Source organism: Sphingorhabdus sp. EL138 (assembly GCF_945882965.1).
Lineage (GTDB): Bacteria > Pseudomonadota > Alphaproteobacteria > Sphingomonadales > Sphingomonadaceae > Sphingorhabdus_B.
The window spans coordinates 1-57,671 of record NZ_CAMCWY010000004.1 but is presented as its reverse complement, the minus strand read 5'-3'; the positions used below and the strand labels follow the sequence as shown (position 1 = coordinate 57,671).

Sequence of the window (57,671 nt, the reverse complement as noted above, 5' to 3'; positions counted from 1 at the left end):
AAAAAGGGCGGTCTCCAAACCGGAGGCCGCCCTTTTTTTGTGCCTTTTGCTCTAAGTTTAAGCGGCTGCTTTATACAAGGTCTCGCCCTTGTCAGCCATCTCGCGGAAGCTTTTGGGTGGCGCGAACCGGCTGCCAAAACGCTGCGCCAGATTGTCGGCGGTGCGGACGAAATTCTCCAGCCCGACCGTGTCGATATAGCTCATGGGGCCGCCGGTATATGGCGCGAAGCCCCAACCAAAAATCGCTCCTAAATCCGCGCTCTGAGGGTCTTTGACTACATCTTCTTCAAAGCATTGCGCCGTGGCAATCAACTGGATGTACAACAAACGCTGCTTCACCTCTTCAACCGAAGGCTGATCAGCGGCGAGCGGATAATGCTCCGCCATGCCCTGCCACAGACCAAGGCGTTCGCCCTTGGCATCATAATCGTAAAAGCCAGAACCAAAACGACGTCCCTTGCGGCCCAGCTTGACTACCATCAACTCCATAAAGTCTTCGGTGCCGCTTGGCTGATACGCGTCGCCCAACTCCTTCTTGGTCGACTGCATCACGTCATACCCGAGTTGCAGCGTCGTTTCATCAAGCAACGCCAACGGACCGATCGGCATACCAAGCGACTTGGCCGCGTTTTCAATCAAAGCTGGCTTAACGCCCTCAGTGACCAGCTTCATCGCCTCACCCATATAGGGCGGGAAAACGCGATTGGTGAAGAAGCCGCGGACGTCCTTGACCACAATCGGTGTTTTCTTGATCTTGGCATTATAATCAAACGCTGCCGCCAAGGCACGTGGGCCCGTCAATTCGCCTGGAATGATTTCGAGCAGCGGCATTTTTTCAACGGGTGAGAAGAAATGCAGCCCAACGAACAACTCCGGACGCGATGAATTTTTGGCAAGGCCTGTGATCGGCAATGTCGACGTGTTCGATGCGAACACGACATCAGGGCCAATTACGGCTTCGGCCATCTTGATGACATCCGCCTTCACATCGGGACGCTCAAAAACAGCCTCAATGATAAGGTCGACATCCTTAAGGTCGTCATAATTGTCCGTCGGCGTAATGCGCGCCATGAAAGCATCGCCAGCTTCCTTGGTCATCTTGCCACGGCTGACGGCCTTGTCGATGATCTTACGGCTGTAATCGACCGCCTTGTTGGCGTCTTCCAAGCTGCGGTCGAGAACAACAACGTCCATGCCGCCCTTAACAGTGACATGCGTAATGCCCGACCCCATGAGCCCGCCACCCAACACGCCAACCTTCTTGATCTGAACCGGCGGCACGCCTGCGGGACGGCCAGCGCCCTTTTCAGCAGCCTGCTTGTTAATGAACAAAGTGCGGATCATATTCTTGGCTTGGCTGCCCGAAAGCAGCTTTGTGAAATATTTCGATTCTACTCGAAGCGCGGTGTCAAATGGCAGGATAGAGCCTTCATACAGGCAAGACAAAATCGCCTTTATGGCATCGAAATTGCCTTTGCTTTCCTTGTGCGCCATGGCGTTGAGGCCAACAAATAACTGGACAGCGCGCGGGTCCATTGCCCCTGCCCCGCCCGGGAATTTGAAATCCTTCTTATCCCAAGGTGCCGTGACCTTTGGATTGGCTTTCGCCCATGCCTTTGCATGCGCAATCAGGTCAGCCGCTGGCACGACGTCATGGACCAAGCCTTGCGCCTTCGCCATTGCGGGATCCAGCGCCTTGCCCTGAATGATCATCATCGCCGCGTTTTGCAGGCCGATGAGGCGAGGCGTCCGCTGCGTTCCGCCGCCACCGGGCAGCAGTCCGACCATGACTTCAGGCATGCCAAGCTGGATCTTAGGATGATCTGCGACAACGCGATAATGGCATGCCAAGGCAAGCTCAAGACCACCGCCCAAGGCAAGGCCGTTGAGCGCGCAAGCAACCGGCTTTGCAGAAACCTTACCCGCGCTAAGCTCCTTGGCGGACTGACCGCCAGTTTCCATTTTGCGCAACAATGCGTTCAAGGCAAAAGCCTGATCAAAGGCTTCTTTCGTGCTGCCGGCTTTAGCACCGCCCAACATGGTGAGGTCCGCGCCCGCCAAGAAACCAGATTTCTTGCCCGAGGTGATGACCGCGCCTTTGATGGCTTCATTGGTCGTGAAATCGTCAACCCATGCGCCGAATTCTTCAATCAACGCGCCGTTCCACACATTCATGGAGGCGTCGGGTAGATCGATGGTCAAAAGTGCGATGCCATCGGCGTCAACATCGACGGAGAAAGTTTTGTAAGTCATATCTGAAGTCCCGATCAATTCACGCGTTCGATGATGGTTGCGGTGCCCATGCCTGCGCCGATGCACAAGGTGGTGAGCGCAGTCGACTTGCCCGACCGCTCCAGTTCATCCAATACGGTCCCTAGGATCATCGCACCTGTTGCACCCAAAGGATGGCCCATGGCGATTGCGCCGCCGTTCACGTTGATGTCCGAATGATCGATGTGCATCGCTTCCATGAAACGCAGGACAACCGCAGCAAAGGCTTCGTTCAATTCCCACACGTCAATGTCGCCTTTGTTCATGCCTGCGCGCGCCAACGCCTTTTGCGCGGCAAATTCGGGGCCAGTAAGCATGATGGCAGGTTCCGAACCGATGGATGCCATCGATACGATCCGCGCACGCGCCTTAAGGCCGTATTTTTCGCCAGCTGCCTTGGTTCCGATAAGCACCGCCGCCGAGCCATCGACAATGCCTGAGCTGTTGCCAGCATGGTGAACATGATTGATCTTTTCGACGTCGGGATAACGCATGATGGCAATGTCATCAAAGCCGGGCATCATCGTGCCCATCATCTGAAATGCAGGCGCCAACGCACCCAAGGACTGCATATCGGTTTGCGGGCGCATCAATTCGTCATGGTCAAGAACGACCTCACCAATGACGTCCTTGATCGGCAGGATGGAGCGCGCAAAGCGCTTCTCGGCCCATGCGCGGCCAGCGCGCTTCTGGCTTTCAACGGCATATGCATCAACATCGTCGCGGCTGTAACCATATTTGGTGGCGATGAGATCAGCAGAAATGCCTTGCGGGATGAAGTAATTGGCAATCGCCGAACGGGGGTCGATCGGCCATGCGCCGCCGTCTGAACCCATGGGCACGCGGCTCATCGATTCAATGCCGCCGCCAACCGCCAGATCGCATTCGCCCGATTTCACCTTGGCCGCAGCAATATTCGACGCCTCAAGACCTGAGCCACAAAAGCGGTTCACTTGAATGCCCGAAGTTGTGTGCGGATAGCCCGCGGCCAGGATCGCGGTGCGCGTGATGACTGCGCCTTGTTCCCCCACGGGGGAAACGCAGCCAAAGGCCACATCCTCAATTTCTTCGCCCGACAGGCCATTGCGGTCGCGGATCGCGGCCAAGACCTGCGATGCCAGATCGATGGGCGTTATTTCATGCAGCGCGCCATCAGGGCGCCCCTTGCCACGCGGGCTGCGCACCGCATCATAAATATAGGCTTCGGTCATATTCAGTCCTTGGTTACGACCACGGCTCCCGCCGCGATCAGTTGGGAAATTTCTTGATCACCGAGTCCAGCCTCGGTCAGGATGTCGGCATAATCGCCGCCTTTTGTTGCAATATCGAAATGGGTAGCCAGTGGCTGCGTTGCAAGTCGCGGCGCAAGCTGCGGATGCAACCAGCGACCATCCTGCACAAAGGCCTGCCGCGCGGCGTTTGCGGGATGGGATGCCGCTTCGACATAATCCAACACAGGCGTAACACACGCGTCGGTTCCGGCAAAAATCGCTTCCCATTCGTCACGCGTTTTGGTCGCGAACACGTCTTCAAGCATTTCATGCTGATCAGCCCAAGCAGCCCGGTCATGCTGTCCGCCATAGGCATCTTTATCGATAGGTAAGCGATCCATCATCGCCGCGAAAAACTGTGGTTCAATACAACCAGCGGCCATAAACTTGCCGTCCGATGTCATATAACAACGGTAGAATGGCGATGCCCCGTCGAGTAAATTTGCCGCACGCTGCGTACGCCACTGGCCAAGCCCAGCCATGCCATGGACAAAGCTCATCAGGCTGTTGGTGCCATCAACAATCGCCGCATCCACTATATTGCCTTTACCTGTCCGTGCGCGTTCAACCAAAGCGGCAAGGATACCGTTGACGAGGAACATCGACCCGCCGCCAAAATCGCCGACCATATTGAGCGGCGGAACTGGTGGCTGCCCATGCTTGCCAATCGCGTTCAAAACACCCGTCATGCCGATATAATTAATGTCATGTCCGGCCATTTGGTTCCACGGACCCGTTTGGCCCCAGCCAGTCATCCGGCCATAAATAAGAGCAGGGTTAACCGTGTGACAGACATCAGGGCCAACCCCCATCCGTTCCGTCACGCCAGGCCGCAGTCCTTCAATCAAGACATCCGCAGACTCAACCAGCTTCAACAATGCGGCAACTGCTTCGGGTTTCTTCAAATCAAGGATCATGGATTTTTTACCACGCGCATCAATGGCCTTGGGCACGATTGCGCCACCCGGCCTGTCGATCACAATCACATCTGCACCCATGTCCGCCAGCAACTGGCCCGCATAAGGCCCCGGCCCAATACCAGATAGTTCGACAATCTTTATGCCACTTAACGGGCCGGATTTGGCGGGAGTATCGGTCATGAAATGGGCTCCGTTGCGATAGGCGTTTAACCGCCCAATTAAGCAGCGTCTTCTAAGGTGCCCACGCACTTGACGCAAGCGTCAACTAAGCTTTTTAGCGTGGAGCAATTGTTGAGCGGAGCTTATTAAAACGAGTTCAGCCTGACGGGCCAACAGACGGGAAGTTAATCCACATCCTCAACGGCGACAGCTTCCCCTGTAACCCGCTGTGCCAATGCGGCGGCGATGAAATTGTCTAGGTCGCCGTCGAGTACGTCGCCCGGTGTTGGCGACGTGACTCCCGTGCGCAGGTCTTTGACCATTTGATAGGGTTGCAACACATAAGAGCGGATCTGATGGCCCCAACCGATTTCGGTCTTGGCCGCATATTCGCCGCTCGCGACCTCTTCGCGTTTGCGCAGTTCGGCTTCGTATAGTCGTGCCTTCAACATGCCCATCGCGGTGGCGCGGTTTTTGTGTTGGCTGCGGTCGTTCTGGCTGGCAACGACGATGCCCGATGGTTTGTGCGTGATGCGGACGGCTGAGTCCGTCGTGTTAACATGCTGCCCGCCTGCGCCAGACGCGCGGTAAGTATCGATCTTCAAATCGCCTTCGTTGATTTCAATGTCGATATTATCGTCGATGACGGGATATACCCAGACGCTGGAAAAGCTCGTATGACGCTTTGCCGCGCTGTCATAAGGCGAAATGCGGACCAAACGGTGGACGCCGCTTTCGGTCTTGGCATAGCCATAAGCATTCTCGCCCTTCACCAGCAATGTGGCGGATTTTATACCTGCCTGATCACCTGCCTGATAATCGACCATCTCCACCTTATACCCGCGTTGTTCGGCCCAGCGATAATACATCCGCTGCAGCATTTCGGCCCAGTCCTGGCTCTCGGTGCCACCAGCGCCAGCGTGAATTTCAATGAAGGTGTCGTTGCTGTCTGCTTCGCCCGACAACAATGCAGAAACCTTGTCGCGATCCGCCCGGTTCGCCAAAGCTTTCAATGCAGCGGCGCCTTCATCGCCCAATTCGGCGTCGCCTTCCATCTCGGCAAGTTCGATTAACTCAACCGTGCCTGCCTTGTCGGCATCGATTTCGCGCACAGTGCCAATGGCCGCATCCAAACGGCGGCGTTCGCGCATAACTTCTTCAGCGGCTTTTGGATTATCCCACAAGGTCGGGTCCTCAACCTTGGCGTTCAGTTCATCCAAGCGGCGCAAAGCGCGATCCCAGTCAAGCGACATCTTGACGAGGTTAAGGGCGGCATCAATGCGGGCAACATAGCCTTCTGCGTCGGCGCGCATAAGAAACTCCAAGGGAATGAAAAGGTCTGGCGCGGCCTTTAGCGGATTGGACGCTCAAGTCAAAGGTAGCGATATCCAGAGTTATCCGCCGCATCACAAAATCTACTAGGTCCTGACCCTAAGCACTGAACCTAATAAATTCCGCCCTCTTGCTGGATAAACTCCTGGTCGCGCTTTGTCCCGACGCTTGCGCTTGGGGCATTGGCCGCGCCAGCAGCGCCATCAGACTGCGTTTCAGTCGCTTTCTTTGGCTTGTCGCCCCGCGCAGCCAGTTCCTCCTGACGGATAGAGCGCTTTGGCTCCGTCTCGGCCTTGAACGCCTCCCAGATCACGAGGCTTAGCGGGTCATCACTCGGCCAAGCACCATAGACTCGCTTGCCACTCCTGCGATCCACGCGGACAAGCCGTGTTCCGACAGGCGCGATGAACGGTGTCTTCGGCATATCGGCCATCGCCGTGCGTGCAAACTGTTTGAAAATGGGCGCAGCAAGTGAGCTTCCCTGGGCATATCCGCCCATATTGCGCGGTTGGTCAAAGCCCAGATAAACGCCAGCTACCAAATGCGGTGATCCGCCAACGAACCAGACATTTGTCGGGCCCGTGGTTGTTCCGGTTTTACCGAACAATGGTCGGTCAAGTTCGCGCAAGGTGACGGCAGTGCCGCGCGCAACCACGCCTTCCAACATATGCACGACTTGATACGCGGTGATCGGGTCCATGACTTGCTTGCCCGTAGCTGTGAAGCGCGGCATTGGCCGGCCATTCCAATCGGGCGCACGGCAACCCATGCAAGGCTTCCACTTGGCCGGCCAAATAACCTTGCCTTTGCGATTTTGCGCGAAATCAATGAACGTCGGCTTTAATTCACGGCCCTGATTGACTAGCATCGAATAGGCGTTGACCATCTTCAACACTGTCGTATCGCCTGCACCCAGCGCGTAAGAAAGATAATCGGGATAATCGCCAATCGACAAGGCCCGTAAGGTGTCGGTCACATTGCCCATACCCGATTCAGCTGCCGCTCGGACCGTCATCAGGTTGCGTGATTGTTCAAGGCCCCAACGCATCGTCTGCGGCCCTGCCCCGCTACCTGTGAAATTGCGAAAGCATTTTTGGCCTAAGTTCGCACCTTGCCAGACGCAATAGGGACTATCGACGATAATCGATGTGGGCGTCATTCCATTGTCGAGCGCAGTTGCGTAGACAAAGGGTTTAATGGTCGATCCGGGCTGCCGCTGTGCCTGTGTAGCCCGGTTGAAGCTGGATATACGATTGTCGAAACCACCCTGCACCGCCAGCACACGTCCGTTGAAAGGGTCTTGGACGACCATGCCGCCGCCGACCTCTGGCACGCTGCGGATCACATAGCTGTTGATGCCATTGGGGGCAACGGCGATCACGTCGCCTGCCTTCATCGCGGCTGGGCCGCCGTCAATGCGCGCGGTTGAACCATCTGCAAATCCAACGCGGCCCTTGCCCAGCGCAACGCCAGCACGCCAATTGGCGTAATCGATGCCAATATTGGTCGATGCAAAGCGGGATGGCCATTTGTCGTCGGTTACATCAATTGTGCCCAAATTGGCTTTCCAAGCCTTGCCAGCGTTGTAGCGCAGCAAGCCGTCACGCAACGCCTTGGTCGCCGCAAGTTGATGTTGGGGATGCATGGACGACCGGACCCAAAGCCCACCCGAATATACGCTGTAGGGACCCGCTTCGTCGGTTTCACCAAATTTTTCTATAAGCTGGCGACGCACTTCTTCTGCAAAATAACCACCAACATTTTTATAACCAGTGCCGCGTTGCGTCACAAGGCCAAGCGGTTGGGCACGCGCGGTCGCAAGCTGCACATCGGTGATCCATCCGTTTGCGCGCATTTCGCCAAGCACCCAATTTCGCCGGGACATGGCGAGGTCAGCATTTTTGGCGCGCCCATAGCGTTCCGGCGCCTTTGGTAGAATGGCCAGAAACGCCATTTCATGCAGTAAAAGCTGATCAACGCTTTTTCCGAAATAAGCCTGTGCTGCAGCCTCAACGCCAAATGCCTGCCGCCCAAGCGCGATTTCATTGAGGTAGAGCGACAAAATCTGAGGCTTGGTCAGCGCGTTTTCAATGCGCCTGGCCAAGATCGCCTCTTTGACCTTGCGGGTGTAACTATACTCGTTGGTCAACAGCAGGTTTTTCGCCACCTGTTGTGTGATCGTCGATGCGCCACGCGCCCGCTTGTCGCTAAAAATATTGTCGAAAATGGCTGACGCGATACCGGGATAGTCAATGCCGCCATGGCTGAAAAACGTTTTGTCTTCCGCCGCGAGATAGGCATGTACCAAGGTTTTCGGGAAATCAGCATATTCCAATTGAACGCGACGTTCCCGGGCGTAACTGTGAAAAGGCTCTCCGTTAAAATCGCGCACCACCGTTGGCAGCGTCGATTTATATTCGATCAGCGCCTCTGCATCAGGCAGGTTACGGGCAAACAACGCCCAGAATAACAGGAACAGAACGAACAGCGCACCTGCGGCGTAAGTGGCCAAACGAAAACGCTTGCTTTGCCAATATCCCTGCCAGCGGGTCAGAAAACTTTCGGCGTAGCGTTTCAGCCAGTAACTGATCGTCGTCGGGGCTTCGGCAGGTGGGGGCTTGGTATCCATTGCAGGCCCTGTCTAGCCGATTTGCCGGACAGGTCCAGAATCTAAATCAGCAAATGGACGCAAATTTGGCCACACACCCTTTTAACGTGACACAATCCGCCGTGCGAAATGGACTTGAATGGCATTGGACAATGTCCGTGCGACCTTGCGCTGTCCTGCGACCAACGACAGGACACGTAGAACCGCTGCATTGCTTTGGGTCAAGGCCCCTGCCAATCAATATTTTGATAAAAACGCTCCATGAGCCGTTGTTCCAAGCTAAATCGCGGGTTGCTCTTGCCGAAAACATGCAGGAGTGCTAGCGATTAACTACAGGGAATTATAATGAATGCCCCTATAGTCCGCCGTTCGGTGTTTACGCTCGGCAATTTAACAGGTTGACGCTACATGAGGCATGATATTTCCACCAACGCCGCCCAGTTAGGGCATGGCGCATGGGTTGGAAATCAAGCGCGCGCGATACACGCCCGCCATGCACAAGCAGCAGACGCATTTTTAACATTTCCACCAAATCGCTATGCCGACAGGAACGCTTTGCGTCCGGTCCGGCAACGTACCAACAATGAAGCGAGCGGCCCTCGGCTAACAATCGGCTGCCGTGCTCGCTGGAGTAAATTACATGACAACGCGTATGCTTATCGACGCGCGTCACCGGGAAGAGACCCGGGTCGCAGTCGTAACAGGAAACCAGATTGAGGAATTCGATTTTGAGTCTGCCGAGCACAAGCAGATCAAAGGCAATATCTACCTCGCAAAAGTAACTAGGGTCGAACCATCGCTTCAGGCGGCATTCGTCGATTATGGCGGCAACCGCCACGGATTTTTGGCGTTTGCCGAAATTCACCCCGATTATTACCAGATCCCGCGCGAAGACCGCGACAGGTTATTGGCCGAAGAAGCCGAAGCTGCTGCTGAAGAAGCTGCACTGCGTGAGCAGGAAGAAGAGGAGAGCGACGAGCCTTCGGATATCATGCAAGGTTCGTCGGAACGTGACGACGACGCCAACGACCTCATCGAAGTCGATAGCGATGATAGCATCGACACCATCGACATGACGGAGGGTGAAGAACCCGATCTTGGCGGCAATGGCGACGATTCGGACGAGAACGAACGTGGCGAAAATGGCCGCAACAACCGTCGTCGTCGTGGTCGCCGAAGTGGCGAAGGCCGCGCGCCAAAGGCAAGCGACGAAGTCCGCGCAAAGCGGATGAACTTGCGCCGCCGGTACAAAATCCAGGACGTCATTCATCGTCGTCAGGTTTTGCTCGTTCAAGTCGTTAAGGAAGAACGCGGAAATAAGGGCGCTGCGCTTACGACATATCTGAGCCTTGCAGGCCGTTATTGCGTCTTGATGCCAAACACGTCGCATGGCGGTGGCATCAGCCGTAAAATCCACAGCGCAGCCGACCGTAAGCGTTTGAAGACGATTATTTCTGATCTGACGTTGCCATCAACCATGGGTTGCATCATCCGGACCGCTGGGCTTGCCCGGACGAAGCCTGAAATCAAGCGTGATTTTGATTATCTGGCACGCCTGTGGGACGAAATCCGTGAGCGCACGCTGCGCGGTGCTGCGCCCATGCTGATCCACACCGACAGCGACCTTATTAAACGCGCCATCCGTGATATCTATAATAAGGATATTGATGAGGTGTTCGTTGAAGGACCCGACGGGTATAAGGCTGCCAAGGACTTTATGAAGTTGCTTATGCCAAGCCACGCAAAGCGTGTGCAGCATTATGCCGACCCAGTTCCCTTGTTCCAGCGTTACCATGTCGAAGATCAGTTGAATGCGATGTATCAACCGGTCGTCCAGTTAAAATCCGGCGGCTATATTGTTATCAACCCGACCGAAGCATTGGTCTCGATCGACATCAACTCAGGCCGTTCGACCAAAGAACATGGCATTGAACAAACCGCGCTTTCAACCAATTTGGAAGCTGCGCGCGAGATTGCCCGTCAGTTGCGCTTGCGCGATATGGCCGGCCTTGTGGTCATCGACTTCATCGATATGGAGCATCATTCGAACGCCCGCAAAGTCGAGCGTGCAATGAAAGAAGCGTTGAAGCATGATCGCGCCCGCATTCAAGTCGGTCGTATTTCCAGCTTTGGACTGATGGAAATGAGCCGTCAGCGTCTGCGCACGGGCGTGCTGGAGGCATCAACCCGCGAATGTCCGCATTGTGAAGGCACTGGCCTTGTCCGCACCGCGTCGTCGGCCGCATTGTCCGCACTGCGCCTTATCGAAGACGAAGCGGCAAAGGGTCAAGGCAACCAGATCGTGTTGCAAGCAAGCCAAGAGGCGACCATCTATTGCCTCAACAACAAGCGTGCCGAATTGGCGGCGATCGAAGATCGCTATCATGTTCGCGTGCTGATCGTGCCCAATGGCGAGACCGAGGGCGCAAAGCTTGCTGTTTCCAGTTCCGGCCCGCGTCCAGATCGTCCGGTGGAACTCTCGCCGATTATCGATCTCGACGATGATGACATTGAAGACGACATCGAAGATTTCGACGATGAGGTTGAAGAAGTCGAGGAAACCGCTCGTGAGCCACGTCGTGCCCGAGAAGAGAGCCCACGCGAAGAAGGCGAAGGCGGCGAAGGTCGTAAACGCAAGCGTCGTCGTGGTCGCCGAGGTGGCAAGGGTCGCGACCGTGATGGCCGCCCTGAAGTTGAGGGTGCCGTTGGAGGCGAAAATGCAGGTGCTGCGGAAAGTTCTGAAGGCAGTGATGTCGCTCAAGCCCCCGAAGCTGATGCGGAAGCCAAGCCAAAAGCACGTCGCGGACGTCGTGGTGGCAGGGACCGTGACCGTCAGGAAACCGGCGTTGATGCGATTGTTGACACGTCAGCACCTGCCGAAGCCGAATCGTCTGCAGTCCCAGAAGCTGTGCAAGAAGCAGATGCCAAGCCAAAGCGCCGCAGCCGTGCCAAACCAAAGGTCGATGCCGTTAAGGTTGAAGCGACAGCCGATGCGCCAGCCACCAAGGCTCCAGAAGCGTCAGACGAAGTTGCTGCTGCAAAGGTAAAGGCCCCGGCCAAGCCACGCGCCAAGGTAAAGGCAACACCGCCTGCTGCGGAAACCGCAACCGAAGAAGCTGGTGAGGCCCCCAAAGCCAAGGCCCCACGCAAGAAAGCCGCCGCAAAGGATGTAGCAAAAGATGAAGCATCCACGCAAACGGACGATGCGCCTGATGACGGCACGCCCCGCACGGGTTGGTGGCAACGCACCTTCGGTTAAGACGCCGCTCTTATAAAGATAACATAACCCCGCCGGTCACAAACCGGCGGGGCTTTTCTTTTGTCTATTTTCTTCATTGCGCGTTCATGCAGTTCGGGCCATTCACTGGATATGGATAACTTCATGTTTCGTGCCGTCCGGACAGCATTCATCCTGTTCCTTGCAGCTCTGGTGTCCGTGCGCCCCGCCATGGCGCAGTCTATTTTGCGCGATGCAGAGACCGAGGCTTTTCTCGATGAGATTTCCGCGCCTTTGATTGAGGCAGCTGGGCTTGATCCCAAAAACGTTGACATCATCCTGATCAACGACAAGTCGGTCAACGCCTTTGTCGCCGGTGGCCAAGCGGTGTACATCCACAGCGGCTTGATCGATGCCTCAACGTCCGCAAATGAAGTCCAAGGCGTGATCGCGCATGAGCTTGGCCATGTCGTTGGCGGGCATGTCGTGCGGTTTAACGAAGGCATCGCCGTGGCGAGCGGTATCAGCATCGCTAGCCTCATTCTCGCAGCAGCGGCCATCGCTGCTGGTGCAGGCGAAGCGGGCATGGGCATATTGTCGGCGGGGCAACAGGCCGCTATGGGAAAATTCTTGGCGTTTAGCCGCGGGCAAGAGGGCACAGCCGATGCATCGGGCGCACAATATCTTTCCAAGGCAGGGATATCAGGCCGCGGTTCGATCAGCTTTTTCAAAAAGCTGCAGAATTTTGAATTCCGCCTCGGTATCCCGCAAGAGGACAGCTACGGCCGCACGCACCCATTATCCGGTGAGCGTATTTCGGTGCTGGAGGACACCTATTCCGCCGACCCTGCGTGGAACGCGCCGATAAACCCCAAATGGGAAAGCGATTTCAAACGCGTTAAGGCAAAACTGACGGGCTATCTTGCTGACCCCACAGCCACGATGCGTGATTATCCAGAGCCCGACACATCGGTGCCTGCCCGCTATGCGCGCGCTTATGCTTGGCACAAGTCCGCTTATCCGCAAAAGGCGCTGGATGAATCATCCGCCCTTGTCGCCTCAGCACCCGACGATCCCTATTTCCTCGAACTATATGGGCAGATATTGCTGGAATCTGGGCGTCCTGCCGATGCGATTGTGCCGTTGCGCAAAGCGGTAAACCTGACCGGAAACCAACCATTAATCGCCGCGATATTCGGACATGCCTTGATCGCTACGGAAGATAAAAAGCAGCTTGATGAAGCTGCGCAAGTGTTGAAAGCGGCAGTGGCCAAAGACAACCAAAATCCATTTGCATGGTATCAGCTTGGCGTCGTCTATGCACAAAAAGGGGATACGGCGCGCGCCGCACTCGCCAGCGCAGAACGCTATATGATGGAGGGCGCGCCACAGTTTGCTTTGCCCAACGCGCAAACCGCAATGGCGGGGTTGCCGGAATACTCGCCCGATTGGATCCGTGCACAAGATATCAATATGGTGGCCGAAGCCAAGCTTGCGCAGTTAAAGAAACGCCGCCGCTAAATTGCTGGCACAATGCACGCGGCGCGGCTAATCAGCGTCCATGAACGAACAAGCATCAACGCGCCGGATTATCATCGCAACCGTGGTTACGGGGTTAGCCATCTTGCTTGCTTTGACGGCCTATATTTTCTGGCCAAGTGCCGTCGCGGTTAGCCCTTCTGATGCTGCACCAGTTGCCGGAGACGCAACGAAATCTGCCGATGATGCTGTTGCTGCTGCGGGCATGTCGCCTGCTGACCGTAAGGCGACAGAGGCATTGGTGAGAGCCTATATCCTTGAAAATCCAGAAATCATAACTGACGCCGTCGCCATTTTGCAGCAGCGTGAAGTCACACAACGTTTATCCGCAGTGGGAAATGACATCGCCAAGCCCTTCCCCGGTGCCGAGGCCGGAAACCCGAATGGCGATGTGACGATTGTCGAGTTTACCGACTATAATTGCGGTTTCTGCCGGGCAAGCGTGCCCGATGTCCAGCGCCTGTTAAAAAGCGATGGCAATATCCGCTTGGTCTATCGCGAATTGCCGATCCTCAGCCAATCCAGCCGGGACGCTGCCTTATGGGCGCTTGCGGCCGCGCGCCAAGGCAAGCACAAGGCATTTCATGATGCCTTGTTCGCAGGTGGCCCCGCTGATGCAGCAAATATTGCTGCCGCCGCGCGCATAGCAGGGCTGGATGTAGCCGCTGCCCGCGCCTTTGTTACTTCGCCGCAAGCAAACCAAGAGATCGAACGCAACTTGGCGTTTATGCAGCAAATCGGTTTCAACGGCACGCCCACATTCATCATCGGTGACCAGATATTGGAAGGTGCCTTGGGCTATGACGCCCTGAAGCGCGCGGTTGAAAAGGCCCGGCGAAACGGCTGATCAGCTCTTTTTACCTTGCGCAATCACATACCATTCTACTGAGCCCTTGCGGCTTGCTGGCGGCTTTGCATGCTTCACCGTCGTGAAGTTCGTTTTAAGAATGCTCAGCATCGCTGGATCGGTGCCGCCTGCAAAGACCTTCGCGACAAAATCACCACCAGGCAGCAGCACCTTGATCGCAAAATCCACCGCTGCCTCAACCAGGCCCATGGTGCGCAAATGGTCGGTCTGTTTATGCCCGACCGTGTTGGCCGCCATGTCTGACAAAATCAGGTCCGGCGCACTCCCAAGTTCGGCGATCAACCGGTCTGGCGCGCGATCCTGCATGAAGTCCATCTCAAGCAGGATAACCCCCTCAATCGGGTCAACTGGCAATAGATCAATGCCGACAATGGCGGCCTTGGGCTGTTGCCTGCGCACCACTTGTGCCCAACCGCCCGGCGCGACGCCCAGATCAACGACAGCTTTCTTGCCGCGCAAAATATGGAATTTTTCGTCAAGCTCAACCAGCTTATAGGCCGCACGGCTGCGATAGCCTTCACCATGCGCGCGCTTCACATAAGGGTCATTCAACTGCCGCTCAAGCCAACGAGTCGATCCCGCCGTCCGCCGCTTTGCGGTCTTGACTTTCTGCTTGCCAGCCAGCGTCCGACCTGAGTCCTTACCACCGAAAAGATTATCTGCCATATCTCAATTCTGCCGATTGCGGCGCTTGGCGTCGCTGGCCATCAGCGCGCGCAATATACCTTCGCGAATGCCGCGATCTGCCACGCCTAGCCTTTCGCCAGGCCATATGTCGAAAATAGACTCCAATATCGCACATCCGGCGACCACCAAATCGGCCCGCTCATGGCCAATGGTCGGAAACTCAGCGCGTCCGGCAATGTTGCGATGTGCCAGTTCGCGGCTGATATCGCGCATAGCAGAAGTCTGGAGATGCAAACCGTCTACGGCTCGCCGGTCATAACTGTTAAGCTTCAAATAGACGCTGGCGAGCGTTGTGACCGTTCCTGATGTCCCCAACAGGCGGCGGTCGCCGCCATCTTCGGGCAAGCGGGCTGCAAAGTCGGCAAAGCTGGCCATGACTTGGTCCCGCATGGATTGGTAGCTTGCCCTTAATTGTTCCGGACTGTCGCCTTCTGCGCGTTCGCTTTCCGTAAGCGAGACGACGCCCCAAGGCACGCTCACCCAATCGAGGATTTCAGGTATCACATTTTTTGTCGACACAAGCACCAACTCGGTTGACCCACCGCCAATATCGAAAATCAGCGCAGGTCCGGCGCCATCTTCCAAAAGAGCGTAACAGCCCATAACCGCCAGCCGCGCTTCTTCCTTTGGACTAATGATGTCGAGGTGAATGCCAGTCTCTCGCTTCACCCGTTCGATAAACTGTGCCCCGTTCTCCGCTTGGCGGCAGGCCTCGGTCGCAACAGAACGGGCCAGCACCACATTGCGTTTTTTCAGCTTTTCCGCACATACGGTTAATGCTTCAACCGCACGGTCCATGGCCTCCTCGCTCATTCGGCCAGTGGAGGTCATGCCCTCGCCCAGCCTGACAACACGCGAAAACGCGTCCACGACCGTAAAATCGTCGCCACCTGCCCGCGCGATCAGCAACCGGCAATTATTGGTGCCAAGGTCAAGCGCGGCATAGGCTGTCCGTTCAAGCCAATTTCGGCGCGAAGCAACCTTGTCACCCTGCGGCCTGCCGTTGCTGGCCGAAGGCGCAGTCTTTGGGGTGTCGGGACGCGCTGCGCCATGGGCCGAAGCCTGCTGCAGCGTTGCAGCCTTGGGTGCCGCATTTTTGTGACGGGACGGTTTTTTACGTTTTCGTCCGCGTCCTTTTTGCGGCGATGGCGCGACATTTTCGCCCATGGCCGATAACTCACTTTTTATTTTCTATCCGGGCGGATGTGCCGCCGGTACCTGAACGTGACGCTACGCGCACAGAGACAAAGATTCAAGATTTTTGAACACCCCCCGCAACCGCCCGATTCAGCGGGTTGACCGGACATGGCCACGGGCATATACGCCCACCCCTCGCTCCCCGGTCGTCTAACGGTAAGACTACGGACTCTGACTCCGTCTATTGAGGTTCGAATCCTTACCGGGGAACCATCTTAAAAATTCTGATTTCATTGCGTGTTATTAGGTAACGGCATTGAGGAACGCTCGCGTCAGCGTTTGTTGCGTTCCCTAGTCAATTCTGTGCGTTTCCGGGCAATTACGATCAGTCTCGGCTGCTCCGTGCAACATCAATGCAACATGGCTTGCGCCGATAACAGCCGGGGGTCAGTCTTTTGGTGGCTTTGTTAAGCCAATGCCGTGTTCTGGTTAACCGTAGCGTCCTCTTCTGAATGACGCAGGCGTTGAACCATGGCAGTGATCGGCAACATTTGCGGCGTGCAAGCAGGCTGGGTAATGTCGATATAGACTTAGGGTCAGGACCACTTAAATCCACCTTCGCGGCGTCAAAATGGCAAAGATATCGCAGGAAAATGTCCGCCGCAGGCAGTCATTCTGCCTGCGAGGGCATTTTGTTTTGAGATCGAAGCCATTTTGGCGTCCTTCGGATTTGACACATTTTGTCCATTGCCGCGTTGGCAAAGCTAGACTTAGAACCACTAAGCCTGCGCCTTGCCGCCTTGCACTGAACAAAATGGCCTCAAACCGCGAAGGTGGATTTAAGTGGTCCTGACCCTGTTTCTAAAGTTCTTCCTCGATAACTGGCGCCTGATTTACATAAAGTGGCGTTTCGGGGGGACGCAGTTGATACAGCGTTGTCGCGCCGGCCAGCGCAAGGCCGAGTTCCCAACTGAAAAACACTAAAATAGCGGCAACAACCATGGCGGCGGCTTCGCGCAAATAATGTTGGTCAAGCCGGATGACGTAGGCGGCGTCAAGCCGTTCATCCAGATCACCCGTTACGCGCGCGGTTCGCCATCTGAACCACCATATGACCGAAGTTGCGGCAAGTGCAACGGCATAGAATTTTGCGCCAACGACCCGATCAATTGGATCCTGAATATGCTCTGCAAAGGCGCGTGTTGGGATAGCTATAGAGGCGATAGCAGCTACAAAAATGAGTGTTGCTAACAAAAAGCGATGCCCCGTTGTGCGGAAAAGAGCGCCGGCAAAGTGATGCTGGACCCAATATGTTCCGATTACCAATGTCGATAATGCATAGCCCAAATAAGACGGCCAAAGTGCAAGCAATTGCCGTCCAAGGTCAGAACCGACTTCGGGCAGGGTTATTTCAACAATTGGAGGCGTGAAAGCGATAGCGAACACGGCGTCGGCAAAGATTTCCATTCTTGTTGAACCACGCGTGACACCGTCACCGGGATGTTCATCAAGACGCGGACGGTCGTCCAGTTGAGTTTTTAAGGTCAAGTCTGTCCCATTGCATGCGCGGCTATCTTCCGGAATTGAAGATAATTGTGACCGAAACCGCCAAGACGGCAGAAAGGTCTGCCCCGTCGGGCGTAGATCGCAACTACGGCTGGCATGCGGACGTTCTGCTACCATTCGTTTAAGCAAAGAAAGACGGCATTTGCCGAACATTTTCTAAATCGGGCACGCTTAAGGTAGCAGGATCATTGTCCCAACAAAATTAAACAGAGCAGAACGCTGCTAAAGTGTTTGTGACACCAAATAATTCTAATCGTCATAAATTTGACGCCGTTCTGACACCGTAATTTTGTAAATGAGCTTGATAGCCGGGGGGATTAGTCAGGGGTAGCTTGTGCGCTGGTCGATTGTCATACCTGTATATAATGAGGCCGACTTTCTCCCGCAGATGTTAGAGTCGGTAACGGCGCAAACGACAGCTTTTGATTTGATCATTGTCGACAACGGTTCGACCGACGGCTGCATTGATAAAGCGCGCGTCCAACTCGCGGATTATCAAGGCAACGTAACATATTTGCAGGAACCCCGGCCGGGCCAGGTCTATGCCTTGCAAACCGGAATAGCCGCAGTTGAGACTGAATTCACGGCGGTTTGTGATGCAGATACTTACTATCCGCCGCATTATCTTTTTACAGCGACGCGCCTGTTTGACTCAAAGGGCATGAATTATGTTGCGGCATGCGCGTATCTGCGCCGCGAGCCATTTTTCGCGGGCCTAGGGAGCATGGTACACCGCTTGCTCGTGGCACGCATGTTACCACATCAAAACCATACCAGCGGTGCTGCGCAGATGTTCCGCACAGAAGCATTAAAGGCCGCGGGCGGCTATGATCCCTTGTTGTGGCCGTATGTTTTAAAAGACCATGAGCTTATGCATCGTGTGCTAAAACTGGGACGTCAAATTTATCATTCCCGATTATGGTGCACGACATCTGATCGGCGCGTTGATCGCCGCAATGTGCGTTGGACGCTGGTGGAGCGTCTGACGTACCATTTGACACCGCGTTCACGGCAGCATGATTTCTTCTACCAGTTTTTGGCCAATAGGTTCGATGCGCGTGGGCAGCGCGACACCGTTCTGCGTGAACGCAACTGGGTCGCCGCGTGACATTGACCACTGCGCCGTTGGCACATCTGGATTTGCCGACGTTACAGCCGGAGCGAAAGCTGTGGTCAACCTGGCTGTCGCGTATCCTGTCCGCTGCTTTGCTGATCGCCATCGTGTTTCAACTCGGACAGATCGACGCTAAGCAGTTGCAAAATGCCTTACCGCAAAATCTATGGTTTTTGCCCGTGTTACTGGCATTATATTTCGCATTGCCCATTGCCGACTGGATCATATTTCGGCGCCTGTGGGCATTGCCTGCTTCGGGATTTCTCATCCTTCTTGCCAAACGCATCGGCAATGAAGTGCTCATATCCTATTCGGGTGAAGTCTATTTTTATCTATGGGCGCGTAAACGAACGGAGCTAAGCGCAGCGCCCTTTGGAGCGATTAAGGACGTCAACATCCTGTCAGCGTTAGCGGCAAACCTCGTCGCGTTGCTCCTGTTGCTTCTCACTTACCCCCTGATATCGCAGCTAAATCTTGGTCAATATAGCGATGAATCGGTCACCTTTGCTGCCATCATGTTGATGTCATCGTTCCTAATATTGCTGTTTTCGCGTCGCGTTTTCACGCTTGAGCGCCCGCAGCTTTGGTGGATCTTTGGGGTTCATATCGTTCGATTATCGGCAGGCGTACTTTTATGTGCCTTGTTGTGGTTCATAATTTTACCGGGACCGCATTTTGGCTTTTGGTTGGTCCTGTCAATGATCCGGTTACTTGTCGGACGCTTACCGTTTTTCCCCAATAAGGAAGCCCTGTTCGCAGTCATCGCGATATTCTTAGTCGGCCAGGACAGCGCGGTTTCAACGCTGATCACTCTAACTGCGTCCACGATGTTGGCAATGCATGTCTTGGTCGCCGCAACATTAGGCGCCCTTGCGCTGGTTTCGCCAGATACAAGCGTGTTCCCCAAAAAGGCCAAATCGTCATGAAGTATATTTTAGCAATCGGAGCCCTTGGGTGGTCCATGACTGCCTACGCTGTCATACCACCCAAGGCGGAACGCGGGCGCAATGGCGCGGATTGCCGGGCGTCAGAGTCCGGCCCTGCGGTAAACGTGAGCGTTATTGGCTTAAAGGACCGCAAAGGTAAGCTCATCCTTGAGCTTTACCCCGAAAATGATACTGATTTCCTTCAAAGCGACAAGGTTTTAATCGCGGCTGGCAAACCGTTTCGCCGCGTGCCGATGACTATACCGAGCGCTGGCCCCGTTTCGATATGCATTCGCGCGCCGGGGCCCGGACGATATGCTTTGGCGCTGCTGCATGATCGTGACGATAATGGAAAGTTTGGTCTTTCGGGTGATGGCGTTGGTTTCGCCAACAATCCCAAGCTGGGCTTTAGTAAGCCAAAGGTAAAGGCAGTTGCACTTGCGGTTGGACCGGGTGTGCGGTCCATCTCAATCGTCATGAAATATCGCCAAGGCATTGGTATTGGCCCCATCAAAAACCAAACGGCGGAGAGCCAGCCGTGAAGATAGTCGATGTCTGCGAATTTTACGCACCGGAAGGTGGCGGCGTTCGGACCTATATCCACGCAAAGCTCGAAATTGGTGCGCGGCTTGGACATGCCATAACCGTGATTGCGCCCGGCCATAACGACGAAGTCGTCGAATATGGAAACGGGTGCCGGATTATTTACGTAAAAGCGCCCCCGCTTCCCTTTGACAAAAAATACGGCATGTTCTGGAACGCCGCCCCGGTTCACGCCATTTTGGACGCAGAACAACCCGATGTGCTTGAGGCATCCTCCCCATGGCGCGGGGCATGGATTGCCCGCAGTTGGCAGGGCAAGGCGCTGCGATCAATATTCATGCATCATGACGCGCTGTCGGCATGGGCATATCGCTGGTTTGACACCGTTGCCTCACGCGATGCCATTGATCGGCAGTTTGAATGGTTCTGGCGTTATCTCCGACGCATGTGCAACAGCTTTGACTATACCATATGCGCGTCGCCAAGCCTTGAACACAGGATGACCAGTGGTGGCATCTCCGGCGCGGTAAATATCTCCATGGGCGTAGATGCAGGGGTTTTCTCCCCGGATAGAAGGCATCTTTCCGTCCGCCGGGACTTGTTGGCGCGCTGTAACTTGCCCGATACGGGCACATTGTTACTCGGTATTGGACGCCATACCCCTGAAAAACGCTGGCCTTGCGTCATTGATGCTGTGGCGCGCGTCGCCGCAAAACGTCCGGTAGGCTTGGTATTGATCGGCAACGGCCATCAGCAGGCATCGGTCATTGAACATGTAAATGGCAACCCGCATATCCAGTTGCTCGAACCTGTCCGCAATCGCACGGCGCTGGCGACCATAATGGCAAGTTGCGATGCGCTGGTGCATGGTTCGTCCGCAGAAACTTTTGGACTCGTCGCCTCGGAGGCTCTGGCTTCAGGGCTACCTCTGGTCCTCCCGAATGCGGGCGCAGTCGCCGATATAGCCCATCCTAGTTTTAGCGAAATATATACGCCGGGCAACGCGCACGACGCCGCTTTAGCGATTGAGCGCCTATTGGATCGCGATCAACATCAACTCCGATCTGCCGCCCACTGCGCAGCGGCCTCGGCACGGACACTCGACGATCATTTTGTCGAACTGTTCCGGACATACGCAGACGCCATTTCCGAAAAACGAGAGGCAGCATGATGACGGCAATTCTTCGCATTTACTACCAAGTAGCGGTAGTCCCAACCCGGAGCACGAGGCGACGGGTTAACCGGATTGTGCGTTACCCAAAACCTTTATGGTATTACCTCTTGCGCTTTGCGTTCCGCAACAGTCAAAAATAAGCAAGAATTGATATGAGGATGATAGCGAAGGTCTAACCCGCAACCGGTCAGACTGGCGCACCGAATCAGGACGCCTCCATCCGCTATTCGCTTCTCAACGCCTCAATCGGCGATAGCCGCGATGCCCTGATGGCAGGATAGCCGCCAAAAACCAGACCGATAATGGCGGAAAAAGCGACAGCCAGTATCGCCGTATCAAGGCCAATTGGCGCGGGGAATTCGGCGATGCGCTCAAAAATTGAGGCGGCCAATATGGCCAGCGAAAGCCCAATTGCGCCGCCGATCACGCACAAAACAGCCGCCTCCACCAAAAACTGGTTTCGAATGTCGCTTCGCTTTGCGCCCAATGCCATGCGCAGCCCGATTTCACGGGTGCGTTCTGTGACACTGACTAGCATGATGTTCATGATACCAATCCCCCCGACCAGCAGCGAAATCGATGCAATGGCGACAAGCACAGCCTGAAATATTTGCGTTACTTCGCCGGTGGTTTCGGCAATTTCGGTTGTCGTGCGGACGGTGAACGGGTTGATCTTGCCTTTCGCGACGCGGTACCGGTCGCGCAACAAACGCTCTATTTCCTTTTGCCCCGAAAGCAGCGAATCTTCATCCTCAAACCCGACAAAGATCAACGTCACATCATCGGGCCCTTGCGCAGCGGTGGTCAATAAACGCTGGCGCAACGTCGTTATCGGCACGACGATTTGGTCGTCATTGTCATTACCCAAATTGCTGCCCTTGCTTTCCAGAAGACCGATGACCGTAAAGGGCACTCGATTAATCCGAATGGTCTCGCCGACCGGAATTGTTTCGGGGAACAATTTGTTGGCCACGGTTTCACCGATAACGGCGACGCGCGCCGCCGAACCAACGTCGCTTTGCGTCAAAAACCGGCCTTCGGAGGCCGTGATGTTCGAGACAACACCATATTCTGGGGTAGCGCCCGTTGCCTGCGTCGTTGCGCTTCGTCCCGGCGTAACAATCTGAACACTGTTGCGGATTTGCGGGGCGACGGTGCTGACGCCGGATACTTCGCGCAGGATTGCCTGACCATCCCGCTCGGTTAATCTGCCGCGATCACTTGGTCGTGGGGGGCCACTGCCGCTGTCGGGCTGCGGCACCACGATCGCCATGTTCGACCCCAAGGTCGCAATTTGCTGCGACACCGAAACCTGCGCGCCGTTCCCGACTGCGACTGCCAATATGACCGAGAATACCCCAATCATCACGCCCAAAGTGGTCAGGATTGACCGCATCAAATTGGTGCGCAGCGCCGTCAGCGCAATCGCGACATTCACGCCCCAACCGGCAAGCGACCCAAGCACGTCTTTCATGCTGCGCTGGCCCGGCGTCGCGACTTAACCGCCGCGTCGTCAATCACCTGTCCGTCGCGAAAGACAATCCGCCGCGCGGCATATTCGGCAATATCGGGTTCGTGGGTGACAAGCACAACCGTAATGCCGTCATCGTTCAACTTCTGGAAAATGCCCATAATGTCCAATGATATCTGGGTGTCCAATGCGCCCGTTGGCTCGTCGGCCAGCAGCATCAGCGGGTCTGTGACCAATGCCCGCGCGATGGCCACACGCTGTTGCTGCCCACCCGAAAGCTTCGCGGGCGTGTTTTGCAGGCGGTTGGCAAGGCCCATGGCCTCCAGCCTGTCCTGCGCGCGCCGCCGCCGCTCGGTATAGCCAATCCCGGTATAGATCAGCGGCACCGCGACATTGTCGAGCGCGCTGGTCCGCGCAAGCAGATTGAACTGCTGAAACACGAAGCCAATCTTGCGGTTGCGTATTTCGGCCAGCGCATCGCTATCCAGCGTTTTGGTGTCGATCCCGTCCAGCAACAACGTGCCTGATGTCGGAATATCCAGGCACCCGATCATGTTCATGAACGTCGATTTGCCCGACCCACTTGCGCCCATGATTGCGACAAATTCGCCACGCGCAATCGACAGCGAGACATTGTTGACCGCGTGGACAATTTCGCCGCCAATCGCATAATCCTTCACCAAATCATGCGTTTCAAGTAGCAGCGTTGTCATCTTCATCCGCGCTTTCGTCGCTCTCTTTCTTTGGTTTCAGCGATTTTGTCCGCACCAACACCTTGTCCCCGGCCTTTATGCCTGAGATGATCTCAGTATATTCCTCGCCCTGCAACCCTGTCCGAATTACCCTCCGCACAGGCCGATACGCATCGTCGCCAACCAGATATACTTTGGGGCGGACGACTGCCTTTTTGCCATTTGTCGATGCCGCTTTTTCTGCCGCAGGTTTTGGCCGGTCGGCCACGCGCGGACGAAACCGCATCGCGTTGGTTGGAACCCGCGTGACATTTGTCCTGACATCAGTGATGATTTCGACATTGGCGGTCATGCCGGGAAGCAGCTTTCCATTCACATTATCGACGTCAATAATCACGAGATAACTGACGACATTTTGCGCCTCTACGGGCGCTTGCCGCACTTGCCGGACCTTTGCCTTGAATATATCATCAGGATAGCTGTCGACGGTGAAGCTGACCATCTGCCCCGCACGTACTTGCCCGATATCGGCTTCATCGACCGACGCCTCAACCTGCATCTTCGTTGTATCTGCGGCGATTTCGAACAAATTCGGCGTCTGAAAACTTGCCGCAACCGTTGTACCCGGTTCGACCAATTTGTTGATGATCACCCCGCTTGCTGGCGCGACGATGACAGTGCGGTTAAGGTCAAGAGTCGCCGACGACAGCTCGGCATTGCCCTGCCGGATCTGCGCACTTCCGCTTTGCGTTTGCGCCAATGCGACCTGCACGGCATTGCGCGCGCTATTCAGCTTGCTTTGCGCGATATCAAGACCTGCCTTTGAAACAAAGCCGCGTTCCGCCAGCGCCTTTTGCCTATCAAAATCGCGCGCTTGAATTTCCAGCTCCGCCCGCGCCCGCGCCACATTGGCCGCCGTCTGTTGCAGATTGGCCCGCGCCACGGCAACTTGCGCCTCGGACTGCTCGACCCGTGCGCGCACCCGCGTTGGGTCAATCTCTGCCAACACTTGGCCCTTGCGCACGCGTGAATTGAAATCGACATATACCTTAGTGATCTGCCCCGAAACTTCAGCGCCTACCTTAATCGTGTTCAAGGCGCGCACTTTACCGCTGGCGGAAACCTTGCGAATGACATCGCCGCGCGTAACAGCCTCGCTGATATATATATAATCAGGCGGCGTCGGACGAGCGACCCGGTACACGACAAATAACAGCACCAGCGCGATGAGAACCGAACATGTCGGATGGCGTTTTGTCCATGAAATGAAGGTAGTTAGCATATTACCCCGCCCGGTCACTTTGGTTCGCACTTGCTGTATCTTGCGTTATGGAAACTGGCTAGCGGTTATGTGGGGTGCTTGTGGGGTGCTTGTGGGGTAAGGCGGGGAAGTGATGGGCGCGTCATCCCCTAAATAGGTTTCGCTTGCAATGTAGGATTTGGTTTGAGATTCTGTGTGTCACGCCCGCATTTGTTGCGCGAACGGCTCTTTGAACGTGTTGAACTCCAGCCCGGCTTTCGTACCCGGTAAGCCAACCTCGCAAAGTTGAGGTAAGTTTACAGAAATACCGCGTTTTGGGTATATGTTTGTAAACTTAGGCACGAGAATTGCGGAATTACCGCGGCAGGTGCGTCAACCCCTAAACCAACCCGTTCTGCAAAAAGCCGTCGTCGCCCAAGCGCAGGCTGGTACGACGAGTTGTGGTTGCAAATCCTCCCCAGAATAGGGAGGGGGCGCGCGCCCTGGCATTCCTGATCTTCTGGCATGATGATATCCTGAACGTGCCCCTCCACCGTCTGCGACGGTCCCCCTCCCCGCACCGGGGAGAAATTAACAAATGCGGGTGCGACGATGGGCAATTACGGTGGCAGCAATTCCACCAAAAAGAAGGCGGGCTTTTGTCGATAAAAGAAATGACCCTATTGTAAATTGCTCCATTGCCGTCAAAGAGCGTCCTCAATCATGGAGTGAATAATGGCATTTTCGACTGTTACGGTTTTGACGACGCATCATTGGAACGAGGGACTGTTTTCCTTTTCGGTGTCACGGCCGGCCTCATTTCGCTTTGTCAGCGGCCAATTCGTCATGCTTGGCCTGATGGTCAATGATAAGCCGTTGATGCGTGCCTATTCCATGGCCTCACCATTTTGGGATGAATCGCTTGAATTTTTAAGCATCATTGTTCCAGATGGTCCGCTCACCAGCCAATTGTGCAAAATCCAACCCGGCGATGAAATCCTGTTGGGTGCCAAACCAACGGGCACGCTGACGCTCGACGCGCTGCTTCCGGGCAAGCGTTTGCATTTGATTGGAACCGGAACGGGCCTTGCCCCATGGATGTCGATCATTCGCGACCCTGAAGTATATGAGCGCTATGAAAAAATAACCGTGCAGCACACCGTGCGGCAGGTTGAGGATCTGGCCTATCGGGAGATATTGGAATCGCAACTGGCCAATGACCCTCTGGTTGCTGCCGAGGCAAAGTCGCAGCTCATTTATGACGCGTCAGTCACCAAATGTCCGACGTGGACGGGCGAAAAACGTCGCATCACGAACAGAATTGAAATCGGGGATTATCCGCTCGACCCGGAATTTGACCGCGTCATGCTATGCGGCAGCATGGCCATGATTAAGGAGACAGGGGCGTTGCTGGAAAGCCTTGGTTTCATCGAAGGCGCACAATCGCACCCTGGCACCTATGTTCTCGAACGCGCCTTTGTAGGCTGACTTTTGGCACAAATGCTTATGCGGTGACCGCTTCCGCCAAGGGCAGTTCAATTGTGAAACGCGCGCCGTTGCGGCTCGATCTAGCGCGGATGACGCCGCCCAAATCGGACACGATGCCATAGCTGATCGATAGACCAAGACCCGTTCCGTCTTTCGGCGCCTTTGTGGTGTAGAACGGATCAAATATTTTGCGAAGGGCACTGGCAGGAATTCCTGCGCCATTACCCTATACGTTGATGACTGCAAGCTTGTTGCGGCGCGTGACGGTTATTTTAACTCTGCCTTCGGCAGCATTGCTGGTGCCGTAGCGTGCCCTGATCGAGTCATTCGCGTTGAGAAGCAGGTTCAACAACACTTGCTCCAACAACACCGGCAGTGCTTGCACATGGACTTGCCCGCCCTTTTCGTCCAAGCGCTTTTCCGCGTCAAGCTAGCCCCTGATTTGCAAGGCAAGCCGCGTCGATGGCTCTTTGAACCCAGTGAGACGGCCTAGCCTGGTGCTTCGCTGTTATCGTAGCGCATCTCAAGGTAACGTCCACGCACGGCTAGCTTATCCAGCTCCCCGCTTGAGATTTGCCCAGTCATGGTTTCAATTTCGCGATCAATGGTTTTCAGCCCGTCAACAAGCTGCTGCGCTGGCGTTTTGCCTGCATGTTCTTTGTGTTTCAGGCTGTCGGGAATTTTCCTATAGCTGTTAATAAGTTCGGGCAGATGTTCGCCCACCAGCTTGCGCATTTCGCGCGCCGCCGGGTCGTTTTCATCCAATGTCTGCAATACCGGCGCAAGCTGGTCCAACCGCAAGCCGATATCCCGCATCAACGTTACCGCTGGCGCTGGCAGAGCCGGACGCTGCGCCTCCAACCAGATTTCAGTTTTGCCAGCCAAAGTCGCAAGATCCGTGACACGCAGGCTTTCGGTCGTAGGCATGGGCATTTCGGGATAGCGCATCAACACATACGCCGCCGCCGCGCCAAGTATGCCGGTGATCATCACACCCCAAAAACCGATGCCATCGATAATCGCGCCGACAATACCCGCGCCGATCAACACCACCCCTACCGCGACCACAGCCTTACTCAGCTTGCCCCAAAAATGCGCACGGCGCAGCGCCTGCGACTTGGAGCCAATCGGCTTCATCCGCACATTGCGCAAAGACCGCGCAGCCGCGTTGAGGGTCTCATTTGAACTGGATGCTGGGTTATTCACTGACTTTCCCTAAACATTGTCATTCCCGCGAATCCGGGAATGACACAATCTGCAAACCGGGCATCACCCCTCCAAAGCCGCGAGCAAACCGCTGTCCTGAGTAGCCTTCACCGCCTGCGCCTGACCTTCGGCGCGCGCGATATAGCCCTTGGACTTTTCGACCTCTTTCTCAAGCGCATCCGACGTCTGCTTCATACTGTCGAGCGCCTTCAGCTTAAAAGTGTCGATCGCATCCATCGTATCGTAAATATTCTGAAACGCGCGGCTTAATGTTTCCAGCGGAATAGTTGCGCCCGCCGCTTGTTCATGAATACGTGCGGTATTGTCGCGGAGCAATTTGCCAGTGCTGTCGATTATATTCGCCGTTGTCGTGTTCAACGACGTGATTTGGTCCAACACCAGTTTCTGGTTCGTCATGGCCTGCGCCACTGTGATCGCCGTACGCAGCGCGCCAACGGTGGTTGTCGATGCGCGGTCAACGCCCTTTACCAACTCGACATTGTTCTTTTTCACCAAATCAAGCGCAAGATAGCCCTGCACCGTCACAGCCATTTGCGTCAGCAAGTCCTGCGTCCGCTGGCGCACATAAAATAATGCACTCTCCTTGATGGCGCGTGACTTGGCTGGGTCAGACAATTCCAACTCAGCAGATTTTTCCTCAAGCTTGGAATCAAGCTGCTTTGACATGACGATCATCTGCTCAAGCTTGCCCATGGCGACCCACAGATTTTGACGTTCGACATCAATGGCAGCATTGTCCATCAACAGCTCGTCCTTGCCATTGCCAAGCCGCCCAAGGATCGAACTGATATGCGTTTGCGAGCTTTGATAGCTGTCGAAATAATTGCGTAATTTATTGCCAAAGGGGATGATGCCAAACAGCTTCTGCTTGGTCATCAAATTACCCTTTTTGGAAGGGTCCAAATCTTCAACAACGCGGCGCAATTCGGCCAAATCCGCCCCAACGCCAGACTCGGCATCCATGCGGCGGATTGGTTTATCAAGAAAACGGTTCGACTGCGCCGATGCCTCCATGATTTCCTTGCGGCCCATATTCGTGAGCTGGTCAACCCGCTTCCCGAATTCAGGGCTGTTAACGTCCTGCGCAACTAGGTCAGTGACATAGGCCTCAACCCGCTGTGCCAACATGCTTTGCTGCGCATCTGTTACGGGGACCAGTCCCATCGCCTGTTGCGGGGTCACGGTCGGCACAGGGTCCGGCGGTGTAAGCTTCAGCTCTCGCACGGTCTGGGTTGCGGTTTCAGTCGACATGGCCAAAAATCCCTCTGTCATTGGATAAGACATCAAATGGAACGAGTGCTCGACCATTTCAAGCACTTCCGTCCCCAGCTGTATTATTTTTCTAATACAGCTTCATCTTGCCGCTTCAAAGCGGCTTCGACCAGCGGGGATAATCCTTCGACAACCCGCGACACGCCCTTTGCATTAGGATGGATGTTATCCGGCAGCATTAAGGCCGCATCCGTCACCACGCCATCGAGGAAAAAAGGATAAAGCGAAGCCCCATAATTGTTGGCCAAATCCGGGAAAATCCCGTTGAAAGAATTTACATAATCTGCACCTAGATTTGGCGCAGCCAACATGCCCGTCAGCACCACCGGAATGTCACGGCGTTTCAACTCGTCCATCATCGCGGCCATGTTCGCTTTGGTTTCTAAAGGTTTGATGCCGCGCAACATGTCATTGCCGCCAAGGCCAAGCACGACCAGGTCAGGCTTTCGGTCCAAATTATCGAGCACGAAGGCCAGCCGCGTTTTACCGGCTGCTGTGGTGTCCCCTGAAACCCCGGCATTATGAACCCGTGCGTTGATGCCATCTGCCTGCAATGCCGCCTGCAATTGCGGGGCAAGCCCTTCCTTTGGTGCAAGGCGATAGCCGGCATAAAGGCTGTCGCCGAACGCAACGACCAATTGGTCATATTGCGCGACCTTTGCCGTTTCCTGAACATCAGTCTTATCTTCGGCTACAGGATTTGACCCGCATCCCGACAACCCTTGGATTGCGACGCATAACGCCCCATATAGCCAGAAATTTCTCATAAGGATTTTTCCTTGCACGCTCCTATCACTCACAAAGCCGATATGGCGATCCGCGCGGCAAATGTCACCCTCACGCTTGGCAGCAACGACGCATCGGTGTCGATTTTACGCGGCGTAGACCTTGAGGTGCCCTATGACAGCAGCGTCGCGTTGCTTGGGCCGTCGGGGTCAGGCAAATCTTCTTTGATGGCGGTGCTGGCCGGGTTGGAGCAAGCCAGCGGTGGCACTGTCCTCGTCGATGGTCTGGATTTCACTAAGCTGGATGAAGACGAACTCGCCCGCGCACGGCGTGGTCGCATTGGTATTGTGTTGCAGGCGTTTCACCTGTTGCCCACCATGACCGCACTTGAGAATGTTGCTATCCCCTTGGAGCTGGCTGGTCTGGGGGACCCGTTTGGCCGCGCACAAAGCGAGCTCGAAGCCGTCGGCCTTGGCCATCGGCTCACCCATTATCCATCCCAATTGTCCGGCGGCGAACAGCAACGTGTTGCCATAGCCCGCGCCATGGCTGCAGGGCCAAAGATCATCTTTGCCGATGAACCAACAGGCAATTTGGATGGGTCCACAGGCACGGCAATTATCGACCTCTTGTTCGACCGCCGCGCCGCATTGGGCGCGACTTTGTTGATCATCACCCACGACCCCGAACTTGCGCGCAAATGTGACCGGGTGATTTCCATGCAGGACGGCCATGTGGTGGAGAGCGTGGCTTGACCCTTCCCCTCGCGGCCATTTGGCGCATTTCGCGCCGTGACCTTTCCGCGCGTATCCATGGGCTCCGGTTGCTAGCGATTTGCCTATTCCTGGGCGTTGCGACGCTCGCGGCTATTGGCAGCTTGACCGCTGGCATAGCCGATGAACTGTCACGGCGTGGTCAGACCATCCTTGGCGGCGATATCGAAATCGGGATCGCGCAACGTGAAGCTACGCAGGCGGAAATGGCCGCCATGCGCAAGGCAGGCACAGTGTCCGAAACCATCCGTTTGCGGGCAATGGCGATAGGCGCGCAAACTGGCAGCGACAGCTTGCTCGCCGAGTTGAAGGCTATCGACAATATCTACCCGCATTATGGCACGCTGACATTGCGCGATGGCGACACTGTAATGGCGCCTGCAAAAGGCGAAATATACATCGGGCCAACCTTGGCCGAACGGCTCGACATTCAACCCGGCGGCATTGTCCGCTTTGGCGAGGCGCGATTTAAGATTGCGGGCATCATCGCCGAAGAACCCGACCGCTTGGGCGAGGGCTTCACGCTTGGCCCTGTTGCCATCATCAATATGGCGGCCTTGCCAGACACCGGCCTCATCCAGCCGGGTAGCATGTATGAGGCAAAGTACCGCGTCAAGCTGGCAGCGAACGAAGACGCCGCTGCAGTCGCAAAAACGCTTGAGGCGCAGTTCCCGTCCGCGGGTTGGGACGTCACGGATCGCTCCAACGGTGCCCCCGGCACAAGGCGCTTTATTGAGCGTATGGGCCAGTTCCTGACGCTTGTCGGCCTTGCTGCCTTGGTCATCGCGGGCATTGGCGTCGGCAATGGCGTGAGCAGCTACCTCGTCAGCAAGCGCGCCAGCATTGCGACCTTAAAGGTTACTGGCGCAGACAGTGGAACAATATTCCGTATCTATATGCTTCAAATCCTGACCGTTGCCGCAGGCGCGATTATCGCTGGCCTTGCGATGGGCAGCGTCATGCCTATGGTTATTGGCTGGGTGGCTGGCGACATATTGCCGGTCGCGCCGGGCTTTAACCTACATCCTTTGCCGTTGCTTGTCAGCGCGATCTATGGCCTGTTGATCGCCATTGCCTTTGCATTGCCGCCCTTGGCCCGTGCGCGAACGGTACCGGCCGCTGGCCTGTTCCGCGCGATTGTGGAAGGCAACGCCCGCATCGACCGGCGCAGCGCGATTTGGTCGATATCAGCCATTCTTGCGATCATCGCGCTCGCAGTGCTGTCGGCGCGAGAGCCTTTATTCTCGCTCGCCTTTATCGGCGCGGCCTTTGGCCTGCTGTTGCTGCTCAAGGGCATTGCTTGGTTACTGCGCTTTATCGCCTTACGCGTCCCTCGGCCTAACGCGCCCTTGCCGCGGCTCGCGCTTGCAAACCTGCACCGCCCCGGCGCGCAGACGCAGGCATTGGTCGTGGCACTTGGCCTTGGCCTTACTTTGTTCGTAACGCTCGCCGCAATTCAGACAAGCATCAATAATGAGATCAAAAACAGCGTCCCGGATCGCGCGCCAAGCTTCTTTGCATTGGACATCCCACGCGATGGCGCTGCCCAGTTCACGCAAATGGTCAAGAAAGCCGATCCCAAAGCTACCATCAACATGATACCCGCCTTACGCGGCACTATTGTTGAATTTGGTGGCCAGCGTGTGGATCAGTTGGAAGAGCTGCCCGAAGGCGCATGGATCCTTAACGGAGATCGTGGACTGACCTACAGCAGCGCCCTGCCCAAAGGCAGTGAGATTGTCGCGGGCACATTTTGGCCAGCGGATTATGATGGTCCTGCCTTGGTCAGCCTTGAGGCAGAAGCCGCCGAAAGCTTGGGCGTCGGCGTGGGCGATACCCTGACAATCAGCTTGCTTGGCGTTGAGGTTCCCGCCAAGATCGCATCCTTGCGCACCGTCAAATGGGATAACTTCGGCTTAAATTATGTCATGGTGTTTTCGCCGGGAAGCTTGGACGCCGCGCCCCATAATATGGTTGCGACTTTGACCGTGTCGAAGCCAGCCGAACGTATATTGGCAAAATCGATCCCACCCACATTCCCGTCCTCGTCGTTGATTGAAGTGGGCGAAGTCACAGCGCAGATCACCATATTGCTAACACAAATGGCGCAAGCCATTGCTGCTGCGGCATCCATCGCCATCTTGGCCGGAATCGCAGTGCTCGTTGGTGCTATCGCCGCTGCGCGCCAGTCGCGTATCTATGACAGCGTCATCATGAAAATGCTGGGAAGCACAAGGCGGCAGATTTTGGGCGCGCAGGCTTTGGAATATGGCATATTGGCGGTTGTGCTCGGTTTGGTGTCGCTGCTGCTTGGCATGTCGGCGGCATATTATGTCGTCGTCGAAATATTCGACTTCAGCTTTGCGCCAGATTATTCGATCCTAGCGTTGACGCTTGTTGGCGGCGCTGGTGCGACCTTTGTGCTGGGCATCGTCGGATCACTCCCGATCTTAGCGGCGCGGCCATCGGAAGCGCTCAGGAGCCTCTAATCTCCCCATCGACTTGCGATGGGGGGGGTGGCAGCCGAGGCGACAGCTTCGGATGACGGAGGGGCCGCCGCGTTGAGTGCCCCTCCGTCTTGCCCGTGCTAGCGCTCGGTCAATCCACCTCCCCATCGCAAGTCGATGGGGAGGCACGTTACTGATCCTTGGCCAAATGCGTGGCCAACGGCGCAGACAAGATCAACTGCGCCATATGATAAATCAGCGTCGGCAGCAGCACCATTCCGGCAATTGCCGGCGGGAATAATGTTGCGGCGAGCGGCGCGCCGATGGCGATGCTTTTCTGTCCACCCGAAAACAGCATGGTAATCCGGTCGCCGCGCGGTAGCTTCATGAGGCCGCTTAAGGCCCAAGCCCCGCCAAAGCCAATCAGCAACATGACCGACAAAGCCAAGGCCAACCACGCAAGCTCATCACCGCGCACGATGCTCCATATCCCCGCCACAACCGCACCTGAGAACGCCACATAAACCGCAATGGCAATCGAGATACGGTCCATCCACGTCGCCAGCGCCTTGTTGCGGTCTACCCATGGTTTGCACCAACGCTGCGCCATTTGGCCGAGCGCAAATGGCAGAAGCAGGATGAGTGCAATGCGCCCAACGGCTGCACCTGAAATATTCGCCTCCCCCACATGCGCCAGCACCGCCATGAGCAAAGGTGACAACAGTACACCGATCAGATTGACCAAAGCTGCCGCAACCACCGATGCAGCCACATTACCTTTGGCCAAGGCGCAATAGGCCGCAGCCGACTGCAGAGTGGAAGGCAGGATACCTGTAAACAGCAACCCCAAGGCAAGTGTCGGCGGCAAGATATTGTCGAAAATATATGACAAAGCCAATCCAGTGGCCGACATCACGCCAAATACGAAAAAGAAAATCGCCCCCTGCAACCGCCAATTGCGCACGCCATTGACCACTTCGTGGCGCGGCAAGCGCAGGCCATTGAGGAAAAACAGCAGAAAGATCGCCGCCATTGAAACCAATGACGCGACCTCTGCCGCCGCACCCCGAACGGGTAAGAAACTCGCCAACAATATCGTGGCGAGCAGCAGCATGACAAAGCGATCAGCGAAGATACGAGCGAACATCAGAGCGCTTTGACCGTTGCAATCGCGTATTGCAACACCAGCGATGTTGCACCGCAGCGCATATTGCGTTAATGGCGCGCGAGAATCTGGTGGCATGTGGCTGCTATGAAGACCTTCCAAAAGGCCCATTTCCAAATGTCATTGCGTAACATCGCTATCATCGCGCACGTCGATCACGGCAAAACCACTCTTGTTGACCAACTGTTTCGGCAGTCGGGCACCTTCCGCGACAATCAGCGCATCGAAGAGCGCGCCATGGATTCGAACGATCTCGAAAAAGAACGTGGCATCACCATTCTTGCCAAGTGCACCTCGGTTGAGTGGGACGACCATAAGGGTGAAAAGACCCGCATCAACATCGTCGACACCCCAGGCCACGCCGATTTCGGCGGCGAAGTTGAACGTATCCTTTCGATGGTTGACGGCGTTATTCTGCTCGTTGACTCTTCCGAAGGCGCGATGCCGCAAACGAAGTTCGTAACCGGCAAGGCCTTGGCCCTTGGCCTGAAGCCTATCGTCGTCGTCAACAAGGTTGACCGTCCTGACGAGCGTATTCAGGAAGTGTTGGACGAGGTGTTCGATCTTTTCGTCTCGCTCGATGCAACCGACGAGCAACTCGATTTCCCTGTGCTCTATGCCTCGGGTCGTAATGGCTATGCCTCGATTGACCCAAGCGCACGTGAAGGCACGCTCACGCCGATGTTTGAAACCATCGTCAGCCATGTTCCAGAGCCAAAGGCAGACGTTGACGGCGAATTCAAAATGCTTGTCACCTTGCTTGACCGCGACAATTTCCTTGGCCGTATACTGACCGGCCTTGTATTGTCAGGCACCGTGAAGGTGAACCAGCAGATCCACGCATTGAACCCTGACGGCAAGATTGTCGAAACGGGCCGTGCATCGAAGATCATGTCCTTCCGTGGCCTTGAGCGCGTTCCCGTAGAAGAAGCCAAGGCGGGCGACATTATCTCCATTGCGGGTATGACAACGGCAACCGTTGCCGATACGATTGCAGAACCGTCAGTGACTGAGCCGCTTCAGGCGCAGCCAATCGATCCGCCAACATTGTCGATGCGCTTTTCAGTGAACGACAGCCCAATGGCTGGCCGTGAAGGTACCAAGGTCACAAGCCGCATGATCCGCGACCGTCTGTTGCGCGAAGCCGAAAGCAACGTCGCCGTCCGTATCACTGAGGCCGAAGACAAGGACAGCTTTGAAGTCGCTGGTCGCGGCGAGCTTCAATTGGGTGTTCTCATCGAAACCATGCGCCGTGAAGGCTTTGAACTTGGCATCAGCCGCCCACGCGTGCTGTTCCGCGAAGATGAAAAAGGCCAGAAGACCGAGCCTTATGAAACCGTCGTCATTGACGTGGATGATGAATATTCGGGCACTGTCGTCGAAAAAATGGCCGTGCGTAAGGGCGATCTTACCGACATGCGTCCATCGGGCGGCGGCAAGACCCGTATAACCTTCAGCGCGCCATCACGCGGGTTGATTGGCTATCATGGCGAATTTCTGTCCGACACGCGCGGCACAGGCATCATGAACCGTCTGTTTGAAAAATATGGCCCACATCGCGGCCATATTGAAGGCCGCAAGAATGGCGTGCTGATTTCCAACGGCGCTGGCGAAGCGGTTGCTTATGCCCTTGGCCCATTGGAAGAGCGTGGCATCCTGATGGTCTCACCAGGTGAAGCTTTGTATGAAGGCATGATCATCGGCGAAAATGCCAAGCCAGATGACCTTGAAGTCAATCCGATGAAGTCCAAGCAACTGACGAACTTCCGTTCGACCGGCAAGGACGATGCCATCCGCCTCACCCCGCCCAAACGCCTGACGCTTGAGCAAGCCATTGCCTATATAGATAACGATGAAATGGTTGAGGTCACGCCGAAGAATATCCGCCTGCGCAAGCGCCTGCTTGACCCGAATGAGCGGAAAAAAGCATCGCGCGCCAAACAAGCTGCATAAAGAAAAGGGCGTCGGTTTCGGCGCCCTTTTCTTTGGTCAACGGCCTTAGATGGCTTCCCCTGCCGCGACACCGCTGGCCCAAGCCCATTGGAAATTATATCCGCCAAGCCAACCGGTGACGTCCACCGCCTCGCCTATGCAGTATAGCCCTGGCATTTTCTTTGCCTCCATCGTCTTTTGCGACAGGCCATCGGTGCTTATCCCGCCCAATGTCACCTCTGCCTTGGCATAGCCCTCACTGCCATTGGGCACGAATGGCCAGTTGCCGAGTAGCGCGCCGGCACCCTCCAATTTCCGGTCGTTTTGGTCGGCAAGGTTGCCGAGTAGACCAATTTTGGCGGCGAGCGCTTCGGCCAAGCGCGCAGGCAACACTCGGTCCAACGTTGACCGCAAAGTCGCACGTGGCCGTGCGCGTTTTTCCGATAACAATAATTCTGTCGCATCCAATGATGGCAGGAAATCAATTTCGACTTGATCCCCCGGCCGCCAATAGCTGCTGACTTGAAGCACTGCCGGGCCGCTTAGCCCGCGATGGGTGAACAACGCAGCCTCGCGGAATGCAGCCTTTCCATGCTTGGCAACCACTTCAGACGATACGCCCGATAGTTCGCGGAACAGCACATCATCCCCGCCAAGCGTTAGCGGGACCAAAGCGGGTCGTGGCTCAACAATCTTCAAACCGAACTGTCGCGCAAGATCATAGGCAAAGGCGGTAGCCCCCATTTTCGGAATGCTTGGGCCGCCGGTCGCAATCACCAGCGCCGCGCCTTGCGCGTGCACTCCATTATAGGTGACATGATAATCGCTGCCGTCATGGGTCACTTCACCGACGGGTGCATCAAACACGAAATCGACCTGACCACCAAAGCTCACCGATTTGTCACATTCCGCCATCAGCATGGCGACAATCTGCCGCGCGGAACCGTCGCAGAATAATTGCCCAAGCGTCTTTTCGTGGAAAGCGATATTGTGCGCGCTCACCAGATCAATGAAATCCTGCGGGGTATATCGGCCTAAAGCTGACTTTGCGAAATGCGGGTTGGCCGACAGATAGCGTTCTTGCGCGTGCGTGGTGGTCGCATTCACATTGGTGAAATTACACCGTCCGCCGCCGGAAATGAGGATTTTCTTGCCGGGGCCCGTGGCGTGATCAATCACCAGCACGCGCTTTGCGCGTTGCCCGGCGGTCAAAGCGCACATCAGGCCTGCGCCACCGGCCCCAAGGATAATCGCGTCATAATTGTTTGAACTTGCCATTTCGACCCCCTGCACTGCCCGCGCCATATTGCCAAGTGCTATGCTTTGCGGCACAGCGCGCAACATGACTGAAGAAACAATATCCGCGGGCCCCAACACCCCGCCCGATCACCTGTCGATTAACCCGATGAGCGCGCATTTCGATGGCGACCTGCTGTCGCGTGGCATTGGCATTCGCTTTAAGGGTGAAGTCCGCACCACAGTTGAGGAATATTGCATTTCCGAAGGCTGGATCAAGGTTCAGGCTGGCAAAGCGCGTGATCGCAAAGGCAACCCATTGCTGATAAAGCTCAGCGGTCCGGTCGAAGCATGGTTTGAAGACCTTGGCGACGACGCGCCCGTGGCGAAGCTTTAGGGTCAGGACCGATTAAATCCACCTTCGCGGTTTGAAGCCATTTTGTTCAGTGCAAGGCGGTAAGCGCAGGACTTAGTGGTTCTAAGTCTAGCTTTGCCAACGCGGCAATGGACAAAATGGGTCAAATCCGAAGGACGCCAAAATGGCTTCGATCTCAAAGCAAAATGCCCTTGCAGGCAGAATGACTGCCTGCGGCGGCCATTTTACTTCTATATCTTTGCCATTTTGACGCCGCGAAGGTGGATTTAAGTGGTCCTGACCCTAAGGCTTCGGAAAAGCCGAAATCAGCTTGGCCAGTTGGTCGTTGACAGGATCAAGCTGATTATCTGGCGTATTACCTAACCGCACAATCGTTAGGCGATGCTGCGGTGACACCACTACAAACTGCCCCAAATGTCCCAATGCGGCGAAGACATCCGATGGTGCCTTGCCGGGAAACAGCACTGGATCGCGGCCTTCCTTACGTTTCCGGTTCAACCATATATGCGCGCCATAGCTTGCATCGGTTTTGCTTGGCGTCTTCATAAAACGCATCCAGCTTGTCGGCATCATTTGCGCAGAGCGCACCGAGCCATTGTTCCGCAAAAATTCGCCAAATTTTGCCCAATCACGCGCGGTGGCGTGGATAAAGCTTCCGCCGAGCATTGTGCCATTGCGGTCAAATTCAGGTAAGGCGCTTGTCATGCCCAGCGGCTCAAACAAACGGCCGCGCGCATATTCCAACATCGCATCCCGGCGCACAACGGGGTCTTTGCTATCCGTCAACGACCGCGTCATGATGTCGACGAGTATGTGGCTGGTGGCCGTGCTATATTCGTGCTTCTCGCCCGGAACGGCCTCCAAGGGCCGCGTTTCTGCATAGCGTGCAACATCTTCGCGGCCATCAAGAAACAGCATGCGCGGCGTGTCTGCGTCAAAAATCGCCACACTGCCTTCCGCCATTTCGGTGTGGTCCAGACCCGACGACATATGCAGCAAATGGCGCAATGTTATCGCCGCACGACCATCGCGGGGCGTTTGCCATTCGGGCACGATTGCAGGTTCATCCAAGGCCAGCCGACCGTCCGCCACCATCATGCCAACCAAGACGGCAGTCACGCTTTTGGCCATGGACCAGCTGATGAGCCTGGAGTCCGGTCCATATCCCGGCGCGTAGCGTTCGGCGATAACACGCCCCCCATGCATGACGACCAACGCGCGGGTTTCACCAACCACGGGATCTTCAAAAAAGGGCGCTATAGCAGCGGCAAGCTTTGCTTTGCTGATCACCGCATCATCGGCAACCATGCTAACACCCGGACCAGCAGGCTTGGCAGGTGGCTCCGCAGCGCATCCAGATAGGTTGAGTGCAGAGATGGCGCAAAAAGCGGTTGCGGCGAGGAGGATTTTGTTTCTAGGCATAGAACGCATGGATTTACCAAATGGAGAGCTTATGGCAACCGCAACTTCGACCCAAAGACCAAAAGCATCGCAACCTCGGTTCAAGAGGTTGAAGATTGTCGTTGCGGTCATCGTCCTAATTGCGGCCCTGTGGTTGATGTGGAACTGGAACAGCATCAAGGGACAGGCGCGGGTTGGCGCCGCTTATGGCGCGCATGTCACCTGCTCATGCCGCTATATGGAAGGTCGCGATATGGCGTCGTGTGAAACCGACAAGGAAAAAGGCATGGAGATGGTGCGTTTGAGCGACGATCCGGAAAATAAACGCGTTTATGCGTCGGTGCCGTTTCTGGCCGAAGCTGTGGCGGAACGGCGCGGTGCTTTTGGATGTGTTCAATTGAACGCGGCGGAAATCGAGGCGCTTTAAGCTAGGTCCTGACCCTAACGTTTTGCCGGCACAAGAATGAACGCCGAAATTAACAACTCGGTCGCGCCCCCGGCAAAGGCGACAAATGCCGGCGTGATGCCGGCCCAGAAAGCGACGGCGGCGATGGCAATTAGGGCTAGGCCGAGCATAACATAAAGGCGCATGCCGTAGACCGTCTGAAACACCAGATAACGCGCCCCCACCACCGCCAAGGCAATGGCAAAGAACCAATCACCATATGTCCCGCTAACCAGATATGCGATGACAAGGCCAATGATGAGGAACGCCGTCGATTGCAGCGCGAGCATCTCCATTGGGTTCGGCGCGCGCGCCCTCCCCCGACGATATACCCCCCGCGCAAGAAACAACGACAATGGATGGATCAGCATACCGCCAAAAAACAAAGTGGCCATGCCAGAAAACAGGTCGACATAGAAAGTGACCGTCCCTGCGATTACCCACAATAGTCCGGATACGAAAATACCAACCCCACCGTTGACATAGGCCCGGCGCATATCGCGTTGTGCTTCCCTCAAATGCATCCCGAACCCCCCATTCAGTAAAGCGCACATTTTTAAGCGGCAGAGGCCATCTCCACCGCTAATGTCTCTTCGATCCAGCCGCCGCCAAGCACGCGGTCACCGTCATATAATACAGCCGCTTGTCCGGGCGCAACGCCATATTCGGGCGCGTCAAAACGAAGCCATTCGCCATCCAAACGCGCAGGCACAGGGCGCGACATAGACCGCACCTTTGCCATTACGGAACGGTTGCCGATATCGGAGAGCCAGTTGGCATCGATGATACGCGCAGCTTGGACAGCAAGCGCCGCACGCGGCCCAACAATCACACGCTGCGTCGTGGCATCAAGGCGGATGACGTATAAAGGCACTGGCTGCCCGCCAACCTCAAGCCCTTTGCGCTGGCCAACGGTGTAATGGATCAGGCCTTTGTGCTGACCAAGGATGCGGCCATCCAGATGGACAATGTCCCCGCCGACTTCGGCATCAGGCCGAATTTCACGGACAACGCTGGCATAATCACCATCGGGTACAAAACAGATGTCCTGACTATCGGGCTTCATCGCCACGATTAACCCCATTTCCCGCGCAATGGCCCGAACGTGCGGTTTAGGCATGTCGCCCAAGGGAAAGCGGAGATAATCCAATTGGTCTTGCGTGGTCGCAAACAGAAAATAGCTTTGGTCGCGTGCCGGGTCAGCGGCGCGGTGCAGTTCAGCTCCATTTGGCCCTTCAACACGGCGGACATAATGGCCGGTACTAAGGCAATCTGCACCCAATTCCCGCGCGAGGCGGAAAAGATCTGTGAATTTCACGCCCATATTGCATCGCACGCACGGAATGGGCGTCCGGCCCGCCATATACTCATCGGCGAAATGGTCGATAACCGATTCGCGAAAGCGGCTTTCATGATCAAAAACATAATGCGCGATGCCAAGCTTATCGGCGACGGCGCGTGCGTCGCGTATGTCCTGTCCGGCGCAGCATGCCCCTGCCCGCTTTACGGCGCTTCCATGATCATAAAGTTGTAACGTGACGCCAATGGTTTCCGCGCCCGTGCGCGCCGCCAGCGCCGCAACAACGGAGGAATCAACGCCGCCCGACATAGCAACGACGATCCGCTTCCCTTTCAGGTCAGGGCCAAGTTGAAAATCAGAATGATAAATGTCATCGGTCATGCGTTTGCATCCCTATAAGCTTCGTCCATGAATTGCCAGTTTTCTGGATAGTCCCACGTCCAGTCATATTGTCGCGCCGGATTGAACAGCGTTGGAGTAACATTTACCGGCGCGCTTATACGTTGTTTGTCGAAACATATGCGGCGTCAGTCTGGTTTGTTGCGCATAGGCATCTGCGATATTCTATAAACCTTTGATCCTTTGGCGTGCTGCGGCTTGCGGACAGTGACTTATTAGGGTAATACAGCCATAATACGAACAACATGGGGGCGTAAGCACTCCCTGAATAAATTATTTGGAACTCCGGTATGAATTACGAAACGACGATGAACGCGACGCTAAATGGCGAGATTTTGCAGGACAACCGCGATCGGAACCAGCGTCGGACCAGCATTGCAGCCATCATCATGGCGATTCTGATTATAGCGGGGGCCGCGTATTATTTCTTTGGTAGCCGCACCACTGCACCCACCGATGCCGATAAGGCTGGCCAAGCGCAGACCGTGACCGTCGTCGCCCCGGGCCGCGATAGCGTGATGCGCGCGATTAACGCGACTGGCACATTGGCCGCACGCCGCGAAATTCCCGTCGGCGTCGTTGGCGAAGGCGGACGCGTGCTTAAGGTCTATGTCGATGCGGGCGATTGGGTGACACAGGGCGAAGTCTTAGTGAGCCTTGACCGTTCGGTACAAACGCAGCAGGCCGCCGCGCTTGAGGCACAGATCGGTGTCGCCCGCGCTGACCAGCAACTTGCCCAAAACGAACTTGATCGCGCGATGCAGTTGGTTGAGCGTGGTTTTGTTTCCAAGGCAGATGTAGATCGCAAGACCGCCAACCGCGACTCCGCGCGCGCGCGGGTGAATGTTGCCAACGCGCAACTGGCCGAAACCCGCGCCCGCAATGCGCGGCTTGACGTCCGTGCGCCTGTTTCGGGCTATGTGCTGGAACGCAATGTGGAGACCGGACAGACGGTGTCCGCGGGCAGCGGCATATTATTCCGCATAGCCAAAGATGGCCAGTTGGAGCTTCAGGCAAAGCTGAGCGAAGCTGATCTGGCGCAGATCGCGGTCGGCATTCCTGCATCCGTGACCCCTGTTGGCGTTGATCGCGTGTTTAACGGCAATATCTGGCAGATTTCGCCGATGATTGACGCGCAAAGCCGTCAGGGCATGGCCCGCATTGCCTTGCCATTTGATAAGGCGTTGCGCCCCGGTGGATTTGCTTCTGTTGAAATCAAATCCGGCGCGATGACGGCACCTGTATTGCCCGAATCTGCCGTTCAAACGGGCAGCCAAGGCAGCTTTGTGTATATTGTCGGCAAGAATAACAAGGTGCAGCAGCGCTTGGTTAAGCTTGGCCCAGTGACCGCAAAAGGCTTGGTTATTGAACAAGGCTTGGACGGCAGCGAACGCGTCGTTCTATATGCGGGCGGCTTCCTCAACCCAGACGAAACGATCAATCCCAAACTGTTGAAAAAGCAGTAAGTCCTTGGGCCATTCGGGATTTATATCATGAATTTTAATAACATTTCTGCATGGTCCATCCGCAATCCGGTGGTGCCGATCGTCTTGTTTGTCGCACTCACCATTGCAGGAATCGTGTCGTTCATGAACATGGACGTGCAGAATGACCCCGATATAGAATTCCCGGTTGTTGTTGTCTCGATTTCGCAACCCGGCGCTGCGCCAACCGAAATCACCACACAGATAACGCAAAAGGTCGAATCCGCGATCCGCAGTGTGCAGGGTGTCCGCAACATTGATGCCAGCTCAAGCGAAGGCAACACGACAGTCAGCGCCGAATTTGAAATTGGCGACGATATTAACGCCGCCGTCAGCGAAGTGAAAAACGCCGTCGACCAAATCCGCAGCGACCTGCCCGACGGCATATTGGAGCCGCAGATTTTCAAAGTCGCGACGTCCAGCGACCCAATCGCCTATTTCGCAGTTGAAGCCAGCGACATGACGCTGGAGCAACTCAGTTGGTTTGTTGACGATAGCGTTGCGCGCCGTTTGCTCGCTGTCGAAGGCATGGCCTCGGTCAGCCGCAATGGCGGCGTAAACCGGGAAATCCGCGTCGTCCTTGACCCTGCAAAAATGCAGTCGCTGGGCGTAAGCGCCAGTCAGATTAACTCTGTGCTGCGCCAACAAAATGTCAACGCATCGGGCGGCCAGTCGCAAATTGCCGGATCGCGCCAGTCGGTTCGCGTGCTCGGCAACGCCACCGATGCCTTTGCGCTTAGCCAGACGCAGATCAGCCTTGGCGGTGGCCGTTCCATCAAACTGTCCGATGTCGCCGAAGTTACAGACGGCTTCAGCGAGCAGAAAGCCATGGCCTTTGCTGGCGGCAAACAAGTCGTCACCTTCGGCATGTCGCGCGCCAAGGGCGCATCCGACGTCACGGTGTTTGACGATGCGATGGTCAAAATCGCCGAAATCGAAAAAGAAAATCCCGGCGTAAAATTCATCACCTTGTTCAACAGTGTGGATTATACCAAGGCCCAATATAAAAGCTCGATGGCGGCGATGATCGAAGGCGCGTTGCTTGCCATCGTCGTCGTTTTCCTGTTCCTGCGCGATTGGCGGGCAACGATTATTTCGGCGATTGCCATTCCCCTGTCGGCCATTCCAACTTTCTGGTTTTTGGACCTGATGGGTTTCACGCTGAACACCATGTCGCTGTTGGCGCTTGGCCTTGTGGCCGGGGTGCTGGTCGATGACGCCATTGTGGAAATTGAAAATATCGTCCGGCATATGCGGATGGGCAAATCGGCCTATCAGGCATCAATTGATGCTGCCGACGAAATCGGTCTGGCCGTAGTGGCAACGACATTTTCGATTGTCGCGGTTTTCTTGCCGGTTGGCCTTATGCCCGGCGTCGCCGGGCAATATTTCCAGAATTTCGGCCTGACGGTGGTCGCTTCCGTTCTCATGAGCCTTGCCGTGGCGCGTATGATCACGCCAATGATCGCGGCCTATTTCCTGAAAGCCGACGGCATGGCCGAACATGGCGAGGCCAGCTGGATCAACCGATATATGAAAATCCTGCGCTGGTCGCTTGGTCACCGCCGTTGGATGATGGGCATTGGTGCGCTGGCGCTTGCGCTGACAGTTGCATTGCTTGTCGTCCTGCCAAAGCAGTTCTTCCCCGATGGAGATACCGATTTCAGCCGTATTCGCATCGAAATGGTTCCCGGAACGACGCTGGAGCGCACGCGCGAGATCAGCAGCGAGGCCGCTGCAATCGTCGAGCAGCAGCCTGAAGTAAAAACGGTATTACAAAGCGTGCGCGAAGGCGGGGCCAATATTTTCATCACCTTGCATGAGGACCGGGCCCGGACCAGCCAGAAATTTGAAGAAGACCTGACACCTTTGCTCACCAAAATCGCAGACGCCCGCGTAACGTTTCAGGTTAACGGCCCGGGCGGCGACGGTGGTGGTTCCGGCCGTGACGTGTCGGTTATGTTGTCAGGATCAGACCCCAAAATGCTTGACCGAACAGCCGCAACGCTTGTCGAGCAGATGAAGACGCTGCCCGAATTGCGCGCGCCGCGGATCTCCGCGGATTTGCAGCGACCCGAATTGATCATCAAGCCGCGTAATGACCTTGCGTCGCAGCTTGGCGTATCGACCGTGGCACTCAGCCAGACAATCCGCGTGGCGACGCTGGGTGACATTGACCAGAACAGCGCAAAATTCTCGCTATCGGATCGTCAAATCCCGATCCGCGTGATGCTCGCCAAGGAATCGCGTGAGGATTTGGATGTCATCCGCAACCTGCCCGTCCCCTTGGCGAACGGTGGATCTGTGCCACTGTCCCGCGTGGCGGATATTAGCTTTGGCGCGGGTCCAACCTCGGTTCAACGTCGAAACCAGAATTTCCGTGTCTTCATTGGCGCGGATTTTGCGCCTGGTATTGTGTCGTCCGAGGCGGACATAAAAATCAACAAGCTGCCCATCATGGAAAATCTGCCGACTGGCGTGTCCCGCGCACCTTTCGGGTCCCAAGAATGGGAACAAGAAATGCAGGGTGATTTCTTGGTAGCCTTGGTTTCCGGAACCTTGCTGGTGTTTGCGGTGCTGGTGCTTTTGTACCATCGCTTCATGTCACCCTTGGTCAACATGGGTTCTTTGTTGCTTGCGCCCTTGGGCGGCTTGCTGGGGCTTGCCTTGGTTGGCCAGCCAATATCGATGCCCGTATTCATTGGCGTGTTGATGCTTTTTGGCATTGTGGCGAAAAACTCCATATTGTTGATCGATTTTGCGATTGAGGAAATGGCGCGGGGCGTGCCTAAGTTTCAGGCGATTATGGAGGCCGGGCATAAACGCGCGCAGCCAATCGTTATGACCACCGTTGCCATGACCGCCGGTATGGTCCCCACCGCGCTTGCCTTGGGCGGTGACGGCCAATGGCGCTCACCCATGGGCACGGTCGTGATCGGCGGCCTCATTGTCTCGACCTTACTGACCTTGTTGATCGTCCCTGCTGGTTTCAGCCTCGCCGACGGTTTTGAAAAGCGCGTTGGACCTTGGCTGCGCACGCGCTTGCTGACCTATGATCCCGATAAGCATAAAGAAATTATTACAGAACCCGTCAAACCGACTAACAACGCCCCCGGCAAAGGCGACTTGGGCGGTCTTCAGCCAGCCGAGTGAAATGGTGGCAGCGCCGCCACACAGGAACGTCATCCTGAACTTGTTTAGGGATGAGGATGGGTGGCGTTTTTTTGCATACGCCGTTAAGGTCTGAGGTGTGAAAGCTGTCAACCAACTCGGTCTGTCGGAAAAAGCGCGCTATACAGAGCGTGATGCCGAACTGCGCCAGATGCGGATCATCGCAACGGCCTTGTTGCTGTGCATGGCCGCTTTGTTCGTATTTGGCAAATATATGGAAACCCTTTACGACGGCTATTGGGGCTTTTTAAGGGCCTTTGCCGAGGCTGGGATGATTGGTGGCCTCGCCGACTGGTTTGCCGTCACAGCGCTCTTCAGGCACCCATTGGGCATACCCATTCCGCACACCGCGATCATTCCCAATAACAAGGAGCGGCTTGGCCGCACCTTGGCCAGTTTCCTGCGCACCAATTTTCTGACAACTAAGGTCGTTGCCCGCCGCGTACAGCGCATGGATGTCGCAGGCGCAATAGGCAAGTTCCTAAGCGCGCCATCGGGCGGCGAAGGCCGGATGCGCATGGGGGCATCGCGCCTGATAGGGGATATCATCGCCGCGCTTGACGATGAACGATTGGGCGGCATCGCCAAGGGCGCAATTCGCAAGGAACTCGACAAGCTCGACATCGCGCCTTTGCTTGGTCAGTTGCTGACCGCGATGATCCGCGAACGGCGGCATATCCCTGTGCTCGACAGCATCATTAAATGGGCATCGGCCACGCTGGAGGCCAATGAACATCTGATCCGCGAAATGGTGGAGGAACGCGCCAACACGATCATGCGCTGGACTGGCCTTGATGACAGATTGGCCAATGCCATCGTCAATGGCCTTAATAAGTTGCTGCATGAAATGGCCCAAGACCCCGACCATCCTTTGCGGGAAAAGGGCGAAGAGGGGCTGGCCAAGCTGGCCCATGACCTGCGCCATGACACAGAATTGCAAGCCAAGGTCGCGCATTGGAAGGGGCAGTTGTTGGAAAATCCAGCGATGGGCAAATGGATCAACAGCCTCTGGGACCAAGGCCGCGATAGCCTGTTAAAGGCCGCGCGTAACCCCGATGCCGCATTGGCCGGCAGCTTTGGCGAAGCGCTCATCAAGCTTGGCGGCAATTTACAAGAAGACGCGCGGCTGAAACACCAAATCAATCGCTTCGCCCGCCGTGCGATTGTCGGCACGACCGAAAATTACGGCGATAACATCGTCCGTTTGGTGTCCGACACCGTCGCCCGCTGGGACGCATCCACCATCACTGACCGCGTCGAAAATGCCGTTGGCAGCGACTTGCAATTCATCCGCATCAACGGCACCTTAGTTGGCGGCTTGGCGGGCATCCTTATCCATTCCGTCGGACTTTGGATTTAACCGCGCGGCAATTGCGCTATCATCCGTTCGGCGGCATCGGCGGCCAAGCGGGCGGCGCGTTTCAAATTGGCCTGGAAATCGCCAGCGCTGTCGCCATTGGCATCATCGCTGGTCGCCATAATCGCGGCCCATGGCACATCCATGCGCGCGGCGGCCTGCGCGACGGCGGCGGTTTCCATGTCAACGATATCGCCGCTGAGCGCCTTATGCAGCCTGCTGCCATGTTCAGCGCTTTCGACGAAACAATCGCTGGTGATGATCCGCACCTCAGGCAGGCCAGTGTCGGGCATGATGGCGGCGCGGAAGGGTTCGGCATGCGCCTCCCCTATGGGCCAGGCCCCTGCCCGATAATGGACAAAGCTGCCGGCGCGCGAGGCACCATAATCGCCCTGCACGGCCTCAATAATTTGGAAGCAATTTCCCTCCCTGCCATTCAGCTTTCCAGCCGTGCCAACAACCAGCAGCAAGTCGGCATGATAATGTTCGACCAACATCATTGCCGCCATCGCAGCATTCACTTTGCCAATGCCGCTGCAGGTAATCACCATATTGCGCGCCGCAAAGGGCACTTGCCGCACCATGAAGCCATGCAGCGCCTCGCTATCGGCGCTCTGGCCGGGAAATAACGCTGCGGCCTCGGCATCTACGCCAGTGATGATCCCAACAGTTTTGAACATGCGCGCGCAGCCTCTTTATGCCCACAGAAACGCGTGTCTAACCCGTGAATGGCGTAACTATGATGACACTAAGTTACAGTTCAAAAAAATATTAACAGTTCGCAAAAAACCGTGACGTATCTGCAACAGCCAGCGGGTTAGGCCGCTTTACGTGCCGCATTCGCATCGCGATCAAGAAACCCCCGGATTGCCGCGATGCTTTGCGCGACATGGCTCAACAGGAACAAATGCCCGCCATTTTCAACCACGAACAATTCGCTGTTCGGGATCAGGAATTTCAGAAACTTGCCATTGGCCAGCGGCACAATCTGGTCGTCATCACCCATCATGATGAGCGTTTCAGTTTTCATAAACGGCAGGAACGGCGCACTCGTCCATCCCATCATCGCCATCAATTGATAGAAATATCCGGTTTTCGACGGCGGCTTTAGCCGGCCAATATGCTCCGACTTATTGCCCACCATACCGCCGTAAAGCGTCTTGAAATGCTTCGCCATGAAGTCAGGGTCGATATAACGGCGCGGGTCCGCCATTTTGACGAGCGCCGCCGGATTGCCCGGCACCATCAACATGCCAGCGCTGGTCGCGACGAGAATGAGCTTGTTGGTGCGCGCATTATTCTGCAGCGCAAATTGCTGCGCCATCGCCCCGCCCCAGCTGACGCCCATGACGTCCACAATGGGTATTTCAAACCGGTCAAGCAACAGCGACGCAATCCGCGCCATCAGGATCGCATTATAGGGCACAACAGGGTCCGGCGAACCGCCAATGCCAGGCATATCAAAGGTGATAAAGTCGCGGTCATCAAGCAGCTCGGCCATCGGTGCCATAGCCTCAATATTCGCGCCAATGCCGTTGAAGAACAATATCGGAAGCTTGTGCGTCGGCGCACTCGCCCGCCAAACCGCCACCCGCAATGTCCGCCCGTCAACGGTCTCCATACTGAAGGTGGGCGCGCGGTTTTTGGTCATCTGTGTTCCTAATAAGTCTAAAAATGCGTTCAGGCAGAAACCTTGGCAGCTGGCGCGCCGCGCAACAAGCCTTCAGTGCTCAAATCCTCGTCCAAATCTGGCCAGTGGATGCCAAAGCCACCGGCACATTTCTCCCAATGGTCGCGCTGTGCGATTGTCGCATTTGCCAAACGCGGATACCAAGCGAGTGGCGCAGAAATGGTCCGGCCATCCATGAGGTCGACAATTAGGCTATGCGCGTCAAAGCGAACGTCGAGCACCCGCTCGTCAGTGACTTTAGCTGAAATGTTCATGCCACTTCTCCGTGAACGCAGTCTGATGATCTTTCACCATCCCAATGATGCCAGAAATTTCGTGGGCACGAAAGCCCCGGCTTTTGGAGACCTCCAAACTGCCAAGCCAAATCTTTATGGTTGCCTCTCCCTTGTCGATGTGAACGTGCGGCGGCTCGTTTGGTTCATGGCTGAAAAAATAAAATCGGTAACCATTTTTGCGATGGATAGTGGGCATTAACCCTTCCCCCCTCACTCCAAAACATACAGCCCGGGCGCGGCTTCCATGGCTGGATGGGCCTTGCTCCCCTGCGTCTTCGGCGCGGCAATTTCGGCACCCGACCGCGCGTGGAGCCATTCCATCCAGTGTGGCCACCAGCTTCCGGCGACTTCTTCGCTGCCTTTCATCCATTCGGTGACATCAGCGGGCGCTTTGCCTTCGCCATGCTTCCAATATTTCGCCTTGGGGTTGCCCGGCGGGTTTAGGATCGCTTGCATATGGCCTGCTTGGCTGAGGATGAATTCGACATTTTTGCCGCCGAACAATTGCGTGGAGCGATAGCATGCGCGCCATGGCGTGATATGGTCGGTGGTACCGCCCAGAACGAACAGGTCGCCCGTCACCTTGGTCAGGTCAAGCGTGTGTCCCGCAATGTCGAACGTGCCCGGCGCGGCATACGCATTTGCCTCAAACAACTCCAAGAAATCGCCCATCAATGCCGATGACAGGTTGGTCGCATCGGCATTCCAGAACAGGATATCAAACGCCGGGGGGTCATCGCCCATCAAATAGTTGTTGATCACATAGTTCCAGATCAGGTCATTGGGCCGCAACCATGCAAAGCCGCGCGCAAGGCTGCTGCCTTCAATCACGCCTTTCTTCGCCGCGCGTTGGCGGGCCAATGCGATGCCATTGTGCGACACAAGGCTCGACGCCTCGGTATCGCCGGGCTTGGGCTCCAACACGCACACCATCATGGTGATCGCATTGGCGCGGGTGTCGCCCATGGACGCGAGTTTGGACAGCAACACCGACATCGTCTGCCCGCCTGAACAGCCGCCCGAAATGTTGACCTTGTCGCTGCCGGTAATCTCACACACCACATCCAACGCCTTGACGCAGCTTTCGGTATATTCGGCCATGCCCCACACGCCCATGTCATCAGTAGGGTTGCGCCAGGAAATCATGAATGGCTGAATCCCGTGGTCGGTTTGCCATTTGATGATCGATTTTTCAGGGGACAGATCATTGATATACATTTTGTTGATCTGCGGCGGGATGGTGAGTTGCGGCGTTGCGAACACCTTGTCCGTGGTTGGCGCATATTGGACGAGTTCAAAGCGTTCGTCGCGATAGACCACGGTGCCCTTTGCCGTTGCGATATTCTCGCCAAGCTTGAACGGCTTTTTGTTAACCTGGCTCACCATCATATCGTTGTGAACCATGTCATTATAGGCGTTTTTCAGACCCTTTACGAGGCTGAGGCCGCCCGAATCCACCAGCCGCTTTTGCGCGGTCGGGTTCCCAATCAGGGTGTTGGTCGGTGACATGGCATCAATGATGATTTGCGAAATGAAATTTGCGCGGTCGCGTTCGAGCGCATCAAGCTCCAAATCCTCAATATAGCTTTTAACGCCCTTTTGCACCGCGAGATAATATTGCGCGCCTGCCTTAAAAAACGGATTAAACGTCCATGCCGGGTCCATGAAGCGCTTGTCCTTGGGGTCGGGCGCAAGGTCTGATTTTCCGGTGATAATCTTGACAACATCTTCGGAAAAGCGGCTCGTTGCCTTCCATGCCTTATCAGGGTTCGTCGCGGTCTGGCGCAGCATCAGGCCAATCGCGCCAATAAAATCTTCTCGTGCCAATCCGGTAAGCGGACCAAGCGCCATGGTGGCATCATTGGCGGCGTCAAAAGCGCCCGCGACACTCGAAAATGGCGCGCCTTTCTTTTGCGATTTCTTTTTGTCAGCCTTCGCGCTGCTGCCTGTCTCCGCTTTACCCGCCATAGTCCCCTCCTCTTTTCCCATCCGAAAGATTGCACGGCATGGGACCTACGTCAAATACTGCGCGCAATGTTAACAATTGCAAATAAACATATCAAAACTTTAGACAAGTTACTGCAACGCGTAACATGCAACGACGGCTGGCAAAGTACTGCGCAGTTTTGGCGGGCAAAACAGCGGTGTCGCAGTATAAATCGGATGATGGAGGTCCGCAAATGGCATCCTCTTGCCGGAATTTGGTTTCTGCATCTACAGCGCAAACTATGCAGCCCTTGGACACATAAAAGTCGGATCATGCGCAGCTTTTTCAACATATTCGCCGTAACCCTCACTCTTACTTCGGCCCTCAGCTTCACGGCAATTGCGGCCACGGCGTCTGCGGATATCGCTAAAAAGACACTACCGACCGATCTGATTGCGACAGCCGACGAAAAGCTAAAGACGGAAATTGATACCTATTGGAAAACATTCCCCGGTCGCGCAGGCGTCGCCATCTACACACCCTTTTCCGACGAGATTATTGGCAAGCGCCCGACCGAGCGCTTTCCGCAACAAAGCGTCTCCAAAATGTGGGTCGCGCTGACGATTTTGGAACAAGAGGCTGCGGGTAAATTGTCACTGGATAAACGCATTCGCGTCAGCCGCGACGACGTCGTTGTCTTCAGCCAGCCACTGAAAAATTATCTCGACGGGCGGGACTCGTTCGACATGTCGTTACGCGAACTGCTAACGCATTCGGTCAATGCCAGCGACAATCTCGCCAACAACGTTCTTTTGCGCATTGCCGGAGGCCCGCAAGCGATCAACCAAATGCTTGACCGCCGCAAAGTGCAATCCATTCGCTTTGGTCCTGGCGAAGTCCTGCTGCAAAGCGCGATTGCCGGTTTGGAATGGCAACCAGAATATCGCAAAGGCAATGCATTCAAAGCACAGCGTTCACGCATCCCGATGGGCAAAAGGAAGGCTGCGCTGGACGCCTATCTGGAAACGCCACTCGACGGCGCGGCCCCCGGCACAATCGCGCTGGTGCTGAAACGTTTTAGCGAACGTGATGCCAATGACCCGGGGGCCAAATTGCTGAAGTTAATGGCTGGCACCTATACGGGGCGGTCCCGTTTGCGGTCCGGCCTCGCGCCGGGCTGGCGCCTCGCGCACAAAACCGGGACCGGGCAAGTGCTGGAGTCGATAGCTACGGCAATCAACGATGTTGGGGTGATGACAGCACCAGATGGCTGCGTGTATCCTGTGGCGGTGATGATTGCGCAAACGCCTGCCGGCAGCGAAGTAACAAATGCTTTTATGCAAAATGTCGCCCGCGCCATCACCCGCCACCACGACTATATTCACCCAAAGGCGAAAGCAGCAGAGGCGATGCCCAAGCCAAAACAAGTCGCCAAGGCGCAGAGAAACTGAAGATTATGGACATCAAACGCCCGCTCCTGTAATTCTCTTGTAATTCGCACCACAGAAGGTAACGCCAAACCTGTCACGTTTGTTGCAACAACAGATTTCAGTTTACATTAGTTCACATAAAAAATGTTACAAATGTAAAATAACGGGGTAAAAAGTCCTCATTGGACCGGTCCAGTAAGGGACAAATTGTGAGCAACTATAATATCGCCGTGGTCGAGGACGACCCCATATTTGCAGCCGAACTCGAAGAATTTTTGAGTGGATTGGGTTATGCCGTAAAGAGCTATAGCTCCGCGCAGACATTCTTGAAAGCGGTGCGCGAAAAAGAATGTGATCTCTTGATCATCGACTGGTCATTTCCCGACCTGAACGGCATCGAAGTGATAGAATACATCCGGAAATTCCATCCTGATATCCCAGTGGTCATGCTAACCGCGCGCAATGATCGCCGCGACATCATCCGCGGGCTTGAGGCGGGTGCGGACGATTTCGTGTCAAAGCCGGTTGACCCAGAAGTATTTTCCCTGCGGATTAAGTCTCTTTTGCGCCGCTATAATGGCGATGTGCGAACGCGGCCGGAATCGTTATTGCTCGGTCCATATCTTCTTCGCCCATCGATATCGACGGTGTATTTCAACGACGAAGCCATCATCTTGCCAAAGCGGGAATTCGATATGGCGATGCTGTTTTTCAGCAACCCCAACCGATTATTGTCGCGCCAATATCTCGCGGCAACATTATGGGGCAAGGTCGTCGACTATCAATCGCGGACCATTGACACGCATGTCGCACGGCTACGCAAGAACCTGAAACTTGACCCGACATTAGGCATTAGCCTAAGTGCCCTATACGGCTTTGGCTATACTTTGCAGGCCGATGCGCACGCTATGAACTCTGCAAAAGTGCCGCTTGCTATGTCAACATAATTTCGGTCGTTTTGAAAAATTAGTTTTTCTAAATCAAAATCTTATACCAAAGGTACCCGAACGACGGTCTTCGCTCGAAGAAGCAGATGACGTCGCATCATCGGCTGCGTCGAACATATCATCCCGGCTTTGCCAGCGCAAAAGCTGCTCCAGCTCGTGGCGGCGGGGGCTTAGACGGAGCAGTCTCAGCCTCTCTCCAACGCCTCGCTCGCCACAACCCATCTCGCTTCTGCCGCCGCTTGCGCCGCGACAATCTTGCCCCGGCGTTGCGACAGTTCGCCCATCGTTAGGTTCTTATATTCATTTGATGCTGATGCTGGGTCGAACATTGCCCGGTCAATCGCGCTCAACACAACCTCAAGCTTTGCAAGGTCCGCCTCCGCATCGCTCACATCGCGTTTCAGCTTCACATGCGCCTCACGCGATGCAGCCGCCGCTTTCTTGTCTTCCTTGCGGTCGGCCTTGGACATTTTCTCCTTGGCTGGCCCCTTGCCCAGGATGAAGTCGGTATAATCCTCAATCGTGCCGGAAAACTCGGTCGCGGTCCCACCATCGACAAGCACCAGACGGTCCGCCGTCAGCTCCAGCATATGGCGGTCATGGCTGACCAGCACGACAGTGCCCTCATATTCATTCAGCGCCTGCACTAACGCCTCCCGCGCATCGACGTCCAAATGGTTCGTTGGTTCATCGAGGATCAGCATATGCGGCGCATCGCGCGTAATCAGCGCCAGCGCCAACCGCGCGCGTTCACCGCCCGACAGCTTGCCAACCTTCGTCGTCGCCTTTTGCCCGGAAAAGCCAAAGCGCCCCAATTGGGCGCGCACCGCGCCTGGGTTTGCGCCCTTCATCTGCTGAGTCATATGCTCCAGCGGGGTATCGTTGCCGTCGAGTTCCTCCACCTGATATTGCGTGAAATAACCGACGCGCATCTTGCCTGACGCGCTCATCTGCCCTTCCATTGGCGTCAATTGCGCCGCGAGTAGCCGCGCCAGCGTCGTCTTGCCATTGCCGTTGCGCCCCAGCAACGCGATCCGGTCATCAGGGTCAATCCGCAGGTTCAACCGCTGCAATATCGGTTTGCCCTCGGTATAGCCGACACTCGCGAGGTCCAGTGTCACCAAGGGCGGTTTCAATTCATCGGGGCTTGGGAAGTCAAAGCTTAACGTCGGGTCTTCGGCCATTGCGGCAATCGGCTGCATCCGCGCCAGCGCCTTGGCTCTGGACTGCGCCTGCTTGGCGGTTGACGCCCGCGCCGAGTTACGCGCGACATAATCCTGCAACTTGGCGCGTTGCGCGTCTTGGCTTGCCTTGGCCGCCGCCAATTGCGCAGCGCGTTCGGCGCGTTGCCGCTCAAACGAGTCATAGCCGCCCGAATATAATGTCACCTGACCATTATCCAAATGCAGGATATGGTCGACGACATTGTTCAACAAATCGCGTTCATGGCTGATCACCACCATCATCGCCGGATAGCCCTTAAGGAAATTTTCCAGCCACAAGGTCGCTTCCAAATCCAAATGGTTGGAAGGCTCATCGAGCAACAGCAAATCCGGCTGCGAAAATAATAAGGACGCCAGCGCCACCCGCATTTTCCACCCACCGGAGAAGCTATCGAGCGGCTGCCCCTGCATGTCTTCATCAAAGCCAAGGCCAACCAAAATCCGCGAAGCCCGCGCGGGCGCGGTATAAGCGTCAATCGCGATCAGCCGTTCATGCACTTCGGCCATGCGGTCAGGGTCAAGTCCCTCTTGCTCGCTTTCGAGCATTAACGCCGCGCGTTCGGTATCCGCCGCCAGCACCGTGTCAAACGGCGAGGATTCGCCCGCAGGCGCCTCTTGCGCGATATAACCGATGCGCGTGCCCTTGGGCATATCCAGCGACCCGTCATCGGCCTCCAGCGAGCCAATCATCACCTTCATCAATGTCGATTTACCCGCGCCATTGCGCCCGATCAGGCCGACCCGCCCATAAGGGGGCAAAGCCGCCGTGGCGCGGTCAAGGATAGTGCGTCCGCCAAGGCGCACGGTGATACCGTTCAGATTAAGCATGGAGGGCCGCGTAGCAGAGTGGGAGCGCGCTGTCAGTCAGAGAATTGGCAAATCGCAGCGCCTAACCGCATTGTGGTGATGGAAGCGGGAAAGCTTACTCCTCCCCCATCCTCAGCGCAGCGATGAACGCTTCCTGCGGAATGCTCACATTTCCGTACTCACGCATCCGTGCCTTGCCCTTTTTCTGCTTTTCCAGCAGCTTTTTCTTGCGGCTGATGTCGCCGCCATAGCATTTCGCGGTCACGTCCTTGCGCATCGCGGCGATGGTTTCGCGGGCGATGACTTTGCCGCCGATGGCCGCTTGCACGGGGATTTTGAACAAATGGCGCGGGATCAGGTCTTTTAGGCGCTCGCACATGCCGCGGCCGCGAGATTCTGCGGTACCACGGTGGACGATCATGCTCAACGCGTCGACCGGGTCGCCATTGACCATGATGCTCATCTTCACAAGATCGCCTTCGCGGTGGCCGATCTGGTGATAATCGAACGAGGCATAGCCACGGCTGATGCTCTTCAGCCGGTCGTAAAAGTCGAACACCACTTCGTTCAACGGCAATTCGTAAACGATCTGCGCGCGGCCACCGACATAGGTCAGTTGCTTTTGAATGCCGCGCCGGTCTTGGCATAGTTTCAAGATGGAACCGAGATATTCATCGGGGCAGTAAATCGTCGCCTGTATCCATGGCTCCTGAATTTCATCAATGCGGTTGACGTCGGGCATGTCGGCTGGGTTGTGCAGCTCCATATCCCGCGCATCTTCGGTTTTGCTGCGGCTCAGCTTCAATTTGTAGACCACGGACGGCGCGGTGGTGATGAGGTCTAGGTCAAATTCGCGGGTCAGGCGCTCCTGTATGATCTCCAAGTGGAGCAACCCAAGGAATCCACAACGGAAACCAAAGCCCAAGGCGGCGCTGCTTTCGGTTTCGAAGCTGAACGATGCGTCGTTGAGGCGCAGCTTGCTGATGCTTTCGCGCAGCTTTTCAAAGTCGGCGGCGTCGGTCGGGAATAGGCCACAGAATACGACGGGCTGCACTTCCTTAAACCCGGGGAGCGGTTCAGCGGCGGGGCGCTTTGCATCGGTAATGGTGTCGCCGACGCGGGTTTGTGCGACTTCCTTAATCTGCGCGGTGATTATGCCGACTTCGCCCGCGGCGATTTCGGGCAATATCTCCAGCTTTGGCCGCATGCAGCCGACGCGGTCGACCAAATGCTTTGTACCCGCGGCCATGAACTGAATTTCTTGGCCCTTTTTGATAACGCCATCAATGACGCGGATCAGGATGACGACGCCCAAATAGGGGTCGTACCATGAATCGACGAGCATGGCTTTGAGCGGCGCGTTGCGATCCCCCTTTGGCGGGGGAATGCGGGTGACGACGGCCTCGAGCACTTCGTCAATGCCGATTCCCGATTTCGCACTGGTCAGGACGGCGTCGTCGGCAGGCAGACCGATTATGTCCTCAATCTCGGCCTTGACCTTGTCCACTTCTGCGGCGGGCAGATCGATCTTGTTAATGACGGGCACGATTTCATGGTCATGCTCAATCGATTGATAGACGTTGGCGAGCGTTTGCGCCTCCACCCCTTGCGCGGCGTCGACAACCAGAAGCGCGCCTTCGCATGCGGCGAGGCTGCGGCTGACTTCATAAGCGAAGTCGACATGGCCCGGCGTGTCCATCAGGTTAAGTTGATAGGTGATGCCGTCTTTCGCGGTGTAATCTAGGCGGACGGTTTGCGCCTTGATTGTGATGCCGCGCTCTTTCTCAATGTCCATATTATCAAGGACTTGGTTCGTCATTTCGCGCGCAGTCAGCCCGCCGGTTTGTTGGATCAACCGGTCGGCCAAAGTCGACTTCCCATGGTCAATATGTGCGATAATGGAGAAATTACGGATAAGCGAAAGTTCAGTCATAAAGCGCCCCTAGCAGGGCCGCCCCGCGCCATCAAGCATGGCGGAAAGGCGGTAGGGGACATTGTGAGTTGGGGTGGTTTTTGGGGAAGTGACCATTATGGCTGGACAGGAGCGACCACGAAAGCCGCTAGCCCGTCGCGCCATATAGATTTACGTGAAACATTTCCCAGCGGATTTACAGGATAGACCGCGAGGGACAGTCCTTGACCCCAGCCCCCGCGCGGCCTATAGGCGCCTCAACATCCAACCCATCGGGAATGGCCTTGTCGTCGCGCAACTTGGCTAACGTATTGATGGATATGGGTTTTCACATACGCGAAACGGCTGCACGGCAGGACCCGATTCTTCGGTCCATTGCTATGCGGCCTTTTCTTGTCTGTGGAATGGCACGTCGCGACTGACATTTCTAACTGAGGCAAAGCACCTTATGGCATCCCGTCCCGCTCCTGCGACCCTGTCGCGTCAAAAGCGTATCCGCAAAATCTTCGGTAACATCCATGAAGTT

Annotated in this window: 47 protein-coding genes and 1 tRNA gene; 19 read left to right on the top strand and 29 right to left on the bottom strand. The window is 55.8% G+C overall.

Annotated elements, in window-relative coordinates:
• Positions 1-57: 57 nt before the first annotated feature.
• The 6 genes from Q0N43_RS02670 to Q0N43_RS02645 all read right to left on the bottom strand — a co-directional run bounded on the left by Q0N43_RS02670 (position 58) and on the right by Q0N43_RS02645 (position 8,786).
• Positions 58-2,253: a 3-hydroxyacyl-CoA dehydrogenase NAD-binding domain-containing protein gene (locus tag Q0N43_RS02670; protein WP_295442103.1), complete on the bottom strand. Its 2,196-nt coding sequence runs from the start codon at positions 2,251-2,253 to the stop codon at positions 58-60.
• Between the two features lie 14 nt (positions 2,254-2,267).
• Entirely contained in the window at positions 2,268-3,482 is a 1,215-nt protein-coding gene (locus tag Q0N43_RS02665; RefSeq protein WP_295442100.1) for an acetyl-CoA C-acetyltransferase, read from the bottom strand.
• Between the two features lie 2 nt (positions 3,483-3,484).
• Positions 3,485-4,642 (bottom strand): CaiB/BaiF CoA-transferase family protein, encoded by a 1,158-nt coding sequence (locus Q0N43_RS02660; RefSeq protein ID WP_295442097.1) that lies wholly within the window; start codon positions 4,640-4,642, stop codon positions 3,485-3,487.
• Between the two features lie 164 nt (positions 4,643-4,806).
• Entirely contained in the window at positions 4,807-5,934 is a 1,128-nt protein-coding gene (gene prfB, locus Q0N43_RS02655) for a peptide chain release factor 2 (protein WP_295442094.1), read from the bottom strand.
• 131 nt (positions 5,935-6,065) lie between these two features.
• Positions 6,066-8,582: a transglycosylase domain-containing protein gene (locus Q0N43_RS02650; protein WP_295442091.1), complete on the bottom strand. Its 2,517-nt coding sequence runs from the start codon at positions 8,580-8,582 to the stop codon at positions 6,066-6,068.
• 81 nt (positions 8,583-8,663) lie between these two features.
• Positions 8,664-8,786: a hypothetical protein gene (locus Q0N43_RS02645; RefSeq protein WP_295442089.1), complete on the bottom strand. Its 123-nt coding sequence runs from the start codon at positions 8,784-8,786 to the stop codon at positions 8,664-8,666.
• 415 nt (positions 8,787-9,201) lie between these two features.
• Between Q0N43_RS02645 and Q0N43_RS02640 the strand changes: the two genes are divergently transcribed.
• The 3 genes from Q0N43_RS02640 to Q0N43_RS02630 all read left to right on the top strand — a co-directional run bounded on the left by Q0N43_RS02640 (position 9,202) and on the right by Q0N43_RS02630 (position 14,164).
• A complete protein-coding gene (locus tag Q0N43_RS02640) occupies positions 9,202-11,820 on the top strand; it encodes a ribonuclease E/G (protein ID WP_295442086.1) in 2,619 nt (872 codons plus the stop codon).
• A gap of 123 nt (positions 11,821-11,943) precedes the next feature.
• On the top strand, positions 11,944-13,299 hold the full coding sequence (locus Q0N43_RS02635; protein ID WP_295442355.1) for a M48 family metalloprotease: 1,356 nt from the start codon (positions 11,944-11,946) through the stop codon (positions 13,297-13,299).
• Between the two features lie 40 nt (positions 13,300-13,339).
• The gene (locus Q0N43_RS02630) at positions 13,340-14,164 is read left to right on the top strand and encodes a DsbA family protein (RefSeq protein ID WP_295442082.1); all 825 of its coding nucleotides are present in this window, start codon (positions 13,340-13,342) and stop codon (positions 14,162-14,164) included.
• On the opposite strand, the gene Q0N43_RS02625 is transcribed toward Q0N43_RS02630, so the two are convergent.
• A complete protein-coding gene (locus Q0N43_RS02625) occupies positions 14,165-14,851 on the bottom strand; it encodes an RlmE family RNA methyltransferase (protein WP_295442080.1) in 687 nt (228 codons plus the stop codon).
• A gap of 3 nt (positions 14,852-14,854) precedes the next feature.
• On the bottom strand, positions 14,855-16,039 hold the full coding sequence (locus tag Q0N43_RS02620) for a Ppx/GppA phosphatase family protein (RefSeq protein WP_295442075.1): 1,185 nt from the start codon (positions 16,037-16,039) through the stop codon (positions 14,855-14,857).
• 169 nt (positions 16,040-16,208) lie between these two features.
• Between Q0N43_RS02620 and Q0N43_RS02615 the strand changes: the two genes are divergently transcribed.
• Positions 16,209-16,282 (top strand) — tRNA-Gln (locus Q0N43_RS02615).
• Positions 16,283-16,870: 588 nt separating this feature from the next.
• Here Q0N43_RS02615 and Q0N43_RS02610 read toward each other — a convergent pair.
• Complete coding sequence (locus tag Q0N43_RS02610; protein WP_295442072.1) at positions 16,871-17,557, bottom strand: TMEM175 family protein; 687 nt, start codon at positions 17,555-17,557, stop codon at positions 16,871-16,873.
• 352 nt (positions 17,558-17,909) lie between these two features.
• On the opposite strand from Q0N43_RS02610, the gene Q0N43_RS02605 reads away from it, so the two are divergent.
• From Q0N43_RS02605 to Q0N43_RS02590, 4 genes are read left to right on the top strand one after another with little or no spacing between them, the layout of a single operon-like run.
• Complete coding sequence (locus tag Q0N43_RS02605) at positions 17,910-18,683, top strand: glycosyltransferase family A protein (RefSeq protein ID WP_295442069.1); 774 nt, start codon at positions 17,910-17,912, stop codon at positions 18,681-18,683.
• Positions 18,680-19,615: a hypothetical protein gene (locus tag Q0N43_RS02600; RefSeq protein WP_295442066.1), complete on the top strand. Its 936-nt coding sequence runs from the start codon at positions 18,680-18,682 to the stop codon at positions 19,613-19,615. Before Q0N43_RS02605 ends, Q0N43_RS02600 begins: the two co-directional genes overlap by 4 nt.
• Positions 19,612-20,157, top strand: coding sequence for a DUF2141 domain-containing protein (locus Q0N43_RS02595; protein ID WP_295442063.1), 546 nt, complete (start codon positions 19,612-19,614; stop codon positions 20,155-20,157). The genes Q0N43_RS02600 and Q0N43_RS02595 overlap by 4 nt, the downstream gene beginning before the upstream one ends.
• Positions 20,154-21,329 (top strand): glycosyltransferase, encoded by a 1,176-nt coding sequence (locus tag Q0N43_RS02590; protein WP_295442061.1) that lies wholly within the window; start codon positions 20,154-20,156, stop codon positions 21,327-21,329. Before Q0N43_RS02595 ends, Q0N43_RS02590 begins: the two co-directional genes overlap by 4 nt.
• 226 nt (positions 21,330-21,555) lie before the next feature.
• Here the strand turns inward: Q0N43_RS02590 and Q0N43_RS02585 are convergent, their stop codons facing one another.
• Genes Q0N43_RS02585 through Q0N43_RS02575 form a run of 3 tightly spaced genes read right to left on the bottom strand, consistent with a single transcriptional unit; the run spans position 21,556 to position 24,777 of the window.
• Positions 21,556-22,806, bottom strand: coding sequence for an ABC transporter permease (locus tag Q0N43_RS02585; RefSeq protein WP_295442058.1), 1,251 nt, complete (start codon positions 22,804-22,806; stop codon positions 21,556-21,558).
• Positions 22,803-23,516, bottom strand: coding sequence for an ABC transporter ATP-binding protein (locus tag Q0N43_RS02580; RefSeq protein ID WP_295442055.1), 714 nt, complete (start codon positions 23,514-23,516; stop codon positions 22,803-22,805). Before Q0N43_RS02580 ends, Q0N43_RS02585 begins: the two co-directional genes overlap by 4 nt.
• Positions 23,497-24,777, bottom strand: coding sequence for an efflux RND transporter periplasmic adaptor subunit (locus Q0N43_RS02575; protein WP_295442053.1), 1,281 nt, complete (start codon positions 24,775-24,777; stop codon positions 23,497-23,499). The genes Q0N43_RS02580 and Q0N43_RS02575 overlap by 20 nt, the downstream gene beginning before the upstream one ends.
• Positions 24,778-25,470: 693 nt before the next feature.
• On the opposite strand from Q0N43_RS02575, the gene Q0N43_RS02570 reads away from it, so the two are divergent.
• Complete coding sequence (locus tag Q0N43_RS02570; protein WP_295442051.1) at positions 25,471-26,223, top strand: ferredoxin--NADP reductase; 753 nt, start codon at positions 25,471-25,473, stop codon at positions 26,221-26,223.
• Between the two features lie 16 nt (positions 26,224-26,239).
• On the opposite strand, the gene Q0N43_RS11485 is transcribed toward Q0N43_RS02570, so the two are convergent.
• The 5 genes from Q0N43_RS11485 to Q0N43_RS02550 form a co-directional block, all read right to left on the bottom strand.
• On the bottom strand, positions 26,240-26,434 hold the full coding sequence (locus tag Q0N43_RS11485) for an ATP-binding protein (RefSeq protein ID WP_366845941.1): 195 nt from the start codon (positions 26,432-26,434) through the stop codon (positions 26,240-26,242).
• Positions 26,435-26,449: 15 nt separating this feature from the next.
• On the bottom strand, positions 26,450-26,635 hold the full coding sequence (locus Q0N43_RS02565; RefSeq protein ID WP_295442049.1) for a hypothetical protein: 186 nt from the start codon (positions 26,633-26,635) through the stop codon (positions 26,450-26,452).
• 77 nt (positions 26,636-26,712) lie between these two features.
• A complete protein-coding gene (locus Q0N43_RS02560; protein ID WP_295442046.1) occupies positions 26,713-27,429 on the bottom strand; it encodes a hypothetical protein in 717 nt (238 codons plus the stop codon).
• A gap of 63 nt (positions 27,430-27,492) precedes the next feature.
• The gene (locus tag Q0N43_RS02555; protein ID WP_295442043.1) at positions 27,493-28,701 is read right to left on the bottom strand and encodes a toxic anion resistance protein; all 1,209 of its coding nucleotides are present in this window, start codon (positions 28,699-28,701) and stop codon (positions 27,493-27,495) included.
• A gap of 83 nt (positions 28,702-28,784) precedes the next feature.
• A complete protein-coding gene (locus Q0N43_RS02550) occupies positions 28,785-29,489 on the bottom strand; it encodes an arylesterase (RefSeq protein ID WP_295442040.1) in 705 nt (234 codons plus the stop codon).
• Between the two features lie 42 nt (positions 29,490-29,531).
• Here Q0N43_RS02550 and Q0N43_RS02545 point away from each other — a divergent pair, with 42 nt between their 5' ends.
• Complete coding sequence (locus Q0N43_RS02545) at positions 29,532-30,203, top strand: ATP-binding cassette domain-containing protein (RefSeq protein ID WP_295442037.1); 672 nt, start codon at positions 29,532-29,534, stop codon at positions 30,201-30,203.
• Positions 30,200-32,710, top strand: coding sequence for an FtsX-like permease family protein (locus Q0N43_RS02540; RefSeq protein ID WP_295442035.1), 2,511 nt, complete (start codon positions 30,200-30,202; stop codon positions 32,708-32,710). The genes Q0N43_RS02545 and Q0N43_RS02540 overlap by 4 nt, the downstream gene beginning before the upstream one ends.
• A 148-nt stretch (positions 32,711-32,858) precedes the next feature.
• On the opposite strand, the gene Q0N43_RS02535 is transcribed toward Q0N43_RS02540, so the two are convergent.
• Positions 32,859-33,815: a bile acid:sodium symporter family protein gene (locus tag Q0N43_RS02535; protein WP_295442032.1), complete on the bottom strand. Its 957-nt coding sequence runs from the start codon at positions 33,813-33,815 to the stop codon at positions 32,859-32,861.
• Between the two features lie 135 nt (positions 33,816-33,950).
• On the opposite strand from Q0N43_RS02535, the gene typA reads away from it, so the two are divergent.
• Entirely contained in the window at positions 33,951-35,786 is a 1,836-nt protein-coding gene (typA, locus tag Q0N43_RS02530; protein WP_295442029.1) for a translational GTPase TypA, read from the top strand.
• 45 nt (positions 35,787-35,831) lie between these two features.
• Here the strand turns inward: typA and Q0N43_RS02525 are convergent, their stop codons facing one another.
• Positions 35,832-37,043, bottom strand: coding sequence for an NAD(P)/FAD-dependent oxidoreductase (locus Q0N43_RS02525; protein WP_295442026.1), 1,212 nt, complete (start codon positions 37,041-37,043; stop codon positions 35,832-35,834).
• 64 nt (positions 37,044-37,107) lie between these two features.
• Between Q0N43_RS02525 and Q0N43_RS02520 the strand changes: the two genes are divergently transcribed.
• Complete coding sequence (locus tag Q0N43_RS02520; protein ID WP_295442024.1) at positions 37,108-37,398, top strand: DUF3297 family protein; 291 nt, start codon at positions 37,108-37,110, stop codon at positions 37,396-37,398.
• Positions 37,399-37,659: 261 nt separating this feature from the next.
• Here the strand turns inward: Q0N43_RS02520 and Q0N43_RS02515 are convergent, their stop codons facing one another.
• Positions 37,660-38,799: a serine hydrolase gene (locus Q0N43_RS02515; protein WP_295442022.1), complete on the bottom strand. Its 1,140-nt coding sequence runs from the start codon at positions 38,797-38,799 to the stop codon at positions 37,660-37,662.
• A 31-nt stretch (positions 38,800-38,830) separates the two neighbouring features.
• Between Q0N43_RS02515 and Q0N43_RS02510 the strand changes: the two genes are divergently transcribed.
• Entirely contained in the window at positions 38,831-39,205 is a 375-nt protein-coding gene (locus Q0N43_RS02510) for a hypothetical protein (RefSeq protein ID WP_366845938.1), read from the top strand.
• 14 nt (positions 39,206-39,219) lie between these two features.
• Here the strand turns inward: Q0N43_RS02510 and Q0N43_RS02505 are convergent, their stop codons facing one another.
• Both Q0N43_RS02505 and mnmA read right to left on the bottom strand, forming a co-directional pair.
• Complete coding sequence (locus tag Q0N43_RS02505) at positions 39,220-39,747, bottom strand: hypothetical protein (protein WP_295442019.1); 528 nt, start codon at positions 39,745-39,747, stop codon at positions 39,220-39,222.
• A 32-nt stretch (positions 39,748-39,779) separates the two neighbouring features.
• Positions 39,780-40,904, bottom strand: a complete 1,125-nt coding sequence (mnmA, locus tag Q0N43_RS02500) for a tRNA 2-thiouridine(34) synthase MnmA (RefSeq protein ID WP_295442016.1) — start codon at positions 40,902-40,904, stop codon at positions 39,780-39,782.
• A 308-nt stretch (positions 40,905-41,212) separates the two neighbouring features.
• On the opposite strand from mnmA, the gene Q0N43_RS02495 reads away from it, so the two are divergent.
• From Q0N43_RS02495 to Q0N43_RS02485, 3 genes are all read left to right on the top strand, one after another.
• Positions 41,213-42,388 carry an efflux RND transporter periplasmic adaptor subunit gene (locus Q0N43_RS02495; protein ID WP_295442014.1) on the top strand — a complete coding sequence of 392 codons (1,176 nt, stop codon included), beginning with the start codon at positions 41,213-41,215 and terminating at the stop codon, positions 42,386-42,388.
• A gap of 27 nt (positions 42,389-42,415) precedes the next feature.
• Positions 42,416-45,559 carry an efflux RND transporter permease subunit gene (locus tag Q0N43_RS02490; protein WP_295442011.1) on the top strand — a complete coding sequence of 1,048 codons (3,144 nt, stop codon included), beginning with the start codon at positions 42,416-42,418 and terminating at the stop codon, positions 45,557-45,559.
• Positions 45,560-45,728: 169 nt separating this feature from the next.
• On the top strand, positions 45,729-46,937 hold the full coding sequence (locus Q0N43_RS02485; RefSeq protein ID WP_295442349.1) for a DUF445 domain-containing protein: 1,209 nt from the start codon (positions 45,729-45,731) through the stop codon (positions 46,935-46,937).
• On the opposite strand, the gene Q0N43_RS02480 is transcribed toward Q0N43_RS02485, so the two are convergent.
• From Q0N43_RS02480 to Q0N43_RS02460, 5 genes are all read right to left on the bottom strand, one after another.
• Entirely contained in the window at positions 46,934-47,614 is a 681-nt protein-coding gene (locus Q0N43_RS02480; protein ID WP_295442008.1) for a purine phosphorylase, read from the bottom strand. The two genes, Q0N43_RS02485 and Q0N43_RS02480, sit on opposite strands and share 4 nt — an antisense overlap.
• Before the next feature lie 137 nt (positions 47,615-47,751).
• The gene (locus Q0N43_RS02475; RefSeq protein ID WP_295442006.1) at positions 47,752-48,585 is read right to left on the bottom strand and encodes an alpha/beta fold hydrolase; all 834 of its coding nucleotides are present in this window, start codon (positions 48,583-48,585) and stop codon (positions 47,752-47,754) included.
• Between the two features lie 29 nt (positions 48,586-48,614).
• A complete protein-coding gene (locus Q0N43_RS02470; RefSeq protein ID WP_295442003.1) occupies positions 48,615-48,878 on the bottom strand; it encodes a DUF2442 domain-containing protein in 264 nt (87 codons plus the stop codon).
• Positions 48,862-49,095, bottom strand: a complete 234-nt coding sequence (locus Q0N43_RS02465) for a DUF4160 domain-containing protein (protein WP_295442000.1) — start codon at positions 49,093-49,095, stop codon at positions 48,862-48,864. The genes Q0N43_RS02470 and Q0N43_RS02465 overlap by 17 nt, the downstream gene beginning before the upstream one ends.
• Before the next feature lie 14 nt (positions 49,096-49,109).
• On the bottom strand, positions 49,110-50,867 hold the full coding sequence (locus tag Q0N43_RS02460) for an alpha/beta fold hydrolase (RefSeq protein ID WP_295441997.1): 1,758 nt from the start codon (positions 50,865-50,867) through the stop codon (positions 49,110-49,112).
• A 291-nt stretch (positions 50,868-51,158) separates the two neighbouring features.
• Here Q0N43_RS02460 and Q0N43_RS02455 point away from each other — a divergent pair, with 291 nt between their 5' ends.
• Together Q0N43_RS02455 and Q0N43_RS02450 are read left to right on the top strand one after the other, a co-directional pair.
• Entirely contained in the window at positions 51,159-52,277 is a 1,119-nt protein-coding gene (locus tag Q0N43_RS02455) for a serine hydrolase (protein WP_295441994.1), read from the top strand.
• Between the two features lie 188 nt (positions 52,278-52,465).
• Entirely contained in the window at positions 52,466-53,203 is a 738-nt protein-coding gene (locus Q0N43_RS02450; protein ID WP_295441990.1) for a response regulator transcription factor, read from the top strand.
• Between the two features lie 185 nt (positions 53,204-53,388).
• On the opposite strand, the gene Q0N43_RS02445 is transcribed toward Q0N43_RS02450, so the two are convergent.
• A complete protein-coding gene (locus tag Q0N43_RS02445) occupies positions 53,389-55,254 on the bottom strand; it encodes an ABC-F family ATP-binding cassette domain-containing protein (protein WP_295441987.1) in 1,866 nt (621 codons plus the stop codon).
• 94 nt (positions 55,255-55,348) lie between these two features.
• On the bottom strand, positions 55,349-57,166 hold the full coding sequence (lepA, locus tag Q0N43_RS02440) for a translation elongation factor 4 (RefSeq protein WP_295441984.1): 1,818 nt from the start codon (positions 57,164-57,166) through the stop codon (positions 55,349-55,351).
• Between the last annotated feature and the right edge of the window lie 505 nt (positions 57,167-57,671).

What these genes read in the sequence shown, in the direction of transcription:
- Q0N43_RS02460 (WP_295441997.1), bottom strand. Translation starts at nt 50,867, where the DNA reads ATGGCGGGTAAAGCGGAGACAGGCAGCAGCGCGAAGGCTGACAAAAAG.
- Q0N43_RS02575 (WP_295442053.1), bottom strand. Translation starts at nt 24,777, where the DNA reads ATGCTAACTACCTTCATTTCATGGACAAAACGCCATCCGACATGTTCG.
- Q0N43_RS02670 (WP_295442103.1), bottom strand. Translation starts at nt 2,253, where the DNA reads ATGACTTACAAAACTTTCTCCGTCGATGTTGACGCCGATGGCATCGCA.
- Q0N43_RS02510 (WP_366845938.1), top strand. Translation starts at nt 38,831, where the DNA reads ATGGCAACCGCAACTTCGACCCAAAGACCAAAAGCATCGCAACCTCGG.
- Q0N43_RS02485 (WP_295442349.1), top strand. Translation starts at nt 45,729, where the DNA reads ATGCGGATCATCGCAACGGCCTTGTTGCTGTGCATGGCCGCTTTGTTC.
- Q0N43_RS02550 (WP_295442040.1), bottom strand. Translation starts at nt 29,489, where the DNA reads ATGAGAAATTTCTGGCTATATGGGGCGTTATGCGTCGCAATCCAAGGG.
- Q0N43_RS02650 (WP_295442091.1), bottom strand. Translation starts at nt 8,582, where the DNA reads ATGGATACCAAGCCCCCACCTGCCGAAGCCCCGACGACGATCAGTTAC.
- Q0N43_RS02470 (WP_295442003.1), bottom strand. Translation starts at nt 48,878, where the DNA reads ATGAACATTTCAGCTAAAGTCACTGACGAGCGGGTGCTCGACGTTCGC.
- Q0N43_RS02545 (WP_295442037.1), top strand. Translation starts at nt 29,532, where the DNA reads ATGGCGATCCGCGCGGCAAATGTCACCCTCACGCTTGGCAGCAACGAC.
- Q0N43_RS02535 (WP_295442032.1), bottom strand. Translation starts at nt 33,815, where the DNA reads ATGTTCGCTCGTATCTTCGCTGATCGCTTTGTCATGCTGCTGCTCGCC.
- Q0N43_RS02660 (WP_295442097.1), bottom strand. Translation starts at nt 4,642, where the DNA reads ATGACCGATACTCCCGCCAAATCCGGCCCGTTAAGTGGCATAAAGATT.
- Q0N43_RS02465 (WP_295442000.1), bottom strand. Translation starts at nt 49,095, where the DNA reads ATGCCCACTATCCATCGCAAAAATGGTTACCGATTTTATTTTTTCAGC.
- Q0N43_RS02585 (WP_295442058.1), bottom strand. Translation starts at nt 22,806, where the DNA reads ATGAAAGACGTGCTTGGGTCGCTTGCCGGTTGGGGCGTGAATGTCGCG.
- Q0N43_RS02490 (WP_295442011.1), top strand. Translation starts at nt 42,416, where the DNA reads ATGAATTTTAATAACATTTCTGCATGGTCCATCCGCAATCCGGTGGTG.
- Q0N43_RS02625 (WP_295442080.1), bottom strand. Translation starts at nt 14,851, where the DNA reads ATGGCAGATAATCTTTTCGGTGGTAAGGACTCAGGTCGGACGCTGGCT.
- Q0N43_RS02480 (WP_295442008.1), bottom strand. Translation starts at nt 47,614, where the DNA reads ATGTTCAAAACTGTTGGGATCATCACTGGCGTAGATGCCGAGGCCGCA.
- Q0N43_RS02505 (WP_295442019.1), bottom strand. Translation starts at nt 39,747, where the DNA reads ATGCATTTGAGGGAAGCACAACGCGATATGCGCCGGGCCTATGTCAAC.
- Q0N43_RS02455 (WP_295441994.1), top strand. Translation starts at nt 51,159, where the DNA reads ATGCGCAGCTTTTTCAACATATTCGCCGTAACCCTCACTCTTACTTCG.
- Q0N43_RS02570 (WP_295442051.1), top strand. Translation starts at nt 25,471, where the DNA reads ATGGCATTTTCGACTGTTACGGTTTTGACGACGCATCATTGGAACGAG.
- Q0N43_RS02630 (WP_295442082.1), top strand. Translation starts at nt 13,340, where the DNA reads ATGAACGAACAAGCATCAACGCGCCGGATTATCATCGCAACCGTGGTT.
- Q0N43_RS02635 (WP_295442355.1), top strand. Translation starts at nt 11,944, where the DNA reads ATGTTTCGTGCCGTCCGGACAGCATTCATCCTGTTCCTTGCAGCTCTG.
- Q0N43_RS02525 (WP_295442026.1), bottom strand. Translation starts at nt 37,043, where the DNA reads ATGGCAAGTTCAAACAATTATGACGCGATTATCCTTGGGGCCGGTGGC.
- mnmA (WP_295442016.1), bottom strand. Translation starts at nt 40,904, where the DNA reads ATGACCGATGACATTTATCATTCTGATTTTCAACTTGGCCCTGACCTG.
- Q0N43_RS02640 (WP_295442086.1), top strand. Translation starts at nt 9,202, where the DNA reads ATGACAACGCGTATGCTTATCGACGCGCGTCACCGGGAAGAGACCCGG.
- Q0N43_RS02580 (WP_295442055.1), bottom strand. Translation starts at nt 23,516, where the DNA reads ATGACAACGCTGCTACTTGAAACGCATGATTTGGTGAAGGATTATGCG.
- Q0N43_RS02495 (WP_295442014.1), top strand. Translation starts at nt 41,213, where the DNA reads ATGAATTACGAAACGACGATGAACGCGACGCTAAATGGCGAGATTTTG.
- Q0N43_RS02665 (WP_295442100.1), bottom strand. Translation starts at nt 3,482, where the DNA reads ATGACCGAAGCCTATATTTATGATGCGGTGCGCAGCCCGCGTGGCAAG.
- Q0N43_RS02445 (WP_295441987.1), bottom strand. Translation starts at nt 55,254, where the DNA reads ATGCTTAATCTGAACGGTATCACCGTGCGCCTTGGCGGACGCACTATC.
- Q0N43_RS02520 (WP_295442024.1), top strand. Translation starts at nt 37,108, where the DNA reads ATGACTGAAGAAACAATATCCGCGGGCCCCAACACCCCGCCCGATCAC.
- Q0N43_RS02595 (WP_295442063.1), top strand. Translation starts at nt 19,612, where the DNA reads ATGAAGTATATTTTAGCAATCGGAGCCCTTGGGTGGTCCATGACTGCC.
- Q0N43_RS02515 (WP_295442022.1), bottom strand. Translation starts at nt 38,799, where the DNA reads ATGCCTAGAAACAAAATCCTCCTCGCCGCAACCGCTTTTTGCGCCATC.
- lepA (WP_295441984.1), bottom strand. Translation starts at nt 57,166, where the DNA reads ATGACTGAACTTTCGCTTATCCGTAATTTCTCCATTATCGCACATATT.
- prfB (WP_295442094.1), bottom strand. Translation starts at nt 5,934, where the DNA reads ATGCGCGCCGACGCAGAAGGCTATGTTGCCCGCATTGATGCCGCCCTT.
- Q0N43_RS02555 (WP_295442043.1), bottom strand. Translation starts at nt 28,701, where the DNA reads ATGTCGACTGAAACCGCAACCCAGACCGTGCGAGAGCTGAAGCTTACA.
- Q0N43_RS02620 (WP_295442075.1), bottom strand. Translation starts at nt 16,039, where the DNA reads ATGGGCGAAAATGTCGCGCCATCGCCGCAAAAAGGACGCGGACGAAAA.
- Q0N43_RS02475 (WP_295442006.1), bottom strand. Translation starts at nt 48,585, where the DNA reads ATGACCAAAAACCGCGCGCCCACCTTCAGTATGGAGACCGTTGACGGG.
- typA (WP_295442029.1), top strand. Translation starts at nt 33,951, where the DNA reads ATGTCATTGCGTAACATCGCTATCATCGCGCACGTCGATCACGGCAAA.